Here is a 57,671-nt window from a genome sequence, read left to right as displayed (position 1 = left end):
TGCCCTCGACCTTGCGCACCGCGATGGTGAGGCGGCCTTCGCCCTCCATGGCGTCGCGGGCGTTGATGGCGAGGTTGATCAGCGCGGTCTCGAACTGCGCGATGTCGGCGACGGTGAAGCAGTCCGCATCGCGGATATCGACGACGATCTCGATCCGGCCGCCGACCAGCGGCCGGATCAGTTGTGCGACGCCTTCAACCTGACTGCCGACGTTGAAGATCTGCGGCTTCAAGGGCTGCCGGCGTGCGAATGCCAGAAGCTGCGCGGTCAGTTTCGAGGCGCGCTCGACAGTGTCAGAGATGGCATCGACATAACGGCGGCGGCGCTCCTCGGGCAGCTCGCGCCGGCGCAGGAAGTCGGTTGCCGAGCGGATGATGGTGAGGAGATTGTTGAAGTCGTGCGCGACGCCGCCGGTGAGCTGGCCGATCGCCTCCATCTTCTGCGACTGCCGCAGCGCTTCCTCGCCACGCCGGCGCTCGGTGATGTCGACGGCCTCGGGCACTGCACCGGTGATGTTGCCGTGGCGGTCGAGCACCGGGCGCATGCCGAACTCGAAATCGCGCTCGCCGATCGGCAGGCGCAGCCGCATTTCCATCCGTACCGGTTCGCCCCTCAGCACGGTGTCGAACGCCTCGCGCACGGCGGCGCTCATGCCGCTCGTGCCGGTGAACCAGGGCGTGTCCCAGAACGGCTTTCCGATCACGTCCTCAGAGCGCGCCTTGACGCCGTCGAGCGCGGTCTTGTTGGCGTAGAGCAATTCGCCCTTGAGGTTGACCAGGCCCTGATACTGGTTGCTCGTCTCCAGGATCGCGCGCAGCCGGGCTTCGTTGGATTCGAGCTCGGCGGTGCGCTCGGCAATGCGCTCTTCCAGCGTTTCGTTGAGCTTCCGCAGCTCGATCTCGGCCTGCTTGGCGACGGTGATGTCGTGGGCGACGCCGATGAAGCCGATATGCTTGCCAGTCGGGTCCCAGCGCGGCTGCGATTCCGAGCGCAGCCAGCGCCATTCACCACCGGCGTTCTTGTAGCGCGCCTCCAGTACGAACGGCTTCAGCGAGGCCTCGCCTTGCACCGATTGCTGCAGCACATGCGGCAGGTCGTCCGGATGGAGCACCTTGCGCCAGTCGAAGGCGATGGCCTGCTCGTAGGGCAGGCCGACGAAGTCGACATAGGCCTGGTTGGCGAAGGAGCGCGTGCGGTCGAGCTTCGTCACCCAGATCGGCACCGGCGCGCTGTCGGCGATCAGCCGGAAGCGCTCCTCGCTCTCCCGCAGCGTCTCGCGCGCCAGCGCCTGGTCGGTGATATCGATATGGGCGCCGACGAGGCGGATGGCACGCCCGCTGCCGTCACGCTCGAACTTGGCGACGACACGGATCCAGCGGGTCTGGCCGTCGCTGGGGCGGATGATGCGGTACTCGGCAGTGTAATCCTCGCTGGTCCCCGACAACGCCTCGAAGAAGTGTTTCACCGCGGCGTCGCGATCATCAGGATGGAGGCGGTTGACCCAATCCTCGTGAGTTTCGTCGACGGCCTCGGGCGGCAGGCCGTGGATCATCAGATATTCGGGCGAGCGGCGGTTCTTGAAACCCTCGCGGAAGTCGACCTCGAGGCCGCCGACCTTGCCGATGCGTTGGATGCGCGCGAGCTCGGCCTCGCGCTCCTGGAGCGCGCGATAAGCCTCGTCGCGCTCGCGCGCGACGTTTTCGAGATGCTGGCGCAGCTTCTCGGCAGCAAGGATCTCGGGCGTAGGATCGTTCAAGGCGTCGGCCGTTGTGATGCTGGAGCGCACGTGCCGGGCCGATATTCACACAGACGAAGCGTGATAGCCATTGCTCAAAAGGAATAGACAGGGAAAGGGCCCACCGAACGGCGTGTGGCGGGTATGAATGAACGCGAGGTCTGGCAATTTGTTCCTGATATTGGAACGAAGAGCCTTCGGCGCGCGTATCTGCGAGGCGCCACAACTGATATTCGTAACGCTCCCTTTCTCAAGAGGCTAAATCTTGAAGCTCTTTGTCTGCCAGTCCTGCGGCAACGTCCTCTATTTCGAGAACCGCGCCTGCGAGCGCTGCGGTCACCGTGTCGCCTTCCTGCCCGAGAAGGAGACGATGTCGGCGATCGAGCCTGACGGGCAGGGTGACGGAGGGACCTGGGCCACGCTCGCCGACAAGGGCAAGGGGCGGATGCTGTGCCGCAATGCCGAGTACGATGCCTGCAACTGGCTGACGGATGCCAGCGATGCCACCGGCTATTGCCGCGCCTGTCGCCATAACGGCATCGTGCCTGATCTGTCCGACCCCGTTCAGCTCGCCGGCTGGCGCGAGCTGGAGGTGGCGAAGCACCGCCTGTTCTACTCCCTGATCCGCTGGAAGCTGCCGCTCCCGACCCGGCAGGAAAACCCGGAGCATGGGCTGATCTTCAATTTCCTCGCCGACGATCCGAACAGCGGCCACAGGGTCATGACCGGCCACGACAACGGCCTGATCACGATTGCGCTGACCGAGACCGACGAGATCGAGCGCGAGCGGCGCCGGCTCGAGATGGGCGAGCCGTATCGCACCCTGCTCGGGCATTTCCGCCACGAGGTCGGGCATTATTTCTGGGACGTGCTGGTTCGCGAAGGCGGTCGGCTGGAGGAATGCCGCGCGGTGTTCGGCGATGATTCCGCCGATTACGGCCAGGCCCTGCAGCGCCATTACGCCGAAGGCGCGCCGCCGGCCTGGCAGCAGAACTTCGTCTCGGCCTACGCCACCACGCATCCCTGGGAAGATTTCGCCGAGACCTGGGCGCACTATCTCCACATCGTCGACACCCTGGAGATGGCCAGCGAGTTCGGCATGGAGGTGCGCCCCAAGGTCGACCGCGACGGGGAGTTGACGGCACGCATCCGTTTCAACCCCTACGAGGCCAGGGACGTCGAGGCTCTCGTCAACGCATGGCTGCCCTTCACCTTCGCCATGAACAGCGTCAACCGCGCCATGGGCGCGCGCGACCTCTATCCTTTCATCCTGTCGGGCGCCGTGGTCGCCAAACTGGGCTTCATTCACAGCCTCGTCCGGGACGGGGCCAAGGACAGGACCGAGGCCGGGACGCCGCAGGCCGCCCCGGGGGCCCGTTAGCCCATTTCGGTCTTGCGCTGGTACGCCAGAGAGGCCGGATTTAGACCGTTGCCTCCGGCCCATTTTGATGTACCACGGGTGCCACACGGCCCGTCCCATAGGCCCCAACGGCCGGGGAAGGGTCCCGCCCAAGGTCGAGACTCAAGAAAAGCATGTTCAAGAAGATCCTGATCGCCAATCGCGGCGAAATCGCCTGCCGGGTCATCAAGACCGCTCGCCGCATGGGAATTCAGACGGTTGCGGTCTATTCCGAGGCCGACCGCGATGCCCTCCATGTCGAGATGGCCGACGAGGCCGTGCTGATCGGCCCGCCCGCCGCGGCCGAGAGCTATCTGGTGATCGAGAAGATCGTCGAAGCCTGCCGCAAGACCGGCGCCGAGGCTGTGCATCCCGGCTACGGTTTCCTGTCCGAGCGTGAGGCGTTTCCGCGCGCGCTGGAGGCGGCCGGCATCGTCTTCATCGGCCCCAACCCTGGCGCAATCGCCGCGATGGGCGACAAGATCGAATCCAAGAAGGCGGCCGCGAAAGCCAAGGTCTCGACCGTGCCGGGCTATCTCGGCGTCATCGAGGACGACAAGCACGCGGTGAAGATCGCCGACGAGATCGGCTACCCCGTCATGATCAAGGCCTCCGCCGGCGGTGGCGGCAAGGGCATGCGCATCGCGCACTCCAAGGCCGAGGTCGCCGAAGGCTTCAACCTCGCCAAGGCCGAGGCCAAGGCCTCGTTCGGCGATGACCGCGTCTTCGTCGAAAAGTTCATCGTCGATCCCCGCCACATCGAGATCCAGGTGCTGGGCGACAAGCACGGCAACGTGATCTATCTCGGCGAACGCGAATGCTCGATCCAGCGCCGCAACCAGAAGGTCATCGAGGAGGCGCCGTCGCCGCTGCTCGATGAAGCCACCCGCCGCAAGATGGGTGAGCAGGCCGTCGCGCTGGCCAAGGCCGTGAACTACGATTCCGCCGGCACCGTCGAGTTCGTCGCCGGTCAGGACAAGAGCTTCTACTTCCTGGAGATGAACACGCGCCTCCAGGTCGAGCATCCCGTCACCGAGCTCGTCACCGGCGTCGACCTCGTCGAGCAGATGCTGCGCGTCGCCGCCGGCGAGAAGCTCGCGATCACGCAGAAGGACGTCACGCTGACCGGCTGGGCCGTGGAATCGCGTCTCTATGCGGAAGATCCGTTCCGCAACTTCCTGCCCTCGATCGGGCGCCTCGTGAAATACCGTCCGCCGGCGGAAGCCAGCCAGGACGGCATCACCGTGCGCAACGACACCGGCGTGCAGGAGGGCGGCGAGATCTCGATCCACTACGATCCGATGATCGCAAAGCTCGTCACGCATGCGCCGTCGCGCGCCGCGGCAATCGAGGCGCAGGCGACCGCGCTGGACTCGTTCTATGTCGACGGCATCCGTCACAACATCCCGTTCCTGTCGGCGCTGATGCATCATCCGCGCTGGCGCGAGGGCCGGCTCTCGACCGGCTTCATCGCCGAGGAATTCCCCAAGGGCTTTGCGGTGCGCGTGCCCGAAGGCGAGGTCGCGCGTCGGATCGCCGCGGTCGGCGCCGCCATCGACCACGTGCTCGGCGAACGCAAGCGTCAGATCTCCGGCCAGATGGGCGGCCGCGTCGTGCAGCGCGAGCGTCGCCGCGCGGTCTGGCTCGACCGTCAGGAGATTTCGCTCGAGGTCGCGCGTGAGGGCGATGCGATCGCGATCCGCTTCGTCGATGCCGACGGCAAGGTCGGCAATGCGCATCTATTGCAGTCCGCATGGAAGCCGGGCGATCCGGTCTGGCAGGGCACCATCGACGGCCATTTCGTCGCGGTGCAGACGCGCCCGATCGCCAACGGCATCCGCCTGGCGCATCAGGGCGTCGAGGTGCCGGTCTATGTCTGGACCGAAGCGGAAGCGGCTTCGGCGCGGCTGATGCCGGTGACGACGGCGTCCGACACCGGCAAGAAGCTGCTGTGCCCGATGCCCGGCCTCATCGTCTCGATCGCGGTGACCGAAGGGCAGGAGGTCAAGGCCGGCGAGACGCTGGCCGTGGTCGAAGCCATGAAGATGCAGAACGTGCTGCGCGCCGAGCAGGACGGCACCGTGAAGAAGATCCACGCCAGCGCCGGCGCGACGCTCGCGGTGGACGCGCTGATTTTGGAGTTTGCGTAAGCGCTCCAGGGCACAACAGGAGACCCTCACCCTGAGGAGCCGCGCCTGCGCGGCGTCTCGAAGGGCGAGGCCACAGCCGGGCCTGCATCCTTCGAGACGCGCGCAAGAGCGCGCTCCTCAGGATGAGGAATTTGGAGTGAGGCACCCATGGCCTTTCGTTCCCGCCGCGAGAAACTGCGCTCCATCCTGTCGGGCGGGGCTTGCGTCCATCCCGGCTCGGTCTACGACGCCATCTCGATCCGCATCGCCGAGGATCTCGGCTTTCCGCTCGGCATGTTCGGCGGCTCGGTCGCCTCGCTCGCGGTGCTCGGCGACCCCGACGTCACCCTGATCACGCTCACGGAGCTTGCCGAGCAGATGCGGCGGATGTCGCGCGCTTCCGCGCTGCCGGTGCTGGTCGATGCCGACCATGGCTATGGCAATGCGCTCAACGTGCGCCGCACGGTGCAGGAGCTGGAGACGGCGGGCGCGGCCGGCCTCACCATCGAGGACACCCTGCTGCCGGCCGCCTTCGGCGAAGCCAAGGCGCAGCTGATTTCACTGGAGGAGGGCGTCGGCAAGATGAAGGCCGCGCTCGACGGCCGCGGCGATCCCTCGCTGGTCATCATGGGCCGCACGGGGGCAGCTTCGATCACCTCGATCGAGGATGCGATCCGCCGTGCCAAGGCCTATGAGGCCACCGGCGTCGATGCGCTGTTCTTCACCGGCATCAAGTCGCGCGCGGAGCTCGAGGCAATCGTCGCCGCCACGCATCTGCCGATCGTGCTCGGTGGCGCGCCGGACGAATTGAACGCGATCGACTATCTCGCGAGCCAGCGCGTGCGCATCGCGCTGCAGGGCCACGCGCCGATCGCAGCCGCCACGCAGGCTGTCTACGACGTCCAGAAAGCGTTGCGAGAGGGTACGCCGCCGAAGGCGCTGAAGGGATTGCCGTCGGCGGAGCTGACCAGCCGCGTCATGCGCGAGGCCGAGGTCAAGGCGCGCAGCACTGACTTTCTCGGGCTGAAGACATGAGCCGGGCGATCCTCCAGGTCATGATCCGCGGGCGCGTGCAGGGCGTCGGCTATCGGGCTTGGGTCGAATACCAGGCGACCGCGAGCGGTCTGGAGGGTTGGGTCCGCAACCGCCGCGACGGCAGCGTCGAGGCACTGTTCGCGGGTGCGCCAAAACATGTCGCCGACATGGTCGCGCTCTGCCGCCACGGCCCGCCATCCTCGCGCGTGGACAGCGTGACGAGCGAGACGGCGAGCGTGGATGAGCTGAACCTGCGCAGGGCAGGGGAAGCGTTCTCGGTGTTGCCGACGGTGTGAGAGCGACGCCTCGCTCCGCACTGGCGGTGCGCTCCATCTCCCCGCACCCAGAGAGGAGAGAGGCGAAGAGCCATCACCGCGGCAGCTTCGAGATCGCCTCGCTCAGCTCGTGGATCTCGTACGGCTTGCGCAGGATCGGGAAGTCGCCGCGCACGCCGGCGGCGACTTCGCTGTAGCCGGTGGCGAGCAGGATCGGCAGGCCGGGGCGGATTTGGCGCAGGCGATGGGCAAGGCTGAGGCCGTCCATCTTGCCGGGCATCACGATGTCGGAGAACACGAAGTCGACGCCGTTTTGCTCGATCTCGCGCAAGGCGGCTTCGGCATCGGCGACGCGCCGCACCTGATAGCCGAGTTGCTCCAGCAGTCCGATGCTGACGAGGGCGACGTCCGGATTGTCCTCGACCAGCAGCACTGTTCCGCTGCCGCGGAACGGGGCTGCCCCCGTCGTCTCCCGCACCGGCGCATCCGTGCCGCGTGGCAAGAGGACGGTGAAAGTCGTGCCCTTGCCGAGCTCGCTTGCAACCTTCACCGTGCCGCCGGCCTGGTGTGCAAAGCCGTGCACTTGGGAGAGGCCGAGACCGGTGCCTTTTCCGATCGGCTTGGTGGTGAAGAACGGCTCGAAGATCTTGTCCACGACGTCGGCGGGGATGCCGAGTCCGGTATCGGCGATGTCGATCGCCACGAACTCGCCGGCGAGCGGTGTCTCCGTGAGCGCGATATTGCGGGCGCGGATCGTCACCGTGCCGCCGTCGGGCATGGCATCGCGAGCGTTGATGACGAGATTGAGCAGCGCGGTTTCGAGCTCGGAGACGTCGGCCGTGATCGGCCACGTCGCGGGATGGATGTCGAGGGCGAGCCGCACGGCGCTGCCGACGCCGGCGTCGAGCACCTCGCGGATGGAGGAGATGCGCTCGGCGACGTCGATCGCCTGCGGATTGACGCTCTGCCGCCGCGCGAAGGAGAGGAGCTGGTTGGTCAGCGCCGCTCCGCGCTTGGTCGCCGTCTCGATCGCGGACATGGCGCGTTCGAGCCTGGCGTCGTCGGGGGGGCCCTTCTTCAGGATGTGAAGGCTGCCGCTGATGATCATCAGCAGATTGTTGAAATCGTGCGCGACGCCACCGGTGAGCTGGCCCAGCGCATCGAACTTCTGGGATTCGGCGAGCTGCTTCTGCATCGCCTCGAGCTTGAGCTGGGCATTGCGGCGTTCGGTGATGTCGCGCGTGATCTTGGCGAAGCCGACCAATTCGCCGTCCTCGTAGATCGGATCGATCACGACGCTGGCCCAGAAGAACGTGCCGTCCTTGCGGACGCGCCAGCCTTCCTCCTCGTAGCGGCCTTTTTCGCGCGCGATGCCGAGCGCCCGCGCGGGCTTGCCGTTGGCGCGGTCGGTCTCGGTGTAGAAGCGGGAGAAGTGCTGGCCGAGGATCTCCTCGGGCGAATAGCCCTTGATGCGCTCGCCGCCGATATTCCAGCTGGTGATGATCCCGCGGGGATCGAGCATGTAGAGGGCGTAGTCAGCTACCGCTTCAACCAGCAGCCGGAAACTCCGTTCGCTCTCGAACAAGTCTCTCTGCTGACTGAACTTTTTTGCCATTCTCGACCCCACCTCGAACGGGGGCAAACGCCTCCAAAGGCGTTTGGTTCCCGTTTCAGGGATGTTTTTTAGGCAAATACGACCGGCGGTATGCACGGCGCAAGCCGCCTGAAGCCCTTGACAGTCGATCGTTCCAGTCAGATATTTCTGTTATGACAGAAACAACCGGAAAGAAGAAACTCCCAGCCGCCGTCGAGCGCTTCATCCTGCATTGGGGCGACATGGGGGATCAGTGGGGCGTCAACCGCTCGGTCAGCCAGATCCACGGGCTGCTTTATCTGGCCGAAGCGCCGATGACGGCCGAAGACATCGCCGACACGCTCGGCATGGCGCGCTCCAACGTCTCCAATTCGCTCAAGGAGCTGCTCGCCTGGAACCTGATCCGGCGGGTGCCGATCCTCGGCGACCGCCGCGATCATTTCGAAGCCGAGACCGACATCTGGGAGGTCGCGGCGCGCATCGCGGCCCGGCGCAAGGAGCGGGAGCTCGATCCCGCGATCACGGCGCTCAGGGCCTGCGTGTCCGATGCCGCCGAGGATCCGGCCATCAATCCGGTCGCGAGCAAACGGCTGAAGGAGATGCTCGCCTTCACCGAGCTCGCCGACCACTGGTTCATGCAGATGCTGAAAGTGCCGCGGCCGCGGGTGGTCGCCTTGATGCGGCTCGGCGAGAAGATCGCCAACCTGCTGCCGCTGGGCAAGGCCAAATAGTTTTGAGGAGGTTGCGATGACGTCGGCGAGATTATCAGGCTCCAACGCACCAACCTCCGCTCACATCAAGCTCCTCGACGATCGCCGCTTCCGCGCGCTGCTGTCGGATGAGGATTGGGGCCGCCTGCCGCTGGCGACCTGGCGGCGCTTCTCCAAGCGCGTCGCCGACGGCGACAGCGTGGTTTATGTCGGGGTGGTCGACGAGATTTCGTTCAGCGACATCGGCTGGTGGTTCGCGCAAGTCGCGCGCCTGATCGGCGGGCCGCTGCCCACGGGGCGCGACACCGGCGTGCCCATGATCGTGACCGTCACCGAGGACGGCGCGACCGGCGGCCAGACCTGGACCCGCATCTGCGCGCGCAAGCGCGGCTTTCCGCAAGTGATCCATTCGGCCAAGCGCTTCGCCGGCCCGACCGGGCTCGAGGAATATGTCGGCTTCGGCGTCTCGATGGCGCTGCGCATCGCAGTCGAGGGCGAGGCGCTCGCCTTCCGCAGCGCGGGTTATGGCCTGCAGCTCGGGCGGCTCTGGATCCCGCTGCCGCATTGGCTCACGCCGGGCGATCTCACCGTGACGCACAGCGATCTCGGCGAGGGCGCCTTCCGCTTCACCCTCGATGTCATTCATCCGCGTTACGGCGCGCTGATCCACCAGTCCGCCGTGTTCAGGGAGGCCGTGTCATGACGCCGCTTTTGTGGACCCTCATCGCCATCCAGATCGCGATGGGCGTGTTCGACACTTTCTATCATCACGAGTTCACCGAGCGCCTGGCCTGGCGCCCGTCGCAGCGCTTCGAGCTGAAGCTGCACGGCATCCGCAACATGCTCTATGCGATCCTGTTCCTGCTGCTCGGCTGGCTCGAGGTCTATGGCGTGCTGGCGCTCCTGGTCGTCGCCGTGCTGGTCGCCGAGATCGTCATCACGCTGATGGATTTCGTCGAGGAGGATCTGAGCCGAAAGCTGCCGCCGAGCGAGCGCATCAATCACACGCTGCTCGCGATCAATTACGGCGCGATCCTGGTGCTGCTGCTGCCGGTGCTGATCGACTGGGCGATGCAGCCGTTCGGCGTGACGGTGGTCTATCAGGGCCTGCTCAGCATCGCTGCGACCGCCTGCGCGGTCGGCGCCGCGCTCTGCGGCGTCAGGGATTTTGCCGCGATGCGCCGGCTCGGCCGCATGCGCAGCGTGCCCGCGCAGGGGCTCGTCGGGAAGTTGCCGGGCCATAAGACCGTGCTGATCACAGGCGCCACCGGCTTCATCGGCAGCCGCGTTGCAGCTAGCCTCAGTGGAGCAGGGCACAACGTCATCGCGCTGATCCGCAACCCCGCCAAGGCCGAGATGCTGCCGCCGCCGGTCAAGCTGATCACCAGCCTCGATCAGCTCGCCGCGGACACGCATATCGACGCCATCGTCAATCTCGCCGGCGAGCCGATCGGCAACGGCCTCTGGACCGAGGCGAAGCGCGCCAGGATCATCGGCTCGCGCGTCGACATGACCGGCGAGGTCGTCAAGCTGATCGCGCGGCTGGAGCGCAAGCCCGAAGTGCTCGTCAGCGGCTCCGCGATCGGCTGGTACGGGCTATGGGCCGACCAAGTGCTGACGGAGTCCGCGAAGTCGCACGCCTGCTTCAGCCACGAGCTGTGTGCGGCCTGGGAGAAGGCGGCACGGCCGGCGGAGGAGCTTGGCGTGCGCGTGGTCTGCTTGCGCATCGGCCTCGTGCTCGGCACCGAGGGCGGCTTCATCACGCGGATGCTGACGCCGTTCGAGTTCGGCCTCGGCGGTCCGCTCGGCACCGGACGGCAGTGGATGTCCTGGATCGAGCGCGACGACCTCATTCGGCTGATCGCCTATGTCATGGCGACGCCCGATCTGTCGGGGCCTGTCAACGCCACCGCGCCGATCCCCGTCACCAACGCAAAGTTCACGGAAGAACTGGGGCGCCGTCTGCACCGGCCGGCGGTGTTCCGCATTCCCGGCGGCCTGCTGCGGCGGATCGGCGGCGGCTTTGCCGACGAGCTCCTGCTCGGCGGTCAGCGCGTGCTGCCGAACAAGGCGCTGAGCCGCGGCTTTGTGTTCAGGCACGAGACGCTGCGCAGTGCATTCGAGGCGATTTTGTGAGATGTCAGGTGGCGGCGATACTCCGAAACGTCGCCGCCACCGCGCGCAGCGCCGCGAGCTTGGCGGGATCGCTGACTTTCGAATGCAGCATCACCTTCGAGCTGCCGAGTTTCGGCAGCTTGTGCGCCGGCCCGATGTCGACCAGCCCGGGCGGTGCGATCCGTCGCGCCAGCGGCGCGATCGCAAGCCCGGCAAGCGCGGCGGCGACCACTGCCGTGACGCCGCCGCCGACAAAGCGCTCGCGCCAGGCGATGCCGGCCTTGTCGAGCGCGCGCACGGCAACGGCGCGGACTCCGCAGGGCGGGGCGAGCGTTGCGAGCGGCAGCGGCTCGCCTTTCGGCAGGCTGAAGCGTCGTGACGCGAACCAGCCAAATTCGTCCTCGGTCAGCTTCTCGCCGCCGCGGCGGCTGCCTTCCTGGCGGACGATCACTGCATCCAACTCGCCCGCGTCATAGGCATCCTGCATCTCGCGCGAGAAGCCGATGGTGACGGCGAGCGTCAGGTTCGACGACATCGCGTGCAGGCGTTCGAGCAGCGGCACAAGCTCGGGGCCTGCGGCATGATCGGAGATGCCGAGCGAGAGCGACTGCGCGGCCGGTGCCTCGCCCGACAGCGCGCGGTCATGCGCCACCATCAGCGCGCGGGCGCGATCGAGAAAGCTGGCGCCGTCGCCGGTGAGCCGCACCGCCCGCGGCGAGCGCTCGACGAGGCGTTTGCCCAGCAAGGTTTCCAGCCGTTGCAGCTTGAGGCTGACAGCTGCCTGCGTGGTGCCCAGCGCCTCGGCGGCGCGCGTAAAGCTCTGGAGGTCGGCAACCAGCAGGAAGGCCTGGACGGTGGCGATGTCGAGTGTGGCTGTCATTATGAATGGTTATCACTGATATCAATAGAGATAAGATACCAAAATGACGAGGGAAGGTCTAGCTTCTCACCAACGCCGCGCGAACAGCGCGACATGTTGAGGAGAACGACAATGCCCCTGATCACCGTGTCCTACACCTCGTCCCGCCAGTCGCCCTCGCTGAAGGCCGACATCGCGAGCGCCGTGTCCGAGCTCACCGCAAAAATCCTGCACAAGGATCCCAAGGTCACCGCCATCATCGTGAAGTCGGTGGACGCCGCCGACTGGTTCGCCGGCGGCAAGTCGCTCGCCGACGAGAGGCTCGCCAGCTACTGGATCGACATCCATGTCTCTGAAGGCACCAACACCAAGGACGAGAAGGCGGCCTATCTCGCCGCGATGTTCAAGCGCATGGCCGAGATTCTGGGCCCGCTGCATCCCGAGACCTATCTGCATGTCGACGAGGTCAAGGGCGATTCCTACGGCTTTGGCGGCCTGACGCAGGAGCGCCGCTACATCGCCGGCAAGCTCGAAGTGTCGCTGAAGGCTGCGTGATGATGCGGGCCGCGGGTGAGGGATCTCACCCGCGGCTTTTGTCGTCAGCTCGCGGCGCGGAACTGAACCTCGGAATTGTTCATAAAACACATCTTGTCGAACAGTTTCAGATCCAGCGGGTTCGGCAGCCTGACATCGCCGAGATCAGGGCAGGGCTTGACCGTGGGGTCATAGGACCGGTCGATCTGCGAGATGAAGACGACGATCAGGCCCTTGTCGCGCGCGAAGGATTTCAGCGCGCGCACCTGAACGGTGAGGTCCGGGTTTTCGCGCCGCTGGTCGAGCAGTTGCAGATAGTCGATCACGACAATCGTGCCGCGGGGAGCCGTGGCCATCTGCTTGACGACGTAGTCGGCGCTGATGACGTCGGAGCAGTCGACCTCGAACAGCCTGTCGAATTGCGCCGGATCGACGCCGATCGCGCGAACGCGGTCGAGGACATCCTTCTCGGTGTATTCGAGCGAGAAGAACGCGGCGCGATGGCCCGACTTCATGGCCTCCACGGCGAGCTCGAGGCTCATCAGCGTCTTGCCCTGGCCGGGGCGTGCGCCGACCAGCACGAGGTCGCCGGGCCGGAATTGCGGGAACAGCCTGTTGGCGGGTGTCATCGCCGCGGCCTTTGCCGCCAGCATGCTCCAGGCGGAAAACCCTTCCGTTGCGGCGACGCGGTCAAGCGCGTCGTGTAGCGGAATGCCTTGCTCGCGCGACAGGCGCTTTGCTTTGCGCTTCAGATGATAGATCGGGGCAGACAACTTCATCGTCAAAACCTCCTATTGCGAGCTGAAACGCAATCCCTCCTTATGCCCGGTGCTCGAACAGTCGGTCCGATGGTTTAGTCGCCCGGCATGAAATGTACTTTCCCGGCGGAGGGGGGAGGCGTGGGCGGCACCTGACGCGAGTATAACCGATTCCCCGGCGCGCTGAGAACGCGCGCGATCGGGACCGAACAGGAAAATGCTAAAGCATGATCCGGAAAAGTGCGCAGCGGTTTTCCGAAAAGATCATGCTCAAACAACGACCTGAAGCGCGATGACGATTCATCCTGATCTCATCGCGCTTTAGACGGCTGCTTCCGGCACCAGCGCCTTGGTCGGCCCGAACAGTTCCTCGAACGCCTGCCGGAGCGCGACGTCGACATCGGCCATCGTCACGAGCTGACCGAGATCGACCAGCGATGTGACGCCGTAGCGGGGATCTGCGACGCCGCAGGGCACGATGCCGGCGAAGTGCTCCAGCTCCGGCTCGACATTGATGGCGATGCCGTGGAACGAGACCCAGCGCTTCAGCCGCACGCCGATCGCCGCGATCTTGTCCTCGTGCTCGGGTCCCTTGTCGGGCCGCTTCACCCAGACGCCGACCCGGTCTTCGCGCCGCTCGCCGCGGACGTTGAAGGCGGCCAGCGTCTTCAGGATCAGCTCCTCCAGGCTCGCGACATAGGCCCGCACGTCCGGCCGGCGGCGCTTGAGGTCGAGCATGATGTAGGCCACCCGCTGGCCGGGCCCGTGATAGGTGAGCTGCCCGCCTCGCCCGGTGGCGAAGGTCGGGAATCGGGCATCGAGCAGGTCGCTGTCCTTGCCCGAGGTGCCGGAGGTGTAGAGCGGGGGGTGTTCGAGCAGCCAGACCAGCTCCGGCGCCTCGCCCGCCGCGATTGCGGCCACCCGCGCCTCCATTTCGGCCACCGCCTCCGGATAGGGCACCGGGGCGTCCGAGATTCGCCATTCGACGGGCGCGCCGCCGGCGGCGGAAAACGACGTCAAATCGAGGTCTTGGCGGGCGTTTTGGCGGGGGTTTTGGGGCGAATTAACCATTGGCTAACCATAACGTGGTGATCATTGCGGGAGCAAATGCCAAGTCCTTTGGCCCTGGTCCCAAGTTGCGGCGGTCCTGACAGTGCCCACTCTCGATAAAGTCACCGTGGATCTCATGGTCGTCCTCGGGACGACCACCATGCCGATCCATCAAGTATTACGTCTTTCCCGCGGCGCCATCATCGAGCTGGACGCAACCGAGGCCGACGAGGTCAAGGTTTTGGCCAATAACCTGCCGGTGGCCTCCGGCGTCGTGCTGGTCGATCGCAACCGAATCGCGGTCGAGGTCAAGCAGATGCTGCCCCGCACGCAGGGGACCAGATAGATAGGACCGATCCGGGCAGGGATGGGATTTTCCTGCCAAGCTTGTGGAATTCAGGGCCTTTGCAGGCTTGTATCCCCCTGATGGATTTGTTAGATCGGCGGCCGCTGATCCGGCCAGCCTAACGACCTCAGGCCGGTATCTCCTAGCGCTCGTGGCGGAACTGGTAGACGCGCTGCCTTGAGGTGGCAGTGGGTAACACCGTGGGGGTTCGAGTCCCTCCGAGCGCACCACCTCACAAAAATCACTTTGAAATTGCTTCGGTTTTTGGCCGTAGCGTAGCTGGCCGCTTTCGAGCCGGACGCAAGTCTGGCGGCCTTGTCCTCCGGCACCGGCTGTCTGCACGCCGCCGGCAGCGGAAGGGCCACAAAGAGGATCACCAAAGAGACTCGTCTCATTCTTCGCACGCCAGCAGCGGGCGCCGAGGAAATGCGGTATCGCGCCCTTCGTCGGCCATCGCATCATTCGGGTTCACGGCCCGCCAGCACCGCCTTGCACTTGGCCGCAAAGGCGTTGAGGTACGCGCCCATCTCGCTCGCCAGCGCGTCGGAGCGTTCGACATTTTGCAGGCTCATGTTGAGTGCGTAGACCGGAAGCCCGTCCAGCACGATGGGCGTTGCGACGGCGAGAACGGCAGGCTGCCACGACACCGCGCAATAGCCGTCGCGTTCGACGGCGCTGATCGATCTCCTGACGTCCGCAAGCAGCGTCTTCGTGGCCGCGGCGCTGCGCCGTCTGAAGAGCTTTAGCAATCGCTCGCGCTCGGCTGTGCCTATGCCGGCCAGATACGCGCGACCGAGCGACGTCAACTCCATCGGCACCTGCTGCCCGGCGACCACGTTGCGCAGCGCCGCGCGGGGGCTGTAGCGGATCGATTCGAGATACACCATCATGGTTCGATCCGCGGTCGCCAGCCCCACGTTGAGCCGGCGCTTCGCCGATTCGGCCCGCATCATCGCTCCGATCGTGTTGAGCACGGGTGATCCCGTTCGCATCGCGTGACCGATGCTGATGACGGACGCGGCCAGTCGGTAGGCTCTCTCCGCGTGGACTTCGTCGAGCATTCCGGAATTGACCAGCGTTCGCGTCAGCCGGCTGATCGTCGAGCGCGGCAATCCTGTTCGCTCCGCAATCTCGCCATTGCCCAGCGTGTCGACGCCGGGCCGGAAGGCCCTGAGGATCTCGATGCCCCGTTCGAGCGACCGGTTGCCGTCAACCCCGCCCGCATATCTGCGCGCCTGCGCCACATCCAGCCTCCCAGGGAATTCTCGCCAAGCCATTCTCACCGAGCCATTTCCACTAAGTGGAATTAGGGGGATGTTCCCGACAGTGCAAGCCGATATAGGCACCGGGAAGAAGAATGCCCCCGGCCGCACGGCTCATCGAGGAAACGGCACGGCCTGAAATCGGCATTCGTGAGCGCGCACGGAGCTTGCCATGTCCTATCAGCTCATCGAATTTTCCGTCGAAGCCGGTGTCGCGACGATCGCATTCAACCGGCCGGAACGGCGCAACGCCATGAGCGACGACATGCGCGCCGAGTTCGTCGATGCGCTCGAAACCGTCGCCCGCGACAAGGCGATCAAGGCCCTGGTGCTGACCGGGCGTGGTAACGCCTTCTGTGCCGGCGGCGACATCAGCGGCATGAAGCGCCGGCTCGAGGCGCCGCAGGGCGAGGTCGCATTCAACGGATGGAGCCGTCAGCAGGGCGTGCACCATGTGCAGTCGTTCCTGCTGGGTCTGCCGAAACCGACCATCGCCGCCGTCAACGGTGCCGCGGCGGGCCTCGGTGCGGATACCGCGCTGGCCTGCGACTTCGTGATGGGAACGGAGCGATCGAAATTCACCTGGTCCTACATCAAGCGAGGCCTGATCCCCGACGGCGGCGGCCTGTATTTCCTGCCGCGCCGCGTCGGGCTTCCCAGGGCCAAGGAACTCATCTTCACCGGGCGCATGGTCGAAGCCGACGAAGCGCTTTCGCTCGGCATCGTCGATCGCAAGGTGGCCTCGGCCGATCTCCTGCCGGCAGCGCAGGCCTGGGCGGCTGAACTGGCTCAGGGATCTCCCACGGCGCTCGCGTTGGGCAAGAAGATCCTGAACGAGACCTTCGAGCATTCCGCGCATGACGTCTTCAGTCTCGGCAGCCAGGCGCAGGCCATCTGCTACACCAGCGTGGAGCATCGGGACGCCGTGACGGCGTTCCTCGCGCAATCCGCATCGAAGGATTGAGCGATGGATGCCATCGAACGGCTGATCCGACCGCGCAGCGTCGCCATCATCGGCGCCTCGGCCGACCCGAGCAAGACGTCGGGGCGACCGGTCTCCTACCTCCGGAAGCACGGCTTTGCGGGCGCGATCTATCCCGTGAATCCGAAGGTCGCGGACATCGGCGGTCTTGCCTGCTACCCCGACGTCGCCTCTCTGCCTGATGTGCCCGATGTTGGCATTGTCCTGCTCGGCGCGGAGCGTGCGCATGTCGCGGTGCGCGAATTGTCGGAGCGCGGCGCTGCTGCGGCGATCGTCCTTGCCAGCGGCTTTACCGAGACCGGGGCGGAAGGCGCCGAGCGCCAGAAGCAACTGATGGAAGCGGCCGGATCGATGCGCCTGCTCGGGCCGAACACGATCGGTCTCGTCAATCTCACCGACAATATCGTGCTGTCGGCGTCCGGCGCGCTGGCGATGGATCACTTCCCGACCGGCGCGATCGGACTGGTCTCGCAAAGCGGAGGCATCCTCGGCGCCCTTTTGTCGCGCGCTGCGGCGCGTGGAGTAGGGCTGTCCAAGCTGGTGTCGACCAGCAACGAAGCCGATCTCGAGCTCGCGGACTTCATCGACTTTCTCGCCAAAGACGACGCAACCAGGGTCATCGCGCTCTACGTCGAGGCGATCCGCAATCCGGCTCGCTTTCGCGAGGCTGTGCTCAAGGCGCGTGCCGCCGGCAAGCCCGTTGTCGCCTTCAAGATCGGGCGCTCGGAGGCGGGTGCAAAGGCGGCCGTCTCGCACACCGGGGCGCTTGCGGGTTCAGACCGCATGTACGACGCCCTGTTCAGGCAGCTTGGCGTGATCCGCGCCAAGACGTTCGACGACCTGCTCGACATTCCCGCAGCCCTTGCCGCGGAACGGAAGCTGTCCGGTAGGCGCGTGGCGATCCTGACCTCGACCGGCGGCGCCGGCACGATCGTGTCCGACAGTCTCGGCGTCGCGGGCTTTGCAACACCCGCTCCCGACGCCGAGACGGCCGCCCAATTGCGCAGCCTTCAATCGGGATCGCACACCGCGCTCGATCGCAATCCGATCGACGTGACCCTGGCCGGCCTTCAGCCGGACCTGCTGCGCGCTGCGATCCGTATCCTGCTCGCAAGTCCCTCCTACGATGCGCTCACGATCATCGTCGGCTCGTCGGCGGTGGGAGCGCCGACGCTGATGGCCGATGCCATCCGCGATTGCCTGCCGATGAGCGACAAGCCCGTCATTGCCTATGTCAGTCCCTACGCGCCCGAGGTGGTCTCCGTTCTCACCGGGCGAGGCGTCCCGGCGTACACGTCCGCCGAGAGCTGCGCTGCCGCGCTCGACGGGCTGTTGCACGCCGGAATGCCGGAGCAGGTCCAGACGCCGGGCTCGATCCGGCCGGCGGTAAATATAAGCGACGTCCCGGCGGGATCGCTGGATGAGGCGCAGGCCAAAGCGCTGTTCGGCCGCTTCGGCGTTCCGATCGTGGCGGAGAAGGTGGTCGCAACATCAGCCGAAGCCGAGCAGGCGGCGCGCGACTTCGGTGGCCGGGTCGTTCTCAAGATTCTCTCGCGCGAGATCGCGCACAAGAGCGACGTCGGCGGCGTCGCGGTCGGCCTGACCGCGGATGCGATTGGCGGCCGCCTCACGGCGATGGCGGAGCAGGTCGAGGAGAGGGCGGGGCAACGGCCCGAACGGTTCCTGGTCCAGGAGATGGTCTCAGGCGGCGTCGAGATCATTCTCGGGATGCATCGCGATCCCCTGGGCACCGCAATCCTTCTCGGCATGGGCGGCGTGTCCGCCGAACTGTTCAAGGACACGACGATGCGTCTGCTCCCGCCGGAGGGCGGCCTCGGTCTGGCCGAAGCCAGGGCGATGGCGCGCGATCTCGTCACTTGGCCGTTGCTGGACGGATTTCGAGGCCGGCCGAAATGCGATGTCGAAGCGCTCGCAGCAACGATCGTCGCTTTCTCGCGCATGGTTGCGCAACTCGGCGACCGCCTCGCCGAGGCCGAGATCAATCCGGTGTTCGTGCTGCCGGCAGGCGAGGGCGTGAAGGCCGCCGACGGATTGGTCGTTCTCAATGTCTGAACAAAATCGGATGGAGCTTAAAATGGCCCTTGGCGAAATCATCGATCACGACGGCGTTCGCGGGAAGAGTTTCGCCGTTCGCCGCCGGCTGAACCTCGCCGTCCTCGCCTGTGCCGTCATGCCGATGGTCACAGGACTGGGAGTTGCGCCAGCACGCGCCGAATATCCCGAGAAGATCGTCAAGATCGTGGTGCCCTTCGCCGCCGGTGGCGGGACCGACATCATCGCGCGAACGACGGCGCAGGACATCCAGGCGGACCTCGGCAAATCAGTCATCATCGAGAACAAGCCGGGCGCCGGGACCATCATCGGAACCCAGACAGTGGCCACCAGCGATCCCGACGGCTATTCGTTGCTGATGGCGACCTTCGCCCACGCGGTCAATCCGAGCCTGTACAACAAGCTGCCCTTCGATCCGCACAAGGATTTCGCTGCGGTCTCGCTGATCGCGCGATCGTTCAACATCGTCGTCGTCAACCCCGCGTCCAAGATCAACTCGATCTCCGATCTGATCGCTGAAGCAAAGGCCAATCCGGGCAAGCTCAATTTCGGTACGTTCGGCACCGGTACCTCGGCTCATCTCGCCGGCGAGCTGTTCAATGCGATGGCCAAGGTCAAGATGACGGCGGTGCCCTACAAGGGCGCGGCGCCCGCCATCAGCGATCTCCTGGGCGGGCAGATCGACGTGATGTTCACCACCGTGGCAAGCGCGGCCTCGCTGGTGGCTGCGGGCCAGCTCCGGGCGCTGGCGGTCACATCCGCCGAGCGGTCGACGGCGTTCCCGCAATTGCCGACCGTCGCCGAGGCGGGGGTGCCCGGCTATGCCGCGGAGTCGTGGTACGGCTTGTACGCTCCGGCCAGGACGCCCGCTCCCGTGATTGCGCGCCTGAATCAGGCGGTCGCAAAGGCGGTTCAGTCCGGCGGTTTCAAGCAACTCGAGGCAAACGAAGGCCTCATCATGGTCGGCAGCTCCCCGGAAGAGCTCGATCGCTATGTCGCCCAGGAGGAGGACCGCTGGCGCAAGCTGGTCAAGGACGCGAATATCGAGGTGCAGCAATGAGCCGTCGGTTGATGAGCTGCACCAGGGTGCTCTCCAATCCCCCGGAGAGCTGATGGTGATGCCTTCCTTGTAATACGGCTCGACCGCATCGGTTGCCGGCGCGACCGGAATGGTCGACGAGCAATGACACGACCGTATCGGCAGCATCGGCCGTGGCGCGCCGTTTTGCACAACAGTTCCAGCCTGTCGGCGCGGGTGCGCCGGTAGGCCTGATCCGCTCGCTATTTCAACGGCTTCGTACGATCGACAGCGCGCCACGCCGGCTGCTGCCTTCTACTGTGCATGGGGTTGTTTTCGCACTTTTTGTTTGTCGCCCTGCGCGGCTCAGCGCTCGCGCAGGCTTTCCTGGCCGTAGCGGATCAGCGGCGAGAGCACATAGGAGATGATGCGGCGGGAGCCGGTCTTGATCTCCACCGTCACCGCCATGCCGGGCGCGAGGTTCACCACCCGCCCATCGACGTCCATCTGGGCGCGGTCGAGCGAGACGCGGGCGGAGTAGACCAGCTCCTGGCCCTTCGGCTCGCTGGAGGCGGTGTCGGTGCCAGCAGGGGTGTCGCCGGGCTTTTCCGGCGGCTTCTGGCGGACGATGGCGTCCTGGGAGACGCTGAGCACCTTGCCCTGGCGCAGGCCGTAGCGGGTGAAGCTGAAGGTGTCGACCTTGATTGCGGCTTCCTCGCCGGGGTTGACGAAGCCGATGTCCTTGTTCGAGATCATCGCCTCGATCTCGAGGCCGCCTGAGGTCGGCACCACCACCATCAGCGTCTGCGCCGGCGTCACCACGCCGCCGACCGAGTGCACGGCGAGCTGCTGGACGATGCCGTCCTCCTGCGCGGCGAGGCGGAGCAGGCTGGTGCGCTGCTCGGCCTTGACGATGTCCTGGCGCAGGCCCGCCGCCTTCTGCTCGGCTTTCGCGAGCTCGTCGAACAGGCCGCGATTGTACTCCGCCTCGGTCCGCCGCAGCGTCTCCTCGATGCCTCCGACGGCAGCATCCGCCTCGGCGAAGTGGCTCTTCTGGACCAGCAATTCCTGCTGTTGTGCGACCAGATCCTGCGTCTCCGTCAGATATTGCAATTTCGAGCCGAATTCGCGATCGACGAGATATTTTCGCACGTCGACCCGCTGCTGCATGATCGGGATCAGGGCGCTGATCTTGCCGATCGTAGCCTCGGTGGTCGAACGCTCGGCCTTCTTCTGCGTGCCCTGCCATTCGAGCGTGGTGATCTTGGCCGCCTGCTCGGCGGTCTGCGAGGCCAGGAAGCGCTTTGCGGTGCGGATCTGCTCGGAAGTCGCGCGCGCGGGCGGGGTGAACTTGCTGGGATCGCCGCCAGCCAGCGCAGCGCGCAGGCGGGCGATGTCGAGCTCGCTCGCGAGCAAATCGCTCTGGAGGTGGCCGAGCTCGGCCTGGCTCATGGTGGGATCGAGCTCGATCAGGAGGTCGCCGGCCTTGACGCGCTGACCGTCCTGCACGTGGATCGCGCGGACGACCGCGGTCTCGAACGGCTGGATCACCTTGGTGCGGCCATCAGGCACGATCTTGCCGGTCGCGGTCGCGATGATGTCGACGGTGCCGATGCTGGCCCACACCAGCGCGATCAGGAACACCGCCGAGATCGACGCGGAGATGGCGCGGCCGATCGGCGAGGGCGGGGTCTCCACGATCTCGAGCGCCGCGGGCAGGAACGCCAGCTCGTCGCGCGTACGCGTCGGCCGGCGCAGCGACGCCAGCATGGCCTTAGCCGACTTCATGGAGGCCTGCCTGGACACGATGCAGCGTGGCGTAGCGGCCGCCGCTGCGGATGAGCTGGTCGTGCGAGCCGTCCTCGACGATGCGGCCGCGCTCGATGGTGATGATGCGGTCGGCGGTGCGCACGGTCGACAGACGATGGGCGATGATCAGCACGGTGCGGCCCGCGGTGATCTCGCGCATGTTCTGCTGGATGATGCGCTCGCTCTCATAGTCGAGCGCGCTGGTGGCTTCGTCGAAGATCAGGACGCGCGGATTGGTTGTCAGCGCGCGCGCGATCGCGATGCGCTGGCGCTGGCCGCCGGACAGCGTGCTGCCGCGCTCGCCGATCACCGTGTCGTAGCCGTCCTGGAGCTCGAGGATGAACTCGTGCGCACCGGCGAGTTTGGCCGCGGCCACGACCCGCTCCATCGGCAGCGCGGGATCGGCCAGCGCGATGTTGTCGCGCACCGAGCGGTTGAACAGCATGTTCTCCTGGAGCACGACGCCGACCTGCCGGCGCAGCCAGGTCGGGTCGACCGCGGCGAGATCGTTGCCGTCGACCAGGACGCGACCGGCCTCGGGCAGATAGAGCCGCTGGATCAGCTTGCCGAGCGTGCTCTTGCCGGAGCCCGAGGTGCCGACGATGCCGACGATCTGGCCGGCGGGAATCTTCAGGTTGATGTCGTTGAGGATCTGCGGCCCGTCGACGCGGTAGCGGAAGCCGACATGTTCGAAGCTGATGTCGCCGCGAATGGCGGGCAGCGCCGCGCGCCCGGTGCGATGGGTCGGCTCGGGCACGGTGTTGAGGATGTCGCCGAGCCGCTCGACCGAAAGACGCGCCTGATGGAAATCCTGCCAGAGCTGGGCGAGGCGCAGGACCGGCGCGGTGACGCGGCCCGACAGCATGTTGAAGGCGACGAGCTCGCCGACCGTGAGGCTGCCGTCGATCACGAGCTTGGCGCCGAAATAGAGCAGCAGCGCCATGTTGATCTTGCTGACGAACTGCACCGCCTGGCTTGCGACATTGCCGAGATTGACGACGCGGAAGCTCGAGGCGACGTAGCCTGCGAGCTGCTCCTCCCAGCGCTTCTGCATCTGCGGCTCGACCGCCATCGCCTTGAGCGCTTCGACGCCGGTGACGCTCTCGACCAGGAATGACTGGTTCTCCGCGCCGCGCTTGAACTTCTCGTCGAGACGATAGCGGAACAGCGGCGAGGCGCCGGCCGAGATCACGATGTAGAGCGGGAACGAGGCCAGTACGATCGCGGTCAGCAGCGGCGAGTAGAACGCCATCAGGCCGAGGAAGACGAAGGTGAAGAACAGGTCGATCACCAGCGTCAGCGCCGAGCCGGTGATGAAATTGCGCAAATTCTCCAGCTCACGGACACGGGCCACGGTGTCGCCGACCCGCCGTGCCTGGAAGTAGGACAGCGGCAGCGCCAGCAGATGGTGGAACAGCCGCGCGCCGAGCTCGACGTCGATGCGGTTCGTGGTGTGGGAGAACAGGTAAGTGCGCAGCGCGCCGAGCACGACCTCGAAGATCGAGATCGCGACGATACCGGCGACCAGAACGTCCAGCGTGCCGAGGCTGCGATGCACCAGCACCTTGTCGATCACCACCTGGAAGAACAGCGGCGAGACCAGCGCGAAGATCTGCAGGAAGAACGAGGCGAGCAGCACCTCGCCGAGCAGGCCGCGATAGCGGTTGATCGCGCCCATGAACCAGGTGATGTCGAAACGCCGCGACAGGTCGGCGAGGCCCGCGCGCTTGGTCATCAGCACGATGCGGCCGTCCCAGAGCACCTCGAACTGCGCTTTGGTCAGCATCTGCGGGCGCGGCGAGCCCGGATATTGCACGATCGCCTTGCCGTCGCCGGCCTTGCCGAGGATCAGGAAGCCGCCGTCGCGGAGCGCGACGATGGCGGGTAAGGGCGTCTTGTCCAGCCGCTCCCAACTCGTCCTGACCAGCCGTGCCTTGATGTTGAACTGCTTGGTACACCGCAGCATCTCGGTGGTGCCGATCGTGACGCCGCCGAGTTGATGGCGGAGCTGCTCCGGATCGGCTGGCACGCCCAAAAACTGGAGCATCATGACGAGCGCCGTCAGCCCCGGGTCGGTCGGCGGCTTCGGGACGGCTTGGACCGGCGGCTCCGTGGCGGCCGCATCCCGTGAAATGGTCTCGTTCAGGCTCATCGGCTGCGAATATCCGCGGGTCTCGGCGTCCGGACGATCTCACGGACAGGGGGCCCGCCGACCGGCAGGGCCGCCGATAGCTAACGCGGCTATGTTACGGTTTGATAACTATGTCAGGCCGCTCACATAACTGTCGAATTCGACGATTTGCGGCGGCTCATTGCAGAGCGGCGGGAGGCATTGGCCTCCCGCCGCGGTCGCAGTGCGCGACCCGGGGCGGACCCCGGTACGCAGGTCGTATCGGTCGGATCAGCCGTGGCTGGCCAGCGTGGTCTGCTGCTGCGTCGTGTCTGAAGACACGGGGCTGCTCTCGATGCCGGCATCCGGGACGATGCTCGCCGACTGCTGCACCAGCAGCGACAGCGAGATCGTCGATCCGCCGTGGCCGTCGTCGGTGACGTTGAGCTCCGTGCCGGACTGTACGCCCGCGAACTGGTAGGCGTAGGTACCCGAGTTGGTGGCGAGCGTCAGCGTCGAACCGTCGAAGATGAACGACGAGACTGAAACGTTGAGCAGGTCGATCGTATCGCCGAGTTCGAAGTTTGACACCGTGCCGGTCAGGCCTGATGCGGCCTCGAGCGACAATGTCGCAGCCGAGCCGGCGAAATCGACATCGTGCTGGACGCCTCCGGCGTAGACATGCTCGACCCCGCCCGCAAGGTGGGTGTTGTCGGCCGTACCTGCGACGTCGAGCTCGCCGCTGTTGAGCGTCGTGCCGGACGTCGTTCCGATGACGAACCCGACTCCGCCATTGATCGTCGTGGATGCAGCCGAGCCACCGGCGTCGACATAGAGCAGACCGCCGCCGTTCACCGTCGTCGCCGTCACCGATCCGCCGGCGCCAACGTACGAATTGCCGCCGTTCTCGATCACGGTGTTCGCAGCGACGCCGCCGTCCAGAACCTGCTGGTTGCCGCTGAGGTGCGTGCCGGAGACGGTGGCATGGTAGACATCCTGGAATCCGCCCGCCGTAACGATCGTGCCGGCCGCGCTGCCGCCGTGGTAGACGTGCTGCGCGCCGCCGTTCTTGACCGTCACACCGGTCGCGACGCCGCCGCCCTGGGAGCTGCCGCCACCGACCGAGCCGCCGGTTGCCGTGCCGTCGACATACTGGAAGCCACCGTCGATCACGGTGTCGCTGGCCGACCCGCCGGCATCGATGTACTGGAAGCCGCCCGTCTTGACCAGCGTGCCATCGCTGGCGCCGCCAGCGCCGACATACTGGTAGCCGCCGCTCTCGACCGTGGTGTCGATCGCCGTTCCGCCCGCCAGCACCTGCTGGTTGCCGCTGAGGCTGACGTTGCTCACGGTCGAATTCGAGAACACGTCTTGATAGCCGCCGGCCGCAACCGTCGTATTGGTCGCGTTGCCGCCGAAGTAGACGTGCTGCGCGCCGCCAGCCTGCACGGTCGTATCGTTCGCTGTTCCGTAGGCGTACTCAATGCCACCAGCGAGGATGGTCGCGTGTTGTGCGGTGGCACCGGTCTCAACGCCGACGATGCCGCCGTTCCCGATCGTGATCTGCCCGGAGACGTTGCCGCCGGAGACGACATCGAGGATGCCCGCGCCGAGGACGACGTAGCCCATCGCGGTGGTCGTCGATGCATTGACCGAGGTCGTACCGGTCGAGACGAGGGTCGGCGCCGCGAAAGTGGTCGAGGTGCCGCTGTTGCCGGCTGCGTCGGTCGCCTTCGCGCTCAGATTGTTCGCGCCTTCCGTCAGAGTCACGCCCGACAGGCTCCAGGAGCCGTCGATGCCTGCCGTTGCCGTGCCCACCAGGGTGGCGCCGTCATAGATCGACACCAACTGGCCGGCTTCGCTCACGCCGTTCACCGTCACGGTCGGCAGATTGCCGTTGTCGAGCACCACGCCGGTAACCGCAACAGCCGGCGCAACCGTGTCGACGATCACGTTGATCGCGGTGGCAGCATCGCTCACGGCGCCGGTCGTGTCGGTGACCTTGGCCGTGATGGCGTGAGCCGCATTGCCGAGCACGCCGGTCTGGATGTCGACGTAACCGCGCGCGATGTCGGCGAGCGAGAGCGTCACGGCGGTGCCGATCGCGGTCTGGCCGTCGAACAGCTGCACGACGTCGCCGGCGAAGTTGCTGCCGGTCGAGATGCGGACGGTCAGGTTGGTGTCGTTGGTGCTGGCACCGTTGGCGAGCGCGCCGGTGTTCGGCGAGACGTCGTCGGTGACCGAGACGATGGTCGGGGTGGTCGGGGCGTTCGACAGGTTGAAGATCTGCGCGGTGATGCCGTAGCCCGAGTTGTCGCCGAGCGTCTGGCTGAAATCGGTCCAGCTGATCACGAAGCCGCCGTTGGCGAGCGCCGCGACGTTCGGATAGAGCTGGTTGCTGCCGATCTGAGTGTTGACGACATACTCGCCGCCGATCTTGCTGCCGGCCGCGTCATAGACCTGCGCCTTGATCGCGGGGCCATTGCCGTCGCCGACGCCTTCGTCCGACCAGGTCACGACGAAGCCGCCGCCCTTCAGTGCGGTGATGCTCGAGAAGCCCTGGTTGCCGCTGGTCTGGGTGTTGGCCTGGAATTCCGAGCCGACCTTGACGCCGCCGGCGGTGAAGACCTGCGCGCGGATCTCGCCGGCGGTGTCCTCGAAGCTGATGACGAAATTGCCGTTGGCAAGGCCGGTCACGCCGGCAACCATGCGGGCGTTGTAATAGGCCTGGTCGACGGTGAACTCGGCGCCGACCTTGGTCGCGCCGCTCGCGCCCGGGTGGAACACCTGGCCGCGGACTTCCCAATTGCCGGTGCGGAAATCGTTCCAGGTGACGACGAAGTCGCCATTGCCGAGCGTGGCGATCGAGGCGCGCTCCTGGTCGAAGCTCGGGTTGCTCGAGTTGACGAGGAATTCGGAGCCGACCTTGGCACCGCTCGCGTCATAGACCTGGGCCTTGACGTCGGCGGCCGACGAGCCCTGGTTGGTCCAGGCGACGACGAAGCCGCCATTGGGCAGGCCGGTGATGGCCGGGGTGTTCTGGTTGTTGGCGGTGACGGAGTTGATCACGAACTCGCCGCCGACCGGCGCGCCGTTGGCGCCGTAGATCTGCGCCTTGATGTCGCCGCTCGTGGAGTTCTGGTCCTGCCACGAGATGACGAAGCCGCCATTGCTGAGGCCGGTGACGACCGGGGTCGCCTGCGAGCCGGTGGTCTGGGTGTTGACGAGGAATTCGCCGCCGACCTTGCTGCCGTCGGCCGCATAGACCTGGGCGTGGACAGCGGAGCCGCTGGCATCGCCGAGCGAGCTGCTGCCGCTGGTGGAGCCGGCGAGGCCGTCCTGCCAGGTGACGACGAAGCCGCCATTGGTGAGGCCAGTGACGGAGGGATACCATTGGCTGCCAGCCGTCTGGCTATTGACCTGGAATTCGGTTCCTATTTTTACGACGGTGGTCATAACATAACCTCAAGTGATGCTGAAGGGAGCGCTGAAAGGACTGGATTTTCGTGCTGCCTGCTCGTTTTGTGGAGGCATGCGCGAAAGCCCGCATGCGCTCTAAACGATCTGTTTATGATGTTTTATGATACATTTTTGCGCAATGTGCGGCATTTTGTCCGGAGTAATGTTGCATCAATGATATGAAGCGCCTCCGCCGGATGCAGCCGAGGCGGGTACCGCCAATGTTATGCAATCGCGCGACGCGTGTATCTTCAGTGTGGGCACGCGCGAAAAGATACCGCCGCCGCTGACAAGCCGGCGACTCGCGCTGCCTGCGCGATCTGCTGCGCTGATAACTTTCTGATCGGAGAAGATGAGCGGGCATCTGCCCGATGACGCCGGCCGGAGCGTGGCTCTGACGGCCGCAAGGCCGTACCGGGACGTGTCCCGGGTACGGCGATGTCGTGCGAGCTCAGCTCTGGGCGTGAACCAGCGAGGTGCTCTGGGGATCGGAGCTCTGCGGCGTGATCGCGCCTTCGCCCGCATCCGGCACCAGGCTGGCCGAGAACTGCGAGAGCAGCGACAGCGATACCGACGTGCCGCCATGGCCGTCGGAGGCCACGTTCAACGCGGTGTTGGCCTCGACGCCGGCGAACTGATAGGCGAGGGAGCCGTTGCTGGTCGTCAGCGTGAGCGTGGAGCCATCGAACGCGTAAGACGTCACCGCGAGGTTGCGGAAGTCGATGACGTCGCCGACCTCGAAATTCGAGATCGTGCCGGCCAGGCTGGACGGGCTCTCGAGATAGATCGTCGAAGCCGAACCGGCGAAATCGATCCCGTTCTGGACGCCGCCCGTATAGACATATTCAGCGCCGCCGGCGAGACGGGTGTTGCTGGCGGTGCCTGCGACATCGAACTCGCCGCTGTTGACGATCGCGCCTGAGGCCGAGCCCGCCACGAATACGAAGCCGCCGTTGACCGTCGTGGAGGCCGCAGAGCCGCCGGCATCGACATATTGCAGGCCGCCGGCGTTGACGGTCGTTCCCGTCGCCGAAGCGCCTGCGCCGATGTACTCGTTGCCGCCGGCGACGATCACGGTATCGGTTGAGGTGCCGGTGCCCAGAACCTGAAGGCTGCCGCTCACCTGGCTGCCCTGCGCGCTGCCGCTCGTGACCTGCTGGAAACCGCCGGCCTGGACCGTCGTCGTGATTGCGGTGCCATCCAGCACGATGTGCTGAATGCCGCCGCTGCTGACGGTGGTGTTGGTGGTCGTGCCTGCGACTTCCTGGACGCCGCCGCCGAAGACGACGCTGTCGTTCCCCGCGCCGAGCACGTATTGATACCCGCCGTTGTTGATCGCGGTGCCGTTGGCCGTGCCGTTCGCAGCGATATATTGCAGCCCGCCCGACGAAACGATGGTTCCGTTGGTGGTTCCGCCGGCGGCCACGAACTCATTGCCTCCGTTGACTATGATGGTCGCATAGGTCACGCCGCCGGTATGAACCTGCTGTGAGCCGGCCAGCGTCGTTCCGTTGACGGTGGCGTTCATGACGTCCTGGTAGCCGCCGGCGCTGATCACGACGTTGTTGGCGGTGCCGCCATAGACGTGCTGGGTGCCGCCATTGGAGATCACGACGCCGTTGGCCGTGCCGTAGTTGAACTGCACGCCGCCGACGACGGTCGAGTTGTTGGCGGTGCCGCCGACCTCGATCACGATGGCGCTGCCGGGGCCGACCGCGGTCGCGCCGGACACAACACCGCCGCTGGCGACATCGAGCGTGCCCGAGACGACGATGTAGGTCGTGGTGGTGGGGGCGGAGACTGTCGTCGGGCCGCCAAATAGAACTTCAGTGGTCATTGATGCCTCAAATGAGTGCTACTGGTGATGGTCGCGATGGTGATACAATTCAAAACGAGAATCATTCCACCGGTTATGATATATTATATATCATAATGCGCGTATAATGTTACAACACCGTTCAGGACGAGAAGGTGCGGCGAAACGCCGGACAGCCCGCGAGGTCATGCGGATGATCGCGCATGGCCGGCAGGCGCGCGACGCCAGCGCGTCGCGGGGCTGATCTGCAGGGTCGGCCGGCCTGTGCGTGAATTAGCGCTCGACGGGAAGGGCCGGGGGGATCGGCTGTTCCGAGCCGAACGACACCCAGACGTTCGGATCTGCCGCGCTTTGCCGCGACAGATAACGGTACTTGGTCTCGTACCAGAACAGGATTTCCGGCGTCTGGTTGTCGAGGATCATCTCGCCGCGGTCGGAGCGGACGGTCAGGACGGCGTGATGCCCCTTGGCCGGGCCGGGCTCCTCGACCGTGGTGATCAGGAGCGCGCCTATCGGCCAGCCTGCCTTGGCGAGCATCTTGCGCTTGAGCAGGACGATGTCCTCGCAATCGCCGCGATCGAGCGGAAGCGTCCAGCGTTCAGCCTTGCCGTAGAGCGCGTCATCGCTGGTCCAGGTGACGCGATCGTTGACGTATTTGTTGATCTCGTAGAGCTGCTGGAGCAGGTCGGGAGTCAGCACGACATCCCGGGCCTGATCCGCGCCGGGCCGGCATTCTTCGGCATTCTCGGCGCAGAACTGTTGCCAGCCGGAGGGCGCTTTGGTCGCGGCACCGACTGCGGCAAACAGGGTCGGTCGGGCCAGGAAGGCGTTGGCCGGCTCGGCCGTCGACAGGCACGCCACGGCGAGGCCGGCGGCCGCCAGCGTCCCGAGTTTCTGCTTTGCGTTACGAATTCCCGCCATGTCGTCCCCCGACGCTCCTTGCGAAGGGGAGGTTGGCAGAGACAGCTCGCGAACCGGCTAAGCAATTGCTTCAAATTGAACAGATCCGGGCAATCGCGCCCGGGCTGGCGTCGGCGATGGTGTGATTTCCGTTAACGCCGGCGTTATTGCGTCACATCATTGATGTGGCGCCGTTCCCGGGCGGCTCCGTCGCCCTTGGTCAGAACGGCGACTCCTCCGGCCAGCGCAGCGCATGCCATTGCCCTGCCGCGATCTGGCCGCGGCTCATCTTCGACGCCACGGCATTGCGCAGCTTGGCAAAATTCTCGCGCGTCTTCTTCGGCGCATGCGCAGCCGCGAGGTTCAGCCATTTATACGCGGCGACGTCGTCCTGCGGCACGCCCTGGCCCTTGTCGTAGGCGAGGCCCAGCAGATATTGCGACGTGGTGTCGCCTTGCTCGGCGGCCAGCCTGTACCAGTAGCTTGCGGCGTCATAGGCCTGCGGCAGGCCCTGTCCCGTCGCGTACATGAAGCCGACCATCCCTTGCGCGCGGGCGCTGCCGCGCTCGGCCTGCGGCAACAGCAGGCGGGCGGCTGTGTTGTAGTCGCCGCGATTGAAGGCGGCGGTTCCGGTGCCGAGCGCATCTGCGCGGGCGAGGCCTGTCGAGGCAAGTCCCAGAACGATGGCGACGACGAAGAGCTTGCCGGACCTGATCATGTGAACCGCTCGTGCTCTTTGGGCATTTGTGCTGGCTTAGCGGTAGGTCGTCGGCGCCGTCTGCTTCGGTCCGATCGCGTTGATCGTGCCGCGCAGCTTGGTTCGCAGCTCTTCGGCGACGAAATGCGCATCAGCGCCGTCGCGGATGATCTGCGGGCGGATGAAGATGATCAGCTCGGTGCGCTTGATCTGCTTGTCGGTCTGGCCGAACACGGTCTCACCGAGGCCGGGGATCTGGTCGAGCCCCGGAATGCCGGCGCGGGATTTGGTTTGGGTGTCGCTGATCAGGCCTGCCAGCAGCACCGTCTGTCCGCTCGCGACCGCGACAGAGCTGCGTACCTTGCGGGTCGACACCGTCGGCGTCAGCGAGTTGGTCGACGTCGAGGAGGAGCTCGACGACGCGTTGCTGACGGGATTGCTGATCTCCTGCTCGACGTCGAGCCTGACATTGCCGTTGGCATTGATCCGCGGCACCACGCGCAGGATGATGCCGGTGCTGCGATAGTCCGTGGTGTTGGCGACCGTGTTGTTGCCGGTCAGCACGGTCGCGCTTCCGGTCTGGATCGGGATCTCGTCGCCGACCTGGAGGGTCGCGACCTGGTTATCGATCACGACGACGGAGGGGTTCGACAGGACCTTGACGTCGGTGATCGCATGCAATGCGTTGAGGACGGCGCGCGGCGTCTGCGCGGATCCGACCAGGAAGTTGAAGCCGGGGATGGCGCGCTGGAGCACGACGTCGGTTGCCGCCGCGGCGACGGACGTTGCGCCGTTGAAGCCGAACGAGCCGGTGTTGGGCTTGAGGCCGACATCGCGGCTCATGATGTAGGACTGGATGCCGTATTGGAGATCGTCGGTCAGCGTCACCTCGGCGATCGTGGCGTCGATGGCGACCTGGAGCTGCGGCTGGTCGATCTCCTTGATGGTCTGCTCGATGATCCGATACTGCTCCTGGCTCGCATAGATCAGCAGCGTGTTGTTGACGCTGTCGGCGGTGATGCGGACGCCGTCGAGAACGTTGCCGGGACCTGCGCCACCGCGGCCTGAATTCTGCCCCGTCGCGGAGCTGTCGAACAAGCTGCCGCCGCCTTGCGAAGCGGACGATGAGCCGTAGGTGGCCTGATTGCCTGAGGAGGCGTCGGCGGCACTGGCGCTTGCGGCGCGACCACTCGAATTCGAGCCGAAGCCGCCGGTCGCTTGATTGGGCCCGGCCGACAAGCGGCTGAGCGCGGAGCCGCCGCTCGAGCTTGCGGCGAGGCCCGATCCGGGGGCGACCTGTCCGCCCGGGCTGTCGAGCGGAGAGGTGGATGAACCAGCGCTGCCGCCGGCGCCGAAGACGTCGTTGAGCACGCGCGCGATCTGCCGGGCGTCGCCGAATTTCACGCGATAGACGTGAACCGCGGAGCGGCCGGTGTTGGTGGTATCGAGGCGGCGGATCCAGGTCTCGACACGGTTCAGCAGCTCCGGCTTCCGCGTCACCGCGAGCACCGCGTTCATTCGGGCAATCGACTGGAATTTGATCAGGTTCTGCGTCATCCCGCCTTCGCCGGAATCGACGATCTTCTCCAGCTCGACGATGATCGGTCCTGGATTGCTGTTCTGCACCGGAAAGATGCCGACCGACTGTCCCTTCAAAAAGTCAGCGTCGAAGCTCAGCACGAGATCGACCGCATTGCGACGTTCGCTGCCGGAGCCCTGGATCAGGATCAGGTTGCGGCTGGTGTCGGCGCGGATCATGCCCTGCCGGGTCGCAAAGCTGTCGACCAGCTTGAGGACGGTCTGTGCCGAGACGTATTGCAGCGGCACGACCGTCACGCCGTAGCCCGGCGTCATGCGGTCGGAGGCATCGGCAGCGCCGACGCCGACAGCGTCGCCCTGTGGCATCAGCCGGTAGCCGGTATCGTCGCGCACCAGCGCGACGCCGCCGATCCGCAGCGCGTTTTCGAGCGCGAATACGACGTCCGATTTGGGGATCGGACGCCCCGAGGAGAGGCTGATGTTGCCCTGGACGCGGGGGTCGATGACATAGCCGACGCCGAGGATGTCGCCGAGCACGATCTTGGCGACGGATGCGATCGGAGAGTTGTCGAAATTGAGCTCGAACCGGTCGGCGCTCACGGTCGCCTGTTGCGAGGAGGTGGCCGTTGGCGCGTCCTCGCTGGCAACCGCGGCGTAGATCGCGGTCTTGGCGCGGGGACCGGTCGAGAGCTCGCGCTGCGGCAACTGGTTCGGATAGCGCGGCAAAAGATCGACGGAGCGCACCTTGTCGAAGACATCCGGATCCTTGGTGTCGGCATCCGCAATGCCGCTCACCGTGTTGCACGACCCGAGCAGCACGCAGATGACAGCGCATTGGACAACCAAGCCGATTCGGAATGCTGCTCGGCTCACTGTCGACCTCACTCACGCGCCGCCCGCGGTTGTCCCCGTCGAGGCGGGGCGGGCCGAACGGGGTCTGCATAATCCTCTCACATGACAGTCGTGTGTTATGAATGTTGTTCGTCGTGCAGCGGTTGTGTGATTGAATGTTATGTCGTTGTGCCGCGATGGAAATTGTCGGTGAATATCAACGCAGTATTTCGCGACCGCGCTGCGGATGATACGGGGACGATATTGCGTTGATCGTCGCGTCACATTTCCAATTGGAAAAGTAAGGTAAACGGCCCGCTCGCCGCTCTGCGGCCACCAGAGTGACTGCGGTACACGTTCATGGCTTCCCCGAATGCGCACGAGTTCGCAGCTCGTTTCAGCCAGAAGGCCGACTTGAAAGCGGATGCCGAAAAGCTCGGCAGGCTGAACGGGTCGGGCCCCACTGAGGGCGGTTTGCGCAAGCTGTGGGAGATGAGCGAATTGTCGGCGAGCGAATTCGCCGACGAAGTCGCGCTGTTCTTCGAGCTTCCGCGCGTCACGCTTCAGGAGATGATGGCGGCGGAATCCAGGGTGCCGCAGTTCTCACGCAGGTTCCTGCGCGAGATGGCCGTGTTTCCGTGCCATCCGGCCGGCGGACCGCCGACACTGGTGCTGGCCGACCCGACGGACCGTGCGTCCATCCAGGCGGCGGCGATCGTGATGGGAACGGCGCCCCTCATTAAAGTGGCGTCATTCGAGGACATCGCCACCGCGCTCGATCAGCGGCTCGGCGAAGAGGAGAACGCCACCACAGAGGCCGCCGCCAGCGCGACCGTACATGATGACGACATCGACAATCTGCGCGACCTCGCGAGCGGCGCGCCGGTCGTCCGCGCCGTCAACGACATGTTCGAAACCGCCGTCGAGCTGCGCGCGAGCGACATCCATATCGAACCGGGACGTACCTCGCTGGTGATACGGATGCGCGTCGACGGGCTGTTGCGCAACGTCGCGACACCGAACGGCATTCCGCCGCAGGCTGTCATTTCCCGCATCAAGATCCTGGCGGGCCTCAATATCGCCGAACGCCGCCTGCCGCAGGACGGTGGCGCGCGGGTCCGGGCTGCGCGCTCGGAGATCGACGTGCGTGTCGCGATCATGCCGACGCAGTATGGCGAGTCCGCCGTCATCCGCCTGTTGCCACGCGACCGGGCGTTGCTATCGGTCGACAAGCTGGGCTTCCTGGCCGCCGACCAGAGCAAGTTGCGGCGCATGCTGGCCTTGCCACATGGTATGGTCATCGTCACCGGTCCGACCGGTAGCGGCAAGACCACGACGCTTGCGACCGTGCTGTCGCTGCTCAACGAGCCGACCCGGAAGATCCTGACCATCGAGGATCCCGTCGAATATGAAATCCCCGGCGTTTCCCAGTCCCAGGCCAAGCCCTCGATCGGCCTGACGTTTGCGACCGCGTTGCGTTCCTTCGTGCGTCAGGACCCTGATGTCATCATGGTCGGCGAGGTCCGCGACTCCGAGACCGCGCATGTCGCCATCCATGCCGCGCTCACCGGCCATCTCGTGCTGACAACGCTGCACACCGAGACGGCGGCGGCGGCCGTGCCGCGGCTGCTCGACCTCGGCGTCGAGGCGTTCCTGCTACGCTCGACCTTGCGCGCGGTGATCGCGCAGCGCCTGGTGCGCCAGCTCTGTGACCGCTGCAAGAGCAGCCGGCCGCTGACCCACGCCGACGTCGAGGCCGATCCGCGTTACACCGCGGTCGGTCTTTCCGTCGGCAATGTCATCTTCGAACCCGTCGGCTGCGAGCGCTGCGGCAATGTCGGGTATCGCGGCCGTATCGGCGTGTTCGAGGTGCTGGAGATGAACGAGGACGTCCGCGCGCTGGTCGAGGAGAAGTCCGACTGGGAATCCATCGACAAGGTCGCCATCCGCAACGGCATGACGACGATGATCGAGGACGGCCTCGCCAAATGCCTGTCGGGCATGACTTCGGCGGCGGAGATCCTGCGCGTGACCACCGTGCGGTGACGAGATGCCGAACTTCCGCTATCGCGCGCTGACGCAAAAGGGTGAGGTGGTCTCCGGATCGATCACGGCGGCCAACCTCGCCGAAGTGGCTCAGCGCATCGAATATCTCGGCCTGGTCGCGATCGATGCCGGCCCCGAGGAGGAAGCCAAGGGCTGGTCGCTGTCGCTGGCCTCGCTGACGCTGTCGAAGCCCGGGCCGGCCGATGTCACCATCTTCACCCGCGACCTTGCGCTGCTCTTGAAGGCGGGTGCCCGGCTCAACGACGCGCTCGAGCTGCTGGCCAATGACATGGATGTCGGCCGGCTGCGCCCGGTGATCAATAACATCAAGACAGCGATCCTGTCCGGCGAGAGCTTTGCGGAAGCCCTCGGGCGCGAGCCGACACTGTTTCCGCCCATGTATGTCGCGCTGGTCAAGGTTGGCGAGATGTCGGGCGGGCTCGACCATATCCTGGAGACGATCGGGATCGAACGGACGCGGGCCGAAGCTCTGCGCCGCAAGGTGACCGGTGCCTTGCAGTATCCGGCCTTCGTGCTGCTGGCGGCCGGCGGAGTGCTGATCTTCTTCGTGACATTCGTGCTGCCGCAGTTCTCGGCGGTGCTGCGCGACTTCAACGCGAAGACCGACCCGGTCATCGAGGTCTTCTTGACGCTTTCCGATATTCTGCGCGGCCATGGCTTCGAGGTCGGCGCCGTGGTCGCCAGCGCCGTCATCGGCGGCTGGCTGGCCTGGCGCAGGCCGGCTGTTCGCGCCGGCATCGTGACGCAGATCGCGCGGCTGCCTGTGATCTCGACCGTGGTCGAATTCCATCGCGCCGCGCTGTTCTCGCGCAATCTCGGCATCCTGCTCGGCAGCGGCGTGACGCTGACGGCGACGCTGCGCATCCTGATCGACATCATGACCGCGACCGGTAACGTGTCGGCCTGGGCGGCGATGGCCGATCGCGTGCGCCACGGCGGCAGGCTTGCGGAGGCGCTTGCCGCTTCGGCCGTGCTGCCGCCGGTCGCAGTGCGGATGCTGCGGCTGGGCGAGGAGACCGGGCAGTTGCCGACCCTGTCGGGCCGGGTCGCCGAGTTCTACGAGGAGAAGTTGCAGCGGCAGCTCGATCGCGTCGTGGCCATCATCGGGCCTGCCGCGATCATCCTCATCAGCGTGGTGGTCGGCGGTCTGATCGTGTCGGTCATGACGGCGCTGTTGTCAGTGACGCAAGTTGTCGGTTGAGAAGGGGAGGGTCCGCATGATCGGCTTTTTGGGGAAGGCGCTGTTCCCTCCGCCGAGGCGGTGCAGCCGGCGGCGCGGCGAGGAAGGCTTTACGCTGGTCGAAATGCTGGTCGTCATTACCATCATAGGCATGATCATGGCGCTGGTCGGCCCGCGGGTGCTCAACTATCTCAGCGAGTCTCGCGTCAAGGCGGCAAAGATCCAGATCCAGAGTTTCAGCAGCGCGCTCGACCTGTTCTACCTGGACGCCGGCCGCTTCCCGACCAACTCGGAAGGATTGGGTGCGCTCGCCCGTCCGACCAGCGGCGTGGCGTCCTGGAATGGCCCTTATCTGAAGGGCGGCAATGTACCCAACGACCCATGGGGCAACCCCTATGTCTACAAGCAACCCGCAGAACGCGCGCCGTACGAAATCCGCTCGCTCGGCTCCGACGGACAGGAAGGCGGAACGGGAACATCGGCCGATCTCGTCTCCGGTGCGAACTGACACGGGCGAGGCCGGCTTCACGCTGCTCGAAATGGTCTGTGTGCTCGCTATCGTTGCGATGCTCGCTGCCGTGCTGCTGCCGCGCTTTCCATCGGACACGTCGCGGCCGCGGCTGGAGGCTTATGCGATCGAGGTCGCCGCTTTACTCAAGGCCGACCGCAATGCCGCGTTGTCGCGCTACGGCGCGGTGAGCGCCGTGGTGGACGCACGGGCGCGTACCGTGAGGTCGGGATCGGGGCCCTGGATCATCCAGGTACCACAGGACGTGGTGTTCGACGCGCTGTTGCCGCAACGCTGCAACGGAAGGCCGGCGCTCTCGACCATCAGTTTCTTTGCGAGCGGCATGTCATGCGGCGGCACCATCCGCCTGACTCGGCTCGGCAATGCCGTCGAGGTGCGTGTGAACTGGCTGACGGGAGGCGTGGACATTGTCGCGCAGGAAGTCCTCTAGCCGTCGCCGCGAAGCCGGCTTCACCATGATCGAGGTCGTCGTGGCGCTCGCGCTGGTGACGATCGTGCTGGCTGCGATCGGAACCCTGGTTGCGACCAATTCGCGCGGCGCCTGGAAACTCGAGCAGCATGCCGCCCTCGCCAATGCCGCACGCGTCGTCGTCTCGACGCTGCCGAGCGCGGGCGCGCCGATGCCGGACGATCTACGCGGGCGGGTCGCCGGCCATCGCTGGCAGATGCGCGTAACGCCGTTCCTCGACGAGGTCGTGGTCGTGCCGCAGTCGCGGTTCATCCCGCAGCGCGTCGAATTGCGTGTGCAGGCGCCGGGCGGAGCGATGGTGTCGTTCGAGACGATACGTTTGCAGAGCAGGGGCGGGAGCTGATGACCCTCGTCAGGCAATGGCGCGCCGAGGATGGTTTTACGCTGTTCGAAGCCCTGGTCGCGCTTGCGCTGATGGGATTGATCATGGGTGCGCTGGCCTCGGTCACCGCGCAATGGCTGCCGAGCTGGAATCGCGGCATCATCCGCGCCCAGCGCAACGAGCAGGTCGCGGTCGCGCTCGACCGGCTCACGGCCGATCTGTCGGCGGCCGACCACGTGACGCGGTCCGACAATCTGCCGCTGTTTCGCGGCTCGGAAAACGGCGTGATGTTCGTCCGCTCCGTGCTCGGCCCGAACGGCCGGCCGGGACTGGAGATCGTTCGGATCTCGGAGATCAACGACAGAGGCAGCCCTGTGCTGGTGCGCATGCGTGCGCCTTTCGTCCTGCTTCAGCCAGGTGATCCCAGGACCGATCAGATCCCGTTCGCCGATCCTGTCGTGCTGCTGCGGATGCCCTATCGGATCAACTTCGCCTATGCCGGCCTCGATGGCAAATGGGGAAGCCGCTGGCTCGAGACCGGCGAACTGCCCACCTCGGTCCGCTTCGATATCCGGGACGTCGAGCGAGAAAAGGTGATTTCGAGCGCGGCGCGGATCCATGTCGAGATGGGTGTGCCGCGGCCGGATCCGTCGACCGAGCAGGAAGCGACGCAGACGCCGCCCAGCAACGGGCCGACGTGATGAACAATCCGGCCTCGCGACTGAAACGCAAGCTGGCGGCGCAGGACGGTTTCATCGTCGTCGCCACCCTGTGGCTGCTTGCGGGATTAGCCGCACTTGCGACCGTCGCTTCGGTCTATATCGCGCAATCGGCCAATGCGCTTTCGGCGCTGGATGCAGCGACGCAGTGGGAGATGCTGAGCTCGGCCGGCGTCGAGCTTGCCGCCTACCAATTGTCGGCGCCGGCGACGGTGCGACGTCCGACCCATGGCGGGTTCGGCTTTCGTCTGGCCGGCGCTTCGGTGCGCGTCGAATATATGTCGGAGGCGGCACGCATCAATCTCAACATGGCGCCGCGTTCGATGATCGCGGGCCTGTTCAGGGTGCTCGGCGCGCCGGCCGAAGCCGCGGATGATTACGCTGCGCGCGTCATCGCCTGGCGGCGCACGCCGCGATCGGGCGGACAGGATACGGAGCTGGCAGCCTATCATGCGGCGGGCCTTGCTTACGTGCCGCGCCAGGCGCCGTTCAGCAGCGCCGATGAGCTGTGGCTGGTGCTTGGCCTTCCGGCCACGCTGGTCGAGCGCGCCATGCCTTTCGTCACCGTATTCAGCGGCATGACCGAGGTCAACGTGCTCGATGCCGCGCCGGAGGTGGTCGCGGCCTTGCCGGACATGAGCCAGGCCAAGCTCGACGCCTTCCTCAATCAGCGTGCGGACCTGCCGCCGGACAATCCCGAGTTCGTCATCGGAGTGCTTGGCGGACGGCAGCCGGGCGCCACGATATCTGCGAGCAATGCCTACCGGGTGCGCATGCGGATCACGCTGGCGGACGGCCGGCAGCGGATGCCGGAGGCGGTGATCCAGATTCCGGGGCCGGGCGAGAAGGAGGCCTTCCGCGTGCTGGCATGGACGGACGAGGTCGATCCCGAACGGGGCGGGCGGCCGAAGCCGCGGGAGGGCAGATGAGTATTCCCAGTCAGATCGCCGCCGCGCTGTCGCTGTGGATCGATAGCGTTGCGCGTACGGTGAGCTCGCGACTCGAGCGCGCGCGCGGCGCCCGGCAGATCGCGATCTGCGAGGACGAGGAGGGTGCTTTGACGCTGCGTCTGGCTTCGAAGACGAGCAAGGATACCGATCTGCCGTGCTGCCGCATCAGCATCGTCGACGGCGCGATCAGCGAGCCGCTGTCGCCGGAATGGTCCGCGGCGATGAAAGGTTCGGTGGTCGATTTCGCGCTGCAATCATCGCGCTTCGTGTTTCGCCCGCTGGAGCTACCGGGACGCGCGGTCGAATTCCTCGACGGAATTATTCGCGCCCAGATCGATCGACTGACGCCCTGGAGCCCGGCAGAGGCGGTGTTCCACTGGACGCCGCCGCAGGCGATCGCCGATGATCATGTGGAGTTGACTGTGGTGGCGACGGCGCGCGCGGCCGTGACGTCGCTGTCGCAGGCTCTGCTCGATGCAGGGGCCGCTGCGGTCGATATATCGACAGCCGCGCCCGGGATGGAGCGGATCGCCGTCTATCACCAGCGGGTCGGCGGACAGACAGGCTCAAGCCGGCTTCGCCTTGCGTTGATCGCGGTGCTGGCGACCACCGGCGTGCTGGCGATGCTATCGGTCGGCTTCGGCGGCATCGTGACCAGTTCCTACGATACCGAGCAGCAGCAGATCCAGCGCCGGATCGCCGAGCGCCGCGCGACTGCCCGCGGCAGCCAAGGCGGCCCCGGTAGTTCCGCGCTCGAACTTTTGGCGCGCCGCAAGCAGACGATGCCGTCGGCCGTGATGGTGCTGGAGGAGCTGTCCGGCATCCTGCCCGACCACACCTATGCGACCGAGCTCAGGATCGAGGGTAACAAGCTCCAGATCACTGGTCTCACCCTCGACGCGCCGTCGCTGATCCAGATCCTGGAGCAGTCGCCGCATTTCGCCAGCGCCGGCTTCTTTGCACCGACCACGCGGGCCGCCAACGAGCCCGGCGAGCGCTTCCACATCGAGACCAGGATCAAGCCGCAATTCGGGTCAGGCACATGATCAGCATGCAGAAGTTCGAGGGATATCTTACCCGCTTCCCGATCGCCGCGGTCGCGGCCTATGTCGCGCTGGTGGTGCTGTTCGCATTCACCACGGTGCAGACCGTGATCGAGATTCTGGGCAGCCGCGACGCGGCGGCGACCAGCGCGGAGATTCTCCAGACGCTGGAAGCCCGGCGCCCTGCGCAGCGCTCAGCCGCCCGCAGCGACGTGAGCGCGCCGACGGGCTCGGCATTCCTCGAAGGACAGACGGTCTCGGTCGCGAGCGCCATGCTGCTGCAGCGGGTGCTCGCGGCGACCAAGCGGGTGAACGGCAACACGCTGTCGTCGCAGGTCGATGTCCAGGGGCCGCTCGCCAAATCCGGTTTCGTTTCGGCGACGTTCAACATCGAGCTCGCCTCCGCCTCGCTTCAGCCGCTGCTCTATGATCTCGAGGCCGGCATGCCCTTCCTCTTCATCGACGAGCTCGTGGTGCAGCCCGCCACGGGCAGCGCCGACAAGATGCGCCTCGTCCTGGGCATCTCGGCGCAGCGACAGAACGCGAAGTGAACGACGCGACCTCGGGCGGAGAGGCATCAGCTCGCGATCGCGGCGCGCGGGCACTCAAGCGGTTGCTGCGCGACCGGATCCCGGCTTCATTTCAGGTCTGAACAGCAGCAACAGGAACAAGACACCGAACGCGTCGCCGAGGCTGAACAATTGTGGTTGGAAGAACGCCCCAAACGCCAGGGCGACCAACCCGCCCAGGCGTGCACTGGCAAATCGGCGTTGCTGCCGGTCCTTCCCCGTTGATCCTGCCGCCTCGGCGCCTGCAGCGGCAATGACGCAGCCGACGAAGAGGATTATCAATCCGCCTCCGACGACTCCGAATTCGACCAGAGTCTTCAAATAGCCGTTGTGCCCGGATTCAAACGCTGTCGCGCGCTTGAACCCGATGCCGAACGGATGATCCGTGATCGTCGCCAGGGCGGCAGACCAGTATTCGTCCCTTCCCGTGAATCCCGAAGACAGATCTCGGCTTGGATCGTCGAGCGCGAGAATGCTGGTGATCTGCGGCCAAAGAAATATGCAGAACAGCAAACCAACCATCGCCGCCACCACCTTCCACGGGCGCAGGGGATTGAAGGTCAGGTCATGCACGACGAAAGCGGAAATGCAGCCGATCAGGGCGTAGCGCGAGCTCACCATTGCGGCCATCGAGAAGCACATGATCCTGACGACGATACCGATTTTCCCTGTGTGGAATTGCGACATAATGAAGCCTGCGAGCAACGGCGCGGCAAAAAGATTGGGCTGAATACCCCCGACGTTGCGGCCCTCCGGCAATCCCAGGACGGCCAGCGCGGAGACGCCGAACAGACAGAATATGATGGATGCCACGTTCATGCAGGTTTCGATGTCGTCCGATGGCAGCGTCCACAAGACAGACAGCGACAAGGCAGTCAGCATGAGCAGGAAGGTGTAAAAAATTCCAACAAACGTCGCCGCTTCGTCATCGTGCAACTGCAGGGCAGCAGACAGGTAGATGATGCCAATGATCGCCACTTGCGCAAGGCTTAATCGACCCAGGCTGGAGAGTGCCCGCGACGCGCGCATCAAGCACATGGTCGCCATGAACTGCCCGATTCCGGTAATCTGGCCGATCAGAACCAAGCCGCCCAAGGCGAACGCAGTCGGAGCGTCCGCGAAGTCTGCGTTGAGATCGATCATCGGGAAGCTAAGAAGGCCGCACCACACCCAGAAAGAAACGAGTATTGCAATCGTCGGAGCGCTGCGGGCGCGGAAAAGTACGGCAACGCCGGAGGTCGCTCGACGCTTGCTCGCGTTGGTCGTCGCGTGGCCGACGAAAGATCCTGGTAGGTTCAAGGAAGTCGTCCCTCTTGCGGGGTGCTCTCGTCAGACCGTCGGTCCCGGCAGGCGGACATGCTCCGGTGGGGATCCCGCCAGATGCCGCTCCATCATGGTGATGTATGCCGTCTCCAGATGACGGGTGTATTGCCTCGTGTCGTACAAGGGCGTCGTCAGCCGATTGCGAGCCAGCTTCGCTCTTAGCGTCGCCAATCTGGCAGGATCGTTCGCCAGTTCGATCGCCAATCGTTCGTAGGCGGCCGGCGTCGTCATGATCAGTTCGGGGAGGCGGATTGCGTTCAGCAAGCTCGCACCGACACGAGACGCGAATGTTTCGCCGAGGCAGGTCACGACCGGAAGTCCGCTCCAGAGCGCATCGCTCGCGGTCGTATGAGCGCCGTACGGAAGCGTATCGAGGAAAAGGTCCGCGCAGCGATGCCGCGCCAGGTGCGCAGGGTTTGGGAGCCGACGAGCGAAAACCAGACGACGCGGCGCGACGCCTCTTGCTTGCGCCTCCCGACGGAGATTGTCCACAGCCGTTGGATTGTCCTCGAACAGCCACAACACGCTGTTCTCCACCGCGGCGACGATCCGCATCCAGGATGAGAAGACGTCCGGTGTGATCTTGTAGTTGTCGTTGAAGCAGCAGAAGACGAAAGCGTCATCCGGCAGCCCGTGCTCGACGCGGGCGGGCGTCACGTCCGCGATTGCACGGTTGCGATCGTTTGCCTGATAGCTATCTGGAAGCCAGACGATTTTCTCCGCGTAGCAATCGAAATCGTGCTCGGGAATGACGGTTCGGTCCGCGATGATGTAGTCGATGAAGCCGGCGCCGATGGTACCGGGAAAACCGAGATAGTTGATCTGGATCGGGGCGGGACGCATGGCGAAGATGCCGGTGCGCGAGTCCTGGGTATATCCTTTCAAATCGACGAGGATGTCGACTTCCAGTGCTCTGACAAGCGCGGCGATTTGGGCGTCACCTTGCGGTTTGGCGTCGACGAAGCGCTCGAACGCGGCTTCGATCCGCCGGCGCATGTCCGAGCCGTCGTTTGGGCCGACCGAGATTGCGGTGACTTCAAAGCGCGTCCTGTCGTGATGTTCGAAGACGCCCGCCATCAGCTGTGAGGTCGCGTGCTGATGAAAATCGGCCGAGAGATAGCCAACGCGGATACGGTCGTGATCGTAGCGCTCGCCGCGCCAGACCGGCGCGCTATCGAGTCGAAAGTTGTTCTCGACCCATGACTGCGCGCATCGGAGCTGGTCGGTGGCTGCGGAAGGAATCGCGACGAACATGAACGGTGCGACGAGGCTCCCGCTTCGGACCGACGACCTTACGAATGCGCAACCAGTCTCGAAGCCGGTCCAATCGCAGCGATGCAATTTGATGCGCAAACAGGCGGCGACCACAGCAGATTGATTCGGATTGAGGTCGAGAGCCCTGTTCCAGGCGTCCAACGCGTCGTCGTAGCTTTTCTCGAGATAGGCGACCTGGCCCTTCGCCAGCCAGGCGTTCGTCAGGTTGGGATTCAGGATGATGGCGCGGTCGAGAGCCGCCGATGCATCGTGATGACGGCCGAGGGACAGAAACAAGGTCCCGCGGCCGAGCCAGGCCTCGGCGAAGGCGGCATCCGCGGCGATGGCGCGATCGAACGCGGCTTCCGCATCCTGCTGACGTCCCGATCGAAGGAGAATATTGCCATGCCCGGACCACGCCGACGCGAGGTGCGGCCCGATGGCGAGTGCACGGTCGTAGGCTGCCGCGGCGTCCCCGAGGCGGCCAAGATCGAGGAGTGCGTTGCCTCGGCCAACCCATGCCTCCGGAAGATCGGGTTGCAGCTTCAATGCATGGTCGGCGGCGGCCAAAGCTTCGCCGCGCCGGCCCAATTGGATCAGGGCATAGCAGCGGCCGAGCGCTGCTGCCGCCAGATCTGGCCGCAACGCGAGGGCATTATCGTAGGACGAGAGCGCCTCGCCGTAACGGCAGGTCGTGAAATGGATCGTGCCCTTGTCGAGATGAGCCTCCGCGAGCCGCGGGTTCAGTTGGAGGGCTTGGTCGTAGGACGCGAGTGCCGGCTCATATTGCCGCGACTTCGCCAGCGCCGAACCGAGCATGAAGTGGGCCGGGAAATGTCGGGGGTGGTGGGTCAACAGGCGTGTCAGCTGTTCGATCGCCTCCGAATAGCGGCCCATTGCCAAAAGCCCGGCTGCGCTTCCGTGCAGAAGTCCCAGGCTTGCCGGCGCGAATTGCAGTCCGTGTTGGCACAGCCGGATCAACTCGTGGTGCTCGCCGGCCCGATGCAGGACAGCCGCGTAGTTCTCAATGAACTCCACGTTGACCGGCTTCGACTGCAGCGACCGTGTCATCAGCGATTTTGCGCGGTCAATATTTCCCACCGCGGCCTCGGCTACGCCCAGGAAATGTACGGCCTGAAGATTATTGGGATTGGCGTCGATGATGCGTTGATACAGTTTGGCGGCAGCGGTGATATCCCCCTTGTTATGCAGGGACAGCGCCTGATCCAATACCCGTCGCTCGTCACGCATCGTTCAAGCCGCACACTGTCTCTCAGGTCCGATGGCCGGGAGGTACTCCCGCTCTGCTCGACCCGACCTCACTCCTTACGTTCCGAATTGCACAGGACTGTGACATCGCGGGCGTTAGCGGCCAGCCGCATGATAATCTGCGGGCCGTCGTTCGAACCAACGAGACCCGCCGCTCGATGGTGTGTCAATCCATGTAACATTGGTCTATATCGAGACGTCAGGTAACGACGCTCGTTCTCGGAAACACCATGCTTGAAACAAGTGCCGCGAGCTCCGACGCTTCGGATCGAACGCGGAGCCCTGCGGCACCGCGAGACGGGCTCGCACGAACGCGTATCGTCGGTCGGCTGAGAGCCGTCCGTGGCCAATGGAAGCAGATTGCCAATATCGGTTTGCTGGTTGCCGGGCTCGGCCTTGGTCAGGGGGCGATATTCATTGTCCAGACGATACTCGTGGCCGCGGGCGAGTACGAGCTTCTAGCCGCATTCGGCATGCATTATTCTTTCGCTATTCTGGGCATCATCCTGGTTGATGCCGGTGCGAGTACGACACTCGCCCGCGCCGTCGCCGGCTTACCGGCCGGTCGTGAGGCACGCGGTGATGTATGGCGGATGTTCTGCGAGACGAGCGCGATAAGGATTGTGGTAGCCTCGATCATCGGTGCCGCCGCTGCCGTGTATGTCTGGGATCTCTCGTCCGAGGAGTTTTCGCGGTGGTACGTCACCCTTGCGCTTCCCGGATTGTTGCTGTGGGCGGTCAACGGCGTGGGTCTGCTCGACGGTCTGAGACTTAGTGGCATCAGCGGGATCACGGGATCGGCAGCCTACGTGGTCACGGCAGCCGGCCTTGCCCTGGCAGCCCACAAGTCGGCCGCGGCAGCCGGCGCGATCCTCGGCGGGGCCTTTTCCATCGGCTATCTCGTGACGTTGATCGCGCAATGGACGACGCTGGCCGGCAAGGGCTGGTACCCGCGGTTCCACAAGCTCACGCGTGCGGGTTTGACGAGGGCACTGACGGACGGCTGTGCCCTGTCTTTCCAGATCTTGCCGGGGCAGGCCAACATGCGCGTTCAGTTGGTGTTGAGCACGGTCTATCTTGGCGCCGAGACGACCGCTCTGTTCGTGTATGCCAAGCAGATCGTGACGGCAGCTACCCAGATCGTAGGGTTCGTCCTGCGGGTGGAGTTCCCAAACCTCGTGGAGAAACTGGCGGCAGCCGGAAAGCAGAAACTCGGCAGTATGCTCGGCGTCCAGAGAATGGCGCTCTATTGCGCGACGATGTTTGCGGTCGCAGCTGTCGTTGCTGCCGGCATCGCCGCGGAGATGCCGGATTTCGGCTTGCATCGGGCTGCGTTGGTCATCGCGGTCTTCGCGCCGACGATCATCACGATGTCGTTGCTGCTGATGATGATGCAAGCTCTGGCTGCGACGGGAGCCTATGGGCTCGCCGCGTGGGCTCTTGCGGTCGGCTCGGCGGCGGGAATGCTGGCCAGTTACATGCTGGTCTCGATACTTGGTGTCTATGCTTTCGTGGCAGGAGAGGTCGTATTGAATCTGGTCGGGCTCTATGTCGGATATCTCTATCTGCGCCGCTAAGGGACGATGGAAGGTGAAGGTCCGTCAACGCCGAACCCGAAGCCGCCGTATCGCCCAGTCCTGTCTTCCGCGTGTTGGGAATTGCCGCGTCAGTACCAGAGCGTTGTCAACCCAGGTCCGCCGGTTTCGGCACCATCGCGATGGGCGCCGTTGGGACGGGCTTGGCTGCGGGCCCCCATGGCAGTCGGAATGAGATGGGCCTCAGGAAATTCTCCGCAGCAGCCACGATGACCCTCTTCCTTGCCAGCACCTTCGATTCGACGAGGTGCCAGGACAGCGCCGCGAACACCATGCTGAGCGCATAGGCCATGACAAAGCTCAGCAGCCAGTTCTTGTTCCCCGGAAAGAGATAGACGAGGAGTTGCTGTATCGGCAGTCCATACAGGTACACTCCGTAGGAGTAGTCGCCGGTCCGATTGACGAATGTCTCCTGGAAGTTGGACAGTCCGACGAAGATCGTGGCGTAGGCGATCGGGATCATCGCCAGATATTGCAACGCGCCGCCCCAGAGCAGGACATAGGAAAGCACGACCGAAAGCGCGAACAGGTCAGCTCGCAGCGGAACCTTGTCCTTGAGCTCGAACATGGACACGCCGGTCAAGAACGCGAGGACGAGAGTCTCGATCTGCACTCTCCCATCACCTGCGGACCAGTCTGCCGGCGCGTGAATTCCCAAGGCCTGCATTCCCAGCAGGCAGGCAAACGTCGCCACGGTGATGATCGGAACGGCAAGGCGGAAGTGCGCCAGTTGCAGGACGAGCACGGTAGCGAGGATTGCGTAGCAGTACATCTCCGCCGGAATGGTCCAGAGCTGCAGGTTCACGACTCGCGGCACGGGGTTGTTAAGAAAGACGCCAGGCAGATAATATTGGATATCGCCGATGATATTGAGAGGATATGCCTGAAACAGAGGGTCGCTGAAATACGCGGCCAAAGGCAAGCTGGTCACGAGAGGACCGAGGACGAGCATTGCGAGAAGCGACTCGACGCAAAGCGCCGGGAAGATACGGAGAGCTCTCAGCAAGAGAAAGCCGGCTGTCGTCTTTGAACGATGCAGGCTTCCTGCGACAAGGAATCCGCTCAGGGCGAAGAAAGCCGGCACGACCGCCCAGATAATGGGCTGGTAGACCGGTGGCTGGGCCACGGAAACCGCACCGATGCGGACCGTCGAGTCGGCCAGCGACTTGAAGGTCTGGACATCGGCGCCCAGCGTGAACGTTTTGCTGTGGATGAAGAGGACGGCCGTAGAGAGAAATATCCTGAGGTAGTCGAAGCCCGTTGAATGCCCCTCAACGAACTCCATCCGAGCGGAGATTCTTTCCCCTTTTGGCAGCGCGGAAGCCATCAGCGCAGGCCCCTTCGCGCTCTCATGACGAGTATCACCTACTTTGCTCCCTGTCGGATCACACGCTACGATATGTTAGATATGGGATTTTATATCCATGTGACATCTTCGGTCCAAGCGGCAACCAGGGCTATCGACCTGTCGCAGTTGACCGCTCTTTGCGCGGTAACGAAGGACCAGACTTGCGAACCATGGCTGACAACGCCAGCGAACGCCCACATGACGGGCTGCGAAAAGAGGTGTGATACTCCTGGTCACAATCCGTCCGCGAGGCGAGGGACCGTACGTGGTTGATCGTGGTTCGGCCGCCCGCTTTCTGCTGTTGATGAGCGCATCACAAATCGGTTCACCGTGCGAAGACCCGTCCAGTTTACTTTTGATCAGAGCCGACGCCCCTGACCTGTGGGCGCAGGGCTTCTCTCGAGGGTCGCCAGCCCGACGTCTCTGGCCGGCGGCGGCTGCCCGTCGTGACATGTTCGATCGAGCGAACCGGCGCCGCCGATGGCGCCGTGTGCGGCACAGGTGTGGCGGCTGGTTGCGGAAGGGATGCGAATTCGCGTTCGAGCGAACGGATAATCGAGATGCGATCCCATTTCTGTTCGGCGCGTGAGCGCGCGACGGCACCGAGGCGACCCCGCAGGGCTTCGTCTTCGGCCAGCGTCGTGATGGCCGCGGCAAGGGCGTCGGCGTCGCCCGGGGCGATGACGAGGCCTGCGCCTTCGACCTCGGCGGCAATTCCCGTACCGGGCTCGGTCATGGCGACGAGCGGTCGGCCGGATGCGAGCATGCCGGCGAGCTTGGACGGCAGAACCAGGTCGGATATCTCGGCCTTTTGCGGCAACAGCTGAATGTCGGCGGTGTTGAGCAGTTCCGAGACTCGATCAAGCGGCTGGAGATCGAGGAAGTGCACGTTGTGCAGGCCGGCAGCCATTTGAACCAATGCCGGTTTGACAGGACCGTTTCCGCAGAGAACGAATTTCACGGAGGGCTGGCTCTCGGCCAAGGCTGCGGCGGCTTCGATGACCAGCTCCAGCCCCTGCTTGTTCGACATCGCTCCCGAGTAGAGCGCCACGATGTCGGTTGGCGCCAGCCGCAGTTCCGAGCGGAGCTGCGTTTGATTGCTTCCCGGCACGACCACGCTCGTATCGATCCAGTTCCGGAACTCACGTAACCTGGCGGGCACGATGCCCTTGTGCTCGAGGCGGCGTACCATTTGTGTTGAGATGGTCGACACGCGGTCAAATGCACGCAATATCCATCGTTCGACCGTACGCATCAGCTTGCGCGTGACGCCGCTGCGGAGCAGCCCGACCTCGAAGGCTGCGTCTACTTCGAGGTCCTGAACATGGACCCAGGAGGATGCGCCGGTCATCCTGGCGGCCAATGCCGCCATGGGGGCGGAAAGCAGGGATGGCGCCACGACGAAGATGATATCGGGACGCCACCAGAACGCGCTCGACAGCAAGGGGGCGGCTGCCGAAAACAGGAAGGAGGCATGGTGAAGCAGCCGCTTGAGACCCGTGGGCCGGCTTGGCACGTAGATCGGCGCCCGGATGACGTCCACATCGTTCAGACGTTGATAGCGATACCATACCGAACGAGACTCCGGTGGGATGCTCCAGTCGGGGTAATAGGGTGGGGCGGTGACCACGCGAACCTCGTGGCCCCAGCTGGCGAGACTCTCGCAGAGTTCGGTGTTGTATTTTGCCACGCCGATCAGATCGGGAGCATAATTTATCCCTATCACCAACACCCGCATGACCGTCCTCATTTTTCGGTCGAAGCGAAAGGCTTCGACCGGTCGCGACAAATCCCGGCCCGCCGAGCCGGTTATGGGATCGGTCGTGGCGCCTGCAGGCCGGAGCGTGTCTTGGGGTGAAGCCGAGTCCGGGACGATCCTGGGCAGAATCGACCTCAGGGCGCGCCCTCCTGCATATTGTTATGTCTGATATCATTCAGTATGTGACGTTATCGCAATAACGATACGACAAATAACGGAGGCGGGGGCGGGCGATCCCCGAGAATTGAATCGGTCGGTGCAACATACGGAAATCAGAGGCCCGGCTCCGCGTGTGCGGCAATCCGAGATCAGGCCAGGGTGCGCATCGCGGCAGCAGGGCGGGGCGTCGCAGGTGGTTGCGAGGCAGCGCTACCACTGTCAGTTACGACATGCCGGCGATGTGGGGCACGCGTTCCAGACATGCTGCGGCGGCCACCGGCGACTTCAGACGTCGATCCGGTCGTCTCAGCTGCGTCAGACTCGAGGTCTGGGTTCACGGACGCGGAGAGGCCTGCACCGCGCGCACGACATCGATTAACGCCGTCGCCATGCGGTCGATACTGAATCGATCCGCGAACAAGTCGTGTGTTCGTCGGCCCATGGCTGCCCGGCTTTCCGAAGACATGGCCAGCCATGCACGCAGGTTGTTGAGCGTTCCCGCCAGCGAATCGTCGGCCACAAGACCGGCACCGGCAGCCTCAACCTCGCGCCATATATTGACCTTGTCAGAAACCAACACGGGCAGGCCACAACCCAGGGCCTCGGCGACCGAGATGCCGAAATTCTCCTGATGGGAGGGCAGCACGAAGGTCTCGCTGCTGTAGAATGCGCCCCATTTGGCGTCGCCCTGCAGCATGCCCGGCCATGTGATGCGATCGGACATACCCAAGGCCCGGGCCCTGGCTTTGAGCTGGCTGACCCAGCCGGTCTGATCCGGTCCGGCCATCAGCAGGTGCAGGCGAGGTTCCTCGGCCGCCACGCGGGCGAACGCTTCGACAAGCAGATCGCACCCCTTCTTGGCGTGCAGCCGCCCGAGAAAGAGCAACACCCGCTTGCCACGCAACTCGGGATGGGCGGCAAGGAAGGCCTCTCGCAGCGAGGGCGCGTCCTGCGGCGGCAACCGTGTGCCGTAGGACACCACGACCTCGCGCGCCCGGTAAGGCCAAAACGAGCGGCGCGCGAGCAACCGCTCATCCTCGCTCGTGAACAGCACGGCCGCAGCGTCGCGCAGAACCCGGTATTCGGCCCATGGCCAGTAGAGACATTTCTTCAGGTGCTTGAGGGGATAGTTCCACCTGAACCACGGATCAAGCATCCCGTGCGTGAACACGACGTAGGGCTGCCTCAATTCGCGCATCGCCTGCCAGACGGCAAAGCTGTGGTATTGCCAGATACCGTTCACAATGACCGCGTCATAGCCACCGGCGTGGGCACGCAGCCACGGCTGGAGCGACGTCGAGAAACGGTAATTGCCGCGCGGCGGTCCGAGCGCATGTACAGGTAACGGAAAGGATGCCAGGTGAGGTGCCTTGGGATCGTCCAGACAGGCGACTTCGACCTGGTGGCCCATCTCCAGCAGTCGCAACCCACGCTGGCGCACGCCCTCGATGGGGCCGCCGCTGCTGGGGTTCGCGGACGAAATCACGTGCAGCAGCTTCACTGGCGTGTCCTCATGCTGCGGCAAAATGTCGATACAGCGTCATCGCCCAGTCGCGATGCCGCGTGACGCCGCTGCTTGCACCCGGATTGAGCCACTGATGGATCGGCACCGCAAAGCCGGTCTTGGGCCGGTTCAGCACGCCTTCCGGCAGTTCGGGCGCGACGCGCCTGACGATGGTGCGCTTTTCGCTGTTCGCGTCGAATTCCGGAAGCTCCACGAAGTCTTGCAGCAGTTGCAGATCGACCAGGGGCACACGGATCTCGAGCGAATGCGCCATGCCCGCCCAGTCGGCATCGCGCAGCAACTGGTTGCGCATGTACCACTGCATCTCGAGAGCGGACACCGCCAGTCGGTCGCTCTCCAGTCCGTCAGTGCTGGCATCGAGGCGATTCATGGTCGCGAGCTCCTCCAGGCCGTGTTTGGCCATGGCCGGGTCCATCAACTGTGCGAGCTCCCACGGCATGTGGAGTGCTCGCCGCAACAGATATGCCCCCGACAGGCTGTGGCCGTATTCGGCGAGTCCCGCATATTTGGGCGACGGCAGCGCCGAAGCGAAGGGCTGGGCCAGACGCCGCAGCAGCAGCCCGGTTCGTTCGCCGACCGGTGCGCGCCGCATCAGTCTCACCAGGCGCGGTACCTGCCGGAAGCTCGGGTAGGAGCCGAACAGCTCGTCGCCGCCGAGCCCCGAGATCGCCACCTTCAGGCCCTGGGCGGCTGCAGCCTTGGAGACGAACCAGACGTTAATGCCGTCAATCGATGGCTGATCCATCGCGTCGATCAAATGCTGTCGGTCGCGCTCGAAGTCGCGAGCCGAAATCCGGTGCAGCGCATGTTTCGCGTGGAGCAGGCCCGCGACTTCGTCGGCCAGTCCGGCCTCGTCATTGGGACCGTCGGTATATTCGTTGAAGCCCAGGGTCAGCGTGCGCAACTCGCCGGCACTGGCCGCACAGGCCGCGAGCATGGTTGAATCCAACCCCGCGGACAGAAAGACGCCGACAGGTACGTCCGCCACCATGTGCGCGGCGACGCTGTCCTTGATCGCTGCGGCGATCTGATCGAGCGCGTCGTCGGTGCGGGCGCCGGCGGCCGTGGGCAGGCGACCCAACGCATCCACGATGCTTGCGAAGCGAACCGGCCGGCCGGCGCGCTCGGCGCTGAACCGCTGCCAATGCCCGGCCGGCAGCGCGCGGATGCCGCGGTACAGGGTGTATGGCTCGGGTACCGACCCCCACAGCAGGAAGCCGGCGTGGCCAGCCGGTTCGGGCCTTCGGTCCACCGGGGCTTGCAGCAACGGCTTGACCTGGGACGCGAAGCGAACGGTGGCGCCATCGTCCGCCACGTACAGCGGCTTGATGCCGAACGGGTCCCGGGCCAGCAGCAACTCGCGCCGACGCGCGTCCCACAGTGCGAAGGCATACATGCCGCGAAGCTCGGAGAACATCTCTTCGCCGCGCTGGGCGTAGAGTTTGAGCAACACTTCTGTGTCCGATTGCGTTCGCGTCGCAACGCCGTCGCGGTTCAGCCGGGCGCGCAACTGCTGGTGATTGTAGATCTCGCCGTTGAAGCAGATCCAGTTGCCGGTTTCGGGGTCCAGCATGGGCTGCGCGCCGCCTTCGCTCAGATCGATGATGGCCAGGCGACGATGTCCGAAACCGACGCGCCCGTCGCCGGCAATCCACAGGCCGTCGCCATCCGGACCGCGCGCGGCCATCGCATCACGCACGCGCAGCAGCTCGACCTTGTCGATGGGGGGCGCCTCGGCACGGTATGCGAAGGCACCAGTAATTCCACACATGGTTCAGCTGCCTGGTCCGGAGTCGATTTGATCTTCGTCGCAAATGACGTGACACCAATGTCTAACCGTGGGTCCGCGGCCGGCTTATCTACTCAATGTTATTATCTTCCGCAATGCGTCGCACGGCACCGATCGCCGCGCTCCCGATATCGTCAAACTGTAATGTTTGTTTGATAGATGTCGCTCGACACATAACATAATGATTACAGGGTCGCATGTTCTACGTTCCCGATCGTGCCACGACAGCGCACGCGCGCTTGCGGTTCGGGGAGGACGTTTGGCTCGTCACCATCGTCGGCCGCCAATCGTCCCAATGCTCTGTCCCGTGAGTTCCGTCGGATATGTACAAGCCTCGCGGGCACCAACTCTCTGATCGGATTTCACTTGCTTCAGAGATATCGGAACGAGCTGCAGCCACGGTCCGCTCGCCCCTGCCATCTCCCGAGGCCGCATCGGTTGTGAATGCAGAGGAGCCGGCCGCGGTCGCCGCTCCGTGGCTTAAATCCGTCGTCATCTTCGGGCTGTTGTTTGGCGTCGTCTGGCTTTCGCTGTACACCGCCTACGCCATGCTGCCCTTTATCAGGCCGGGCTCGGTCGTGATTGCGTACGCAAAACTGGATACCCTTGTGAAGGGCCAGATGTTCGGTCCGCAAGACCGCAATCGCGTGATGATCTTCGGCAATAGCAAGCTTCTCTCCGCGTTGCGTCCGCCTGACCTCGATGCAGCGATCGGATCCGGTTTCCGATCGTATAACCTGGGGCTACCCGGCGAAGTTCACTTTCTGCCCATTCTGGAAGCCGCATTGGAAGCCGGCAACATCCCCTCGCACGTGCTGTTGACGATCCCTTGGGACGACAAGAGCGAATCCGACGCGCTTGCTGATATCCTGCGCAACGATAACGCGCTGGCAAGCACGCTGTTTCCGTTTCGTAATTTGCCCCGCGAGGCAGCGCTGTTCGCGTTTCAAAATCTGGATCGACTGTCGGACGCCCGTCGCGACGTGGAGGATCAGCGCGCAGCAATGCTCCACGATCGCGGCTGGTACTTCATCAAGTCGCAGAGCCATTACCAGCACGATCGGCTTCCCGACAACTACGCCCTGCCGACCGATCATCCCACACGTGCCGAGCCGCGGCTGATAGCTGAAAGGTCTCAGTCCCGTGACCGCCTCGAACGGCTGGCGAGGCAGCATGGCTTCCAGGTCCTCATTGTTCCGGGCTTCTTTCGCGCCGGCGAGGCTGCTCCGCCGCCGGCCGCTGACAATGCCAGGTTGGCGGTGATCTCGGACCGGCCCCTCATTCGGGTGTTGGGGCCGGACTATTTCATCTATCCGCCAGCACTCTTTGCCGATCCGCAACACATGAATCCGGCCGGGGCGCACGCCTACACAGCCGATCTCGCCAAATTGTTGAAGGCCAGCGGAGCGTTCGACTGATGCTCTTCAACTCCTTCGAGTTTCTGGCCTTCTTCGTAACGTTCCTGGTGGTGTTCTTCTCGTTGCCGGGGCGAACCCAGCCGCTGGTGCTGCTCGTCGCCAGCTATATATTCTACATGAGCTGGCGCCCTTCGTTCGGGCTCTTGCTCGGATTGACGACGGTTGTGGATTATACGACCGCACTCATGATGGCGCGGGCCCGGACGGAGGGCGGACGCAAAGCTGCGCTGATCATCGCCCTGGCGATCAACCTGGGCATACTCGGAACGGTCAAATATCTGGACTTTCTGATTTCGAACGTGCTCGGCGCGATCGGGCTGTTCGGTTATGAGGTGCCGGATTACGCCCTTGGCCTGGTGCTTCCGTTGGGTATTTCGTTCTACACGTTTCAGTCGGTCGGCTATACGCTCGATGTGTACCATCGCAGGGTTGCGGCGGAACGCGACTTCATCACCTACGCCCAGTATGTGAGCTTCTTTCCGCAACTGATCGCCGGTCCGATCGAGCGTGCTGCACACATGTTGCCGCAGTTTCGGATCACGCATCGACCTGCCTACCGGAATGTCTCGGCCGGCCTGTTGCTCGCCGGCTACGGCCTGTTCAAGAAGATGTGCATCGCCGATGTGGTGGCGCCGGTGGTGAGCGGAGTCTACGCCAATCCGGCGCAGTATTCCGGCAGTTATCAACTGCTCGCGGCGGTGCTTTTCGCGCTCCAGATCTACTGCGACTTTTCGGGCTACTCGGACATTGCGCGTGGCGTGGCACGCATCATGGGTTTCGATCTCATGATCAATTTCGGGCAACCCTACTTCGCCACCAGCCTGAACGAGTTCTGGCGCCGTTGGCACATCTCCTTGTCAACCTGGTTCCGCGATTACCTGTTCATTCCGCTCGGGGGAAGCCGCGGCGGCGAAGGCTCCACCGCGCGCAATCTCATCATCGTATTCGCGGTCAGTGGTATTTGGCACGGTGCAGCCTGGAATTTTGTCGCTTGGGGCACGCTGCATGGGGTCTGCCTGGTCGTCGAGCGGGCCTTTGTCAGACTTGCGAAACCGGAAGCGTGGCTCGGTGCGACGGCTCAGCGGCTGCTTGGTTGGGCGTGGATGTTTGCCGTCGTGCTCGTGGGATGGATCTTCTTCCGCTCAACGAGTGTCGCCAACGCGATCATCACCCTGCGGAGCCTGAGCGACTTCGGTCCCATTTCCTATTTCACGCTGAAGATGCTCAATCTGGCGAGCGGGGAGCTGGTGATGCTCGCCGTCTCGCTCGCGTTGCTGTTCGTGATCGACTTCCACCTGTCGTTTCGGCCGCAGCGACTTCGTGAACTGTGGGAGGTGCGCTGGCTGCCAACGACTGCCGGTGTCGCGCTGACATATTACATCGTGCTGTTCGGCATTTTTGGTCATGCCGAATTCATCTACTTCCAATTCTGAGCCCGGCCGGCGCCACGAGGATTGGGCGCCAAATATCTTGACCCGAAGGGCGAGAAGGAGCGGTCGCAACCGCCCCCAATTCGCGGCGTATGCGGCCTACGCGTCCGACAACAGCTTTGCATGCTCGCCTTTCACCACCAAGTATCTGCCAAGGCAAATGGCGTCGAGTCCGGTGCGGAGGAAGCAGCTCATGGCCTGTTCGGGTGTGTCGACGATCGGTTCGTTCTCGTTGAAGCTGGTATTGAGCACGATCGGTATCCCGGACAGCTGGCCGAAACAGTCGATCAATTCGTAGTAGAGCGGATTGGTGTCCCGCGCGATGCTTTGCAGCCGTCCGGTGCCATCGACATGGGTAATGGCCGGAAGTTTCTCCCGCCATTCCGGGCGAAGCTTGACGACGTGCATCATGAACGGACTGAATACATCCTGTTCGAAATACGTCGATACTGCCGGCTGGAGGATGGTCGGAGCAAACGGGCGGAAGCTCTCCCTTCGCTTGATCTTGGCGTTGATCACGTCCTTCATGTTGGCGCGGGTCGGGTCGGCAAGAATGGAACGATTGCCGAGGGCGCGCGGTCCCCATTCCGATCGCCCCTGATACCAGCCAACCACCAATCCGGCGTGCAACAGGGAAGCCACCGCCTTCGGAACGTTGCCGGGCAGCAGTTCCCGCATGGGATTTTGGGCCGATTCCGCGGCGCGCCGCATCGCCTCATCCGAGTGAGCCGGACCCCAATAGGCATGGGTCATATGGAATCGTTCTCGTCCACCGGCGACATTGTGCCATGTCCACATGCCCGCACCGATGCACAGGCCGTCGTCCGATGAAGCCGGCTGCATATAGGCCTGCTGGAAAGGCGTGTCGCGCAGCAGGCGCGCGTTCATGACACCGTTGAGCGCGCAGCCTCCGGCATAAACGACCTGCTTGCTCGAGACCTGATCGTGGAGCTTGTTGAAGCAGTGCACCGCGACTTCCTCGAAGCGGACCTGACAGGAGCGGGCGATGTCCTTGTCCCGTTGCGTGAGCTCCTGACCGCGCTGGCGCGGCGAACCGAATTTCTCGATCCATTTTTCGGTAAACAAGCGCAGCATTTCCACGTGGTTTCGCTCGTCCATCTTTCCGCTTTCGCCGCCGCGGTGCATGCCGAAGAAGCCCTCGGCCAGCCTGAACCAGCCATCGGGCCGCGTTTGGACCAGTTCGCGCATCACCTCCGCGAAGCTATCGACGCCGTATGGCGCGAGCCCCATGACCTTGTATTCTTCCCCATATTCGGCAAAGCCGATGAATTGACAGCATGCCGTGTAGAAAAAGCCCAGGCTGTTCGGCAGATTGACTCGGTCGAGCACCTCTATCCGTGTGCCCTCGCAGCGCGCCGCCATCGCGCTGGTGAAATCGCCGCTGCCGTCGTAGGAGAAGCCGGCCGTGAGCCCGTCGAACGGCGAGCAGTAATAGGAGCTCGCGATGTGCGACAAATGATGTTCCACGTTGACGACTTTGGCCTTGATCATTTCCGGGGCTTGTCCAGCGGCTTCGGCGACCTGTTCGCTGATGCTCTGCTCGCCCTGGGCGCGTCGGATGTGCTCAAGCGCCGCTTTGCCGCCCGTGAGGGGATTACGCAATACATACGAAACCTGGGCCGCTCGATTCTGCGACGGGTCGCGCGCGACGGAAATGAAATCCAGATCCTTTGACGATATGCCACCCATTGCAAGAACCGACCGGATCGCCTGCTGCGGGAAGGACGGGTCATGCTTGATGCGTTTGCCGAAGCGCTCCTCAGCCGAAGCTGCGACCACCTTGCCATCGATGATGAGCGCGGCGGAGGCATCGGGATGGTTGAGGTTGAGGCCGAGAATTGCGGTCATCGGTACGGTCTTTCAGTTTGTGAAGCGGCTGCCGGAGACGGATTCCGTTC

General features: G+C 64.6%; 44 protein-coding genes and 1 tRNA gene (1 of these 45 only partly in view). 25 read left to right on the top strand and 20 right to left on the bottom strand.

Going from position 1 to position 57,671, the window contains the following annotated elements:
• A protein-coding gene (locus VGR99_RS20390; RefSeq protein WP_326900775.1) for a PAS domain S-box protein crosses the window boundary here: on the bottom strand, nucleotides 1-1,786 show its 5' portion. Its footprint begins 692 nt before the window's first position; only the first 1,786 of its 2,478 coding nucleotides appear in the window; its start codon is at nucleotides 1,784-1,786; its stop codon lies beyond the left edge, outside the window.
• Between the two features lie 214 nt (nucleotides 1,787-2,000).
• Here VGR99_RS20390 and VGR99_RS20385 point away from each other — a divergent pair, with 214 nt between their 5' ends.
• The 4 genes from VGR99_RS20385 (at nucleotide 2,001) to VGR99_RS20370 (ending at nucleotide 6,594) form a co-directional block, all read left to right on the top strand.
• The gene (locus tag VGR99_RS20385; RefSeq protein WP_326900773.1) at nucleotides 2,001-3,116 is read left to right on the top strand and encodes a putative zinc-binding peptidase; all 1,116 of its coding nucleotides are present in this window, start codon (nucleotides 2,001-2,003) and stop codon (nucleotides 3,114-3,116) included.
• A 152-nt stretch (nucleotides 3,117-3,268) separates the two neighbouring features.
• The gene (locus tag VGR99_RS20380) at nucleotides 3,269-5,284 is read left to right on the top strand and encodes an acetyl/propionyl/methylcrotonyl-CoA carboxylase subunit alpha (RefSeq protein WP_326900772.1); all 2,016 of its coding nucleotides are present in this window, start codon (nucleotides 3,269-3,271) and stop codon (nucleotides 5,282-5,284) included.
• A 147-nt stretch (nucleotides 5,285-5,431) separates the two neighbouring features.
• Entirely contained in the window at nucleotides 5,432-6,298 is an 867-nt protein-coding gene (locus VGR99_RS20375; RefSeq protein ID WP_326900770.1) for an isocitrate lyase/PEP mutase family protein, read from the top strand.
• Nucleotides 6,295-6,594 carry an acylphosphatase gene (locus VGR99_RS20370; RefSeq protein WP_057751581.1) on the top strand — a complete coding sequence of 100 codons (300 nt, stop codon included), beginning with the start codon at nucleotides 6,295-6,297 and terminating at the stop codon, nucleotides 6,592-6,594. Before VGR99_RS20375 ends, VGR99_RS20370 begins: the two co-directional genes overlap by 4 nt.
• 73 nt (nucleotides 6,595-6,667) lie before the next feature.
• On the opposite strand, the gene VGR99_RS20365 is transcribed toward VGR99_RS20370, so the two are convergent.
• Entirely contained in the window at nucleotides 6,668-8,188 is a 1,521-nt protein-coding gene (locus VGR99_RS20365; protein WP_326900767.1) for a PAS domain-containing sensor histidine kinase, read from the bottom strand.
• A 152-nt stretch (nucleotides 8,189-8,340) separates the two neighbouring features.
• Between VGR99_RS20365 and VGR99_RS20360 the strand changes: the two genes are divergently transcribed.
• The 3 genes from VGR99_RS20360 to VGR99_RS20350 are packed head-to-tail and all read left to right on the top strand — an operon-like array spanning nucleotide 8,341 to nucleotide 11,013.
• Complete coding sequence (locus VGR99_RS20360) at nucleotides 8,341-8,898, top strand: GbsR/MarR family transcriptional regulator (protein WP_326900765.1); 558 nt, start codon at nucleotides 8,341-8,343, stop codon at nucleotides 8,896-8,898.
• Between the two features lie 16 nt (nucleotides 8,899-8,914).
• Complete coding sequence (locus VGR99_RS20355; RefSeq protein ID WP_326900763.1) at nucleotides 8,915-9,580, top strand: DUF4166 domain-containing protein; 666 nt, start codon at nucleotides 8,915-8,917, stop codon at nucleotides 9,578-9,580.
• On the top strand, nucleotides 9,577-11,013 hold the full coding sequence (locus VGR99_RS20350) for a TIGR01777 family oxidoreductase (RefSeq protein ID WP_326900762.1): 1,437 nt from the start codon (nucleotides 9,577-9,579) through the stop codon (nucleotides 11,011-11,013). Before VGR99_RS20355 ends, VGR99_RS20350 begins: the two co-directional genes overlap by 4 nt.
• A gap of 4 nt (nucleotides 11,014-11,017) precedes the next feature.
• Here the strand turns inward: VGR99_RS20350 and VGR99_RS20345 are convergent, their stop codons facing one another.
• Nucleotides 11,018-11,872, bottom strand: a complete 855-nt coding sequence (locus tag VGR99_RS20345) for a LysR family transcriptional regulator (protein ID WP_326900761.1) — start codon at nucleotides 11,870-11,872, stop codon at nucleotides 11,018-11,020.
• A gap of 111 nt (nucleotides 11,873-11,983) precedes the next feature.
• On the opposite strand from VGR99_RS20345, the gene VGR99_RS20340 reads away from it, so the two are divergent.
• The gene (locus tag VGR99_RS20340) at nucleotides 11,984-12,406 is read left to right on the top strand and encodes a 4-oxalocrotonate tautomerase family protein (protein WP_326900760.1); all 423 of its coding nucleotides are present in this window, start codon (nucleotides 11,984-11,986) and stop codon (nucleotides 12,404-12,406) included.
• Nucleotides 12,407-12,450: 44 nt separating this feature from the next.
• On the opposite strand, the gene VGR99_RS20335 is transcribed toward VGR99_RS20340, so the two are convergent.
• Together VGR99_RS20335 and lipB are read right to left on the bottom strand one after the other, a co-directional pair.
• Entirely contained in the window at nucleotides 12,451-13,164 is a 714-nt protein-coding gene (locus VGR99_RS20335) for a DNA helicase (protein ID WP_326900759.1), read from the bottom strand.
• A 300-nt stretch (nucleotides 13,165-13,464) separates the two neighbouring features.
• The gene (gene lipB / locus VGR99_RS20330) at nucleotides 13,465-14,214 is read right to left on the bottom strand and encodes a lipoyl(octanoyl) transferase LipB (protein WP_326900757.1); all 750 of its coding nucleotides are present in this window, start codon (nucleotides 14,212-14,214) and stop codon (nucleotides 13,465-13,467) included.
• Nucleotides 14,215-14,296: 82 nt separating this feature from the next.
• On the opposite strand from lipB, the gene VGR99_RS20325 reads away from it, so the two are divergent.
• The gene (locus tag VGR99_RS20325; protein ID WP_008141759.1) at nucleotides 14,297-14,539 is read left to right on the top strand and encodes a FliM/FliN family flagellar motor switch protein; all 243 of its coding nucleotides are present in this window, start codon (nucleotides 14,297-14,299) and stop codon (nucleotides 14,537-14,539) included.
• Nucleotides 14,540-14,684: 145 nt separating this feature from the next.
• Nucleotides 14,685-14,769 (top strand) — tRNA-Leu (locus VGR99_RS20320).
• A gap of 228 nt (nucleotides 14,770-14,997) precedes the next feature.
• Here VGR99_RS20320 and VGR99_RS20315 read toward each other — a convergent pair.
• A complete protein-coding gene (locus tag VGR99_RS20315) occupies nucleotides 14,998-15,783 on the bottom strand; it encodes an IclR family transcriptional regulator (protein ID WP_326900755.1) in 786 nt (261 codons plus the stop codon).
• Nucleotides 15,784-15,973: 190 nt separating this feature from the next.
• On the opposite strand from VGR99_RS20315, the gene VGR99_RS20310 reads away from it, so the two are divergent.
• From VGR99_RS20310 to VGR99_RS20300, 3 genes are read left to right on the top strand one after another with little or no spacing between them, the layout of a single operon-like run.
• Entirely contained in the window at nucleotides 15,974-16,765 is a 792-nt protein-coding gene (locus tag VGR99_RS20310; RefSeq protein ID WP_326900754.1) for an enoyl-CoA hydratase/isomerase family protein, read from the top strand.
• 3 nt (nucleotides 16,766-16,768) lie between these two features.
• On the top strand, nucleotides 16,769-18,856 hold the full coding sequence (locus VGR99_RS20305) for an acetate--CoA ligase family protein (RefSeq protein ID WP_326900752.1): 2,088 nt from the start codon (nucleotides 16,769-16,771) through the stop codon (nucleotides 18,854-18,856).
• Between the two features lie 22 nt (nucleotides 18,857-18,878).
• Complete coding sequence (locus VGR99_RS20300) at nucleotides 18,879-19,916, top strand: tripartite tricarboxylate transporter substrate binding protein (RefSeq protein ID WP_326900751.1); 1,038 nt, start codon at nucleotides 18,879-18,881, stop codon at nucleotides 19,914-19,916.
• Nucleotides 19,917-20,240: 324 nt separating this feature from the next.
• Here the strand turns inward: VGR99_RS20300 and VGR99_RS20295 are convergent, their stop codons facing one another.
• From VGR99_RS20295 to gspD, 7 genes are all read right to left on the bottom strand, one after another.
• Nucleotides 20,241-21,662, bottom strand: coding sequence for an HlyD family type I secretion periplasmic adaptor subunit (locus VGR99_RS20295; protein ID WP_326900750.1), 1,422 nt, complete (start codon nucleotides 21,660-21,662; stop codon nucleotides 20,241-20,243).
• A complete protein-coding gene (locus VGR99_RS20290) occupies nucleotides 21,649-23,835 on the bottom strand; it encodes a type I secretion system permease/ATPase (protein ID WP_326900749.1) in 2,187 nt (728 codons plus the stop codon). Before VGR99_RS20290 ends, VGR99_RS20295 begins: the two co-directional genes overlap by 14 nt.
• Nucleotides 23,836-24,084: 249 nt before the next feature.
• A complete protein-coding gene (locus tag VGR99_RS20285; protein WP_326900748.1) occupies nucleotides 24,085-27,249 on the bottom strand; it encodes an AIDA repeat-containing protein in 3,165 nt (1,054 codons plus the stop codon).
• A gap of 454 nt (nucleotides 27,250-27,703) precedes the next feature.
• On the bottom strand, nucleotides 27,704-29,089 hold the full coding sequence (locus VGR99_RS20280; protein WP_326900747.1) for a hypothetical protein: 1,386 nt from the start codon (nucleotides 29,087-29,089) through the stop codon (nucleotides 27,704-27,706).
• A gap of 252 nt (nucleotides 29,090-29,341) precedes the next feature.
• The gene (locus VGR99_RS20275) at nucleotides 29,342-29,989 is read right to left on the bottom strand and encodes a transglutaminase-like cysteine peptidase (RefSeq protein WP_326900746.1); all 648 of its coding nucleotides are present in this window, start codon (nucleotides 29,987-29,989) and stop codon (nucleotides 29,342-29,344) included.
• A 199-nt stretch (nucleotides 29,990-30,188) separates the two neighbouring features.
• Nucleotides 30,189-30,686: a tetratricopeptide repeat protein gene (locus VGR99_RS20270; protein WP_326900745.1), complete on the bottom strand. Its 498-nt coding sequence runs from the start codon at nucleotides 30,684-30,686 to the stop codon at nucleotides 30,189-30,191.
• Nucleotides 30,687-30,722: 36 nt separating this feature from the next.
• Entirely contained in the window at nucleotides 30,723-33,050 is a 2,328-nt protein-coding gene (gene gspD, locus VGR99_RS20265; protein WP_326900744.1) for a type II secretion system secretin GspD, read from the bottom strand.
• 345 nt (nucleotides 33,051-33,395) lie between these two features.
• Between gspD and VGR99_RS20260 the strand changes: the two genes are divergently transcribed.
• Genes VGR99_RS20260 through gspM form a run of 9 tightly spaced genes read left to right on the top strand, consistent with a single transcriptional unit; the run spans nucleotide 33,396 to nucleotide 40,865 of the window.
• Nucleotides 33,396-35,081, top strand: coding sequence for a GspE/PulE family protein (locus tag VGR99_RS20260; protein WP_326900743.1), 1,686 nt, complete (start codon nucleotides 33,396-33,398; stop codon nucleotides 35,079-35,081).
• 4 nt (nucleotides 35,082-35,085) lie between these two features.
• Nucleotides 35,086-36,303: a type II secretion system F family protein gene (locus VGR99_RS20255; protein ID WP_326900742.1), complete on the top strand. Its 1,218-nt coding sequence runs from the start codon at nucleotides 35,086-35,088 to the stop codon at nucleotides 36,301-36,303.
• Nucleotides 36,304-36,319: 16 nt separating this feature from the next.
• A complete protein-coding gene (gspG, locus tag VGR99_RS20250) occupies nucleotides 36,320-36,790 on the top strand; it encodes a type II secretion system major pseudopilin GspG (RefSeq protein WP_326900741.1) in 471 nt (156 codons plus the stop codon).
• A complete protein-coding gene (locus VGR99_RS20245; protein ID WP_326900740.1) occupies nucleotides 36,780-37,241 on the top strand; it encodes a prepilin-type N-terminal cleavage/methylation domain-containing protein in 462 nt (153 codons plus the stop codon). The genes gspG and VGR99_RS20245 overlap by 11 nt, the downstream gene beginning before the upstream one ends.
• Nucleotides 37,219-37,623, top strand: coding sequence for a type II secretion system protein (locus VGR99_RS20240; RefSeq protein ID WP_326900739.1), 405 nt, complete (start codon nucleotides 37,219-37,221; stop codon nucleotides 37,621-37,623). Before VGR99_RS20245 ends, VGR99_RS20240 begins: the two co-directional genes overlap by 23 nt.
• A complete protein-coding gene (locus VGR99_RS20235) occupies nucleotides 37,623-38,303 on the top strand; it encodes a PulJ/GspJ family protein (RefSeq protein WP_326900738.1) in 681 nt (226 codons plus the stop codon). Before VGR99_RS20240 ends, VGR99_RS20235 begins: the two co-directional genes overlap by 1 nt.
• A complete protein-coding gene (locus tag VGR99_RS20230; protein ID WP_326900737.1) occupies nucleotides 38,303-39,250 on the top strand; it encodes a type II secretion system protein GspK in 948 nt (315 codons plus the stop codon). Before VGR99_RS20235 ends, VGR99_RS20230 begins: the two co-directional genes overlap by 1 nt.
• Nucleotides 39,247-40,317 (top strand): PilN domain-containing protein, encoded by a 1,071-nt coding sequence (locus VGR99_RS20225; protein ID WP_326900735.1) that lies wholly within the window; start codon nucleotides 39,247-39,249, stop codon nucleotides 40,315-40,317. The genes VGR99_RS20230 and VGR99_RS20225 overlap by 4 nt, the downstream gene beginning before the upstream one ends.
• Complete coding sequence (gene gspM, locus VGR99_RS20220; RefSeq protein WP_326900734.1) at nucleotides 40,314-40,865, top strand: type II secretion system protein GspM; 552 nt, start codon at nucleotides 40,314-40,316, stop codon at nucleotides 40,863-40,865. Before VGR99_RS20225 ends, gspM begins: the two co-directional genes overlap by 4 nt.
• 54 nt (nucleotides 40,866-40,919) lie before the next feature.
• Here the strand turns inward: gspM and VGR99_RS20215 are convergent, their stop codons facing one another.
• On the bottom strand, nucleotides 40,920-42,182 hold the full coding sequence (locus VGR99_RS20215; protein WP_326900733.1) for an O-antigen ligase family protein: 1,263 nt from the start codon (nucleotides 42,180-42,182) through the stop codon (nucleotides 40,920-40,922).
• 30 nt (nucleotides 42,183-42,212) lie between these two features.
• Nucleotides 42,213-44,711, bottom strand: coding sequence for a tetratricopeptide repeat protein (locus VGR99_RS20210; RefSeq protein ID WP_326900732.1), 2,499 nt, complete (start codon nucleotides 44,709-44,711; stop codon nucleotides 42,213-42,215).
• A 248-nt stretch (nucleotides 44,712-44,959) separates the two neighbouring features.
• Between VGR99_RS20210 and VGR99_RS20205 the strand changes: the two genes are divergently transcribed.
• Nucleotides 44,960-46,306, top strand: coding sequence for a hypothetical protein (locus tag VGR99_RS20205; protein ID WP_326900731.1), 1,347 nt, complete (start codon nucleotides 44,960-44,962; stop codon nucleotides 46,304-46,306).
• A 106-nt stretch (nucleotides 46,307-46,412) separates the two neighbouring features.
• On the opposite strand, the gene VGR99_RS20200 is transcribed toward VGR99_RS20205, so the two are convergent.
• The 4 genes from VGR99_RS20200 to asnB form a co-directional block, all read right to left on the bottom strand.
• Nucleotides 46,413-47,651: an acyltransferase gene (locus VGR99_RS20200; protein WP_326900730.1), complete on the bottom strand. Its 1,239-nt coding sequence runs from the start codon at nucleotides 47,649-47,651 to the stop codon at nucleotides 46,413-46,415.
• A gap of 370 nt (nucleotides 47,652-48,021) precedes the next feature.
• A complete protein-coding gene (locus VGR99_RS20195; protein ID WP_326900729.1) occupies nucleotides 48,022-49,461 on the bottom strand; it encodes a WcaI family glycosyltransferase in 1,440 nt (479 codons plus the stop codon).
• A 463-nt stretch (nucleotides 49,462-49,924) separates the two neighbouring features.
• A complete protein-coding gene (locus VGR99_RS20190; RefSeq protein WP_326900728.1) occupies nucleotides 49,925-51,091 on the bottom strand; it encodes a glycosyltransferase in 1,167 nt (388 codons plus the stop codon).
• A 10-nt stretch (nucleotides 51,092-51,101) separates the two neighbouring features.
• The gene (asnB, locus tag VGR99_RS20185; protein ID WP_326900727.1) at nucleotides 51,102-52,886 is read right to left on the bottom strand and encodes an asparagine synthase (glutamine-hydrolyzing); all 1,785 of its coding nucleotides are present in this window, start codon (nucleotides 52,884-52,886) and stop codon (nucleotides 51,102-51,104) included.
• A gap of 341 nt (nucleotides 52,887-53,227) precedes the next feature.
• Between asnB and VGR99_RS20180 the strand changes: the two genes are divergently transcribed.
• Nucleotides 53,228-54,322, top strand: coding sequence for a hypothetical protein (locus tag VGR99_RS20180; protein ID WP_326900726.1), 1,095 nt, complete (start codon nucleotides 53,228-53,230; stop codon nucleotides 54,320-54,322).
• On the top strand, nucleotides 54,322-55,755 hold the full coding sequence (locus VGR99_RS20175; RefSeq protein ID WP_326900725.1) for an MBOAT family O-acyltransferase: 1,434 nt from the start codon (nucleotides 54,322-54,324) through the stop codon (nucleotides 55,753-55,755). Before VGR99_RS20180 ends, VGR99_RS20175 begins: the two co-directional genes overlap by 1 nt.
• A gap of 96 nt (nucleotides 55,756-55,851) precedes the next feature.
• On the opposite strand, the gene VGR99_RS20170 is transcribed toward VGR99_RS20175, so the two are convergent.
• Nucleotides 55,852-57,621, bottom strand: a complete 1,770-nt coding sequence (locus VGR99_RS20170) for a carbamoyltransferase (RefSeq protein ID WP_326900724.1) — start codon at nucleotides 57,619-57,621, stop codon at nucleotides 55,852-55,854.
• Nucleotides 57,622-57,671: the final 50 nt, after the last annotated feature.

The sequence above is a fragment of the Bradyrhizobium sp. genome, from assembly GCF_035935975.1.
Taxonomy (GTDB): domain Bacteria; phylum Pseudomonadota; class Alphaproteobacteria; order Rhizobiales; family Xanthobacteraceae; genus Bradyrhizobium.
This window is presented reverse-complemented; position numbering and strand designations above follow the sequence as displayed.

Bases quoted from the DNA above. Each gene is read 5' to 3' on its own strand.
- VGR99_RS20380 (WP_326900772.1), top strand. From the start codon at position 3,269: ATGTTCAAGAAGATCCTGATCGCCAATCGCGGCGAAATCGCCTGCCGG.
- VGR99_RS20375 (WP_326900770.1), top strand. From the start codon at position 5,432: ATGGCCTTTCGTTCCCGCCGCGAGAAACTGCGCTCCATCCTGTCGGGC.
- VGR99_RS20370 (WP_057751581.1), top strand. From the start codon at position 6,295: ATGAGCCGGGCGATCCTCCAGGTCATGATCCGCGGGCGCGTGCAGGGC.
- VGR99_RS20365 (WP_326900767.1), bottom strand. From the start codon at position 8,188: ATGGCAAAAAAGTTCAGTCAGCAGAGAGACTTGTTCGAGAGCGAACGG.
- VGR99_RS20360 (WP_326900765.1), top strand. From the start codon at position 8,341: ATGACAGAAACAACCGGAAAGAAGAAACTCCCAGCCGCCGTCGAGCGC.
- VGR99_RS20355 (WP_326900763.1), top strand. From the start codon at position 8,915: ATGACGTCGGCGAGATTATCAGGCTCCAACGCACCAACCTCCGCTCAC.
- VGR99_RS20350 (WP_326900762.1), top strand. From the start codon at position 9,577: ATGACGCCGCTTTTGTGGACCCTCATCGCCATCCAGATCGCGATGGGC.
- VGR99_RS20345 (WP_326900761.1), bottom strand. From the start codon at position 11,872: ATGACAGCCACACTCGACATCGCCACCGTCCAGGCCTTCCTGCTGGTT.
- VGR99_RS20340 (WP_326900760.1), top strand. From the start codon at position 11,984: ATGCCCCTGATCACCGTGTCCTACACCTCGTCCCGCCAGTCGCCCTCG.
- VGR99_RS20335 (WP_326900759.1), bottom strand. From the start codon at position 13,164: ATGAAGTTGTCTGCCCCGATCTATCATCTGAAGCGCAAAGCAAAGCGC.
- lipB (WP_326900757.1), bottom strand. From the start codon at position 14,214: ATGGTTAATTCGCCCCAAAACCCCCGCCAAAACGCCCGCCAAGACCTC.
- VGR99_RS20310 (WP_326900754.1), top strand. From the start codon at position 15,974: ATGTCCTATCAGCTCATCGAATTTTCCGTCGAAGCCGGTGTCGCGACG.
- VGR99_RS20305 (WP_326900752.1), top strand. From the start codon at position 16,769: ATGGATGCCATCGAACGGCTGATCCGACCGCGCAGCGTCGCCATCATC.
- VGR99_RS20300 (WP_326900751.1), top strand. From the start codon at position 18,879: ATGGCCCTTGGCGAAATCATCGATCACGACGGCGTTCGCGGGAAGAGT.
- VGR99_RS20295 (WP_326900750.1), bottom strand. From the start codon at position 21,662: ATGAAGTCGGCTAAGGCCATGCTGGCGTCGCTGCGCCGGCCGACGCGT.
- VGR99_RS20290 (WP_326900749.1), bottom strand. From the start codon at position 23,835: ATGAGCCTGAACGAGACCATTTCACGGGATGCGGCCGCCACGGAGCCG.
- VGR99_RS20285 (WP_326900748.1), bottom strand. From the start codon at position 27,249: ATGACCACCGTCGTAAAAATAGGAACCGAATTCCAGGTCAATAGCCAG.
- VGR99_RS20280 (WP_326900747.1), bottom strand. From the start codon at position 29,089: ATGACCACTGAAGTTCTATTTGGCGGCCCGACGACAGTCTCCGCCCCC.
- VGR99_RS20275 (WP_326900746.1), bottom strand. From the start codon at position 29,989: ATGGCGGGAATTCGTAACGCAAAGCAGAAACTCGGGACGCTGGCGGCC.
- VGR99_RS20270 (WP_326900745.1), bottom strand. From the start codon at position 30,686: ATGATCAGGTCCGGCAAGCTCTTCGTCGTCGCCATCGTTCTGGGACTT.
- VGR99_RS20260 (WP_326900743.1), top strand. From the start codon at position 33,396: ATGGCTTCCCCGAATGCGCACGAGTTCGCAGCTCGTTTCAGCCAGAAG.
- VGR99_RS20255 (WP_326900742.1), top strand. From the start codon at position 35,086: ATGCCGAACTTCCGCTATCGCGCGCTGACGCAAAAGGGTGAGGTGGTC.
- gspG (WP_326900741.1), top strand. From the start codon at position 36,320: ATGATCGGCTTTTTGGGGAAGGCGCTGTTCCCTCCGCCGAGGCGGTGC.
- VGR99_RS20235 (WP_326900738.1), top strand. From the start codon at position 37,623: ATGACCCTCGTCAGGCAATGGCGCGCCGAGGATGGTTTTACGCTGTTC.
- VGR99_RS20230 (WP_326900737.1), top strand. From the start codon at position 38,303: ATGAACAATCCGGCCTCGCGACTGAAACGCAAGCTGGCGGCGCAGGAC.
- VGR99_RS20225 (WP_326900735.1), top strand. From the start codon at position 39,247: ATGAGTATTCCCAGTCAGATCGCCGCCGCGCTGTCGCTGTGGATCGAT.
- gspM (WP_326900734.1), top strand. From the start codon at position 40,314: ATGATCAGCATGCAGAAGTTCGAGGGATATCTTACCCGCTTCCCGATC.
- VGR99_RS20210 (WP_326900732.1), bottom strand. From the start codon at position 44,711: ATGCGTGACGAGCGACGGGTATTGGATCAGGCGCTGTCCCTGCATAAC.
- VGR99_RS20205 (WP_326900731.1), top strand. From the start codon at position 44,960: ATGCTTGAAACAAGTGCCGCGAGCTCCGACGCTTCGGATCGAACGCGG.
- VGR99_RS20200 (WP_326900730.1), bottom strand. From the start codon at position 47,651: ATGGCTTCCGCGCTGCCAAAAGGGGAAAGAATCTCCGCTCGGATGGAG.
- asnB (WP_326900727.1), bottom strand. From the start codon at position 52,886: ATGTGTGGAATTACTGGTGCCTTCGCATACCGTGCCGAGGCGCCCCCC.
- VGR99_RS20180 (WP_326900726.1), top strand. From the start codon at position 53,228: ATGTACAAGCCTCGCGGGCACCAACTCTCTGATCGGATTTCACTTGCT.
- VGR99_RS20175 (WP_326900725.1), top strand. From the start codon at position 54,322: ATGCTCTTCAACTCCTTCGAGTTTCTGGCCTTCTTCGTAACGTTCCTG.
- VGR99_RS20170 (WP_326900724.1), bottom strand. From the start codon at position 57,621: ATGACCGCAATTCTCGGCCTCAACCTCAACCATCCCGATGCCTCCGCC.